Below are 57,671 nucleotides of genomic sequence, written 5' to 3'. Positions count from 1 at the left end.
CATTGAATGGTGCCTACCTTGGATTTCTTCAAGTTGGTATCCCAGAGCATTGAGGAAATTCTTATTCGCTGTCAGGATTTCACCATCCGTATTGAATTCAATCACCGCCTGAGACTTGGAGATTGCATCCAACTGGCCACTACTGTCTGCATTCTGAAGTTTTTGAGCCGTAACGTCAGTGGCAAACTTGACAATCTTGTATGGTTTTCCATTCCGGTCAAAGATTGGGTTGTAAGACGCCTGTATCCAGACATCGCCACCATCTTTGCTAACACGTTTGAATTCAGCGGCGTGGAATTCACCGCGGCCCAGTTTGGCCCAAAACTCTTCATACTCCGCACTTGCCACAAAAGCGGGGTCGACAAACATTTTGTGGTGTTTGCCAACAACTTCGCTTAACTCATAACCTAACGTGACTAGAAAGTTCTCATTTGCGGTGATGATTGTGCCGTCAAGCTCGAATTCTATTGTTGCTTGGACTCGGCCAATCGCCGCAAGTTTGGCGTTGGCCTCATCGTGAGCTGCCTCAGTCTTTTTGTTTGAAAAAATTGCCATATATGTCTATCCCCTAGTAACGTAACGAAAACAGAACGCATTATTTGGCAATATTACTAACTAAGTAATAATTCTTACAAAAACCAATTTGATGTAAGTCACGCGCTTTGTAGATTGGCGAGTATTTTGGCTCAATGATTGTACATATCACAAGCTTCAATTCAGCAATCAATCGCCGAAACATTTCAGTGATCTATGCGTCCATATAAGACGGATATCTGCGTCCCTGAAGGAGGGCGATGGCGAACTCAAATTTGAGTAGATAACGCAGAACTGGTAATTGCACTCTTGCGCGAGAACACCAGCTCCGAAGAAAAGCACAACGCGCGCACAACCGCGAGCCAGCAACAACTCGTCATGAATGTGCTGCCCTGTTTTTGTTCCGCATAAAGATTACCAGGGCCAGTGCAAACATGCGCTGCGAATTCGAGCCATATGCTGGACCGAAGCGAAACTTGTCCTGATCTTGTTTTGCATCAATGACTGCAATACGCCGAAAGTTCTGATCACATCAGAAAATGGAAGGTCTTAAATGGGCTCCAAGCGGTCATACGAACAATTCGAGACCGCAGGTCTAGCACGTGGGCGCTTCCGGTCCAAAGCCGACCTCCGTACCAAGCGCATCCAATTTCCGCCGCCTGCCGAAAGCAGACATCTCTGTGCAAAACGTTGGGTGAGGACCTGATTGACTTGTGGCGCCCCGCCGGTGCAGCCATATTTGATACAGCTATACGCCTTATGGGAAAAGCCAGCTTTCAGTTGTGCTTTTGCAGTGACGCATTGTCGTCTTGGATAGAGCCAAATGATGAGTTGGTAAAATCTGCTTTTAGCACCTGGTTGCCCCAAATCAAACTAGCGGCTATTGCAGTCAAACTAAAAGGTCTACGATGCATGACACTCACCGAGTTTGAAACTGCATTTTTGATCGTGCCAGATGAGCTGACGATGGTGACGTTTTGCCAGCAACATCTGCTGCATGGAATGCCATTTGTGTTTAACGAACGTGAATGTCCGTCATCAAATGAAATGGGTATTTAGAGCGGTTTAGTTACTGGAGGCTCTGGTTCATTTGTTTGTTGATTATGCAGCTTGTTTTTGTTGTTGCAATCGGCGTTGTTTGATTGTGTTGGCTCTGATTTTCTCCCTTTGTCGTAGAATGGCTCTGTCTCGGCTGAAGTAGAAGTCAGCCGGTGTGACGTTGTTCAGGCTCTCATGGTAACGCTGATTGTTGTAATAATCGACGAATGTTTTGATCTGGCGTTCGAAATCACCTGGTAGGTAATAGTTTTCCAGCAAGATCTTATTATTCGCTGCGCGGACCTGCGGCTCACGGTTGGTCGTAATTGCCCCAAAACTGCGCACCGCCCTACTATGCAATTTATTGATACCAGCATTCGCTATCAATAATTTCAATCTATATCGAACTGAACGATAGTCTAGCTGGCAGCGACCTCACATTCGGTGAAGTAATGTGTTTAGTCGGTTGCATAAAATTGAAATGTACTTGTTGTGGGACAGAATTTGCAGGGAGGCAGAGGTTTTAGCAGACTTTCGTTTGCTAATTTTAGGCCTTTTTGGATTGCACTTCTACCGCAATTTGTCATGTTGGAGGACATAACAATGAAACAAAATGTATTCAAGGCATTGGCTGTATCACTAGCAATTGGATTGCTACCGAGTACCGCCTTCGCTGAAGCGATGAAGTTTCGCATCACAACTGAAAACAACGTCAATCACGTGAATACCAAATTTTTGCAGGAGTTCACCGATAGGGTCAACTCCGCAAGCGCAGGTGAAATTGAGGTTGAACTTTTTCACAGTGGTCAGCTCTATAAGGGGAAAGATGTTCCCCGTGCCTTGCGCCAGGGCAGTGTTGAAATGGCAGCAGTTGGCACTTGGCAATTGGGTGGCGTAGCACCCGATATCAATTTGTTGTTTATCCCGCATTTCTATGGACGCGCGAATAACGAGTTGAACGCCTTAGTGGATGGTAACATCGGCAACCAGTTGAACAAAGGACTTGAAGCAAGTCTTGAATCAGTTGTTTTGGGCCGTTGGATGGGCTTTGGCGCAGGAAACACATTCGGCGCGGGGCGCTCCATTACAAGTTTTGACGATCTCAAAGGTGCCAAAATTCGCATCCCAGGTGGGCTTGCAAATACCGCACGCTTTAAAGCTTTAGGTGCTGTTCCAACAGTTTTGCCATGGCCTGACACTCCACTTGCTTTGCAGCAAGGCACAGTTGATGGGTTGCTTACGACTTTCGAATCTGCGGCATCAGCAAAGCTTTATGAATCGGGTGTAAAAACAGCCTTCGAAGACAATCAGTACTTTGGCTTCTTCGTACCTTTGGTCAGCAACACGTTCTGGCACAAAGCGCCAGATAGTGTGAAGGAGTTGCTGAGCTCTACTTGGGCAGACATGATTGATGATGGACGCGCGTCCGCCGCTGATGCTCAATTAGAAGCTCGTCAAACTCTAATTGACAATGGTGTCGTTATTACGGTTCCAGACGCTGCTGATGTGGCAGCGACGCGTGCTGAGATGATCGCTAATGAGCCAGCATTAGTTGGCGAACTAGGTTCCAGCATGGCGCTATACGAAGCCATCTTGGCAGAATTGCCATAACGAAAAGAGTAGAGGGTAACTTGTATGTCAAGATTTCAGCATTTCCTAACCAAACTAGAACTGTGGTTGATTTCTGGGCCAGCGCTTGTTGCCCTCTGCCTCGTCGCGGAACAGGCTGCAGCGAGGTATTTCTACACCGCTGCACTCGTTGATTGGGCCGATGAGATTATCGTCTATCTTATGATGTGGTCGGTGCTGACCTCTCTAGGGCAGGTTTCTGCTCGCGGAGCCCATATTCGCACCGAATTGGTGCTCGGTATGCTCCCTAAAAACTGGAAGCGTTTCGTCGAGATTGGTATCGCAGTTCTTGCGATCTCCTTTATGACGTGGCTTGCTTGGTACGGTTGGCGCGTCGCACATGAAGCTTTTTCTTACGACGACAGAACGTCGAGCAGCTTGCGGTTCCCGATTTGGATCTACTATGCCATCTTGCCAATCGCTTGTATTGGCATGGCCTCGGGTTTCGTTTTTCACCTCATTCGGATTGTGTCCGATCGTGACACGGAGTTTTCGCAATAATGTCGGTTCCTATAGCAGCTGTACTGTTCATCTTTCTTTTGGTTTTTGGCGCACCAATTTTCCTGGTTTTGGGAATGGTGGCGGGTGTAAGTTACTCCTTAGATGGTCGGCCACTTATTGGGCTCGCGCAAAAAATCATCGATGAGATGAACTCTCCAACACTGGTCGCTGTGCCCTTATTCGTAATGGCTGCGCGTGTCATGGATACTGGCGGCATTTCTCGCGCGCTAATTGATGCTGCGAGTACTTGGGTTGGCCAGGCACGAGGCGGATTAGCGTTCGTCTGCGTTGTAACATGCACAATTTTCGCCGCTATCTCTGGGTCAAGTGTTGCGACAGCTTTGGCAATGGCGGTCATTCTAGTTCCGGCAATGGCTTCGCGTGGATACCCTCGGCCCTTTACTCTTGGTGTCATTGGCGCCTCAGGTACATTGGGCATTCTAATCCCGCCTAGTCTCCCCATGATCGTTTACGCTGTGATTACGGATACATCGATTGCTAGACTGTTTTTGGCAGGCGTTATACCTGGGCTTTTGCAGGCTGGATTGTTTATGGCTGTCATATTGTTTATCGCCCGCAAGGAAAAGCTGCCACGTGAACCACGTCCGAGCTTCAAAACATTTGTCCGTACAAATAGGATTGCATTGCCGGCGTTAATGCTTCCAGTGATTGTTTTAGGGGGCATTTACAGTGGCATAGTTACCGTTTCCGAAGCCGCTGGCTTATCGACCGCTTTGGCAATCTTGCTAGCGATATATGTATACCGTCAAATCAAGTGGTCTGATGTGCCTACAATTCTGGCTCAAGCAATTCGATCAAGTGCAACAATCATGATCATTGTAGCTATGGCTTTCGGCTTTAGTCACTGGCTCACAGAAACAGGCTTAACTCGTACCTTGCTCGATTGGGTGACACAGAGCGGCATGTCCAAATGGCAATTCTTGCTGGTGATTAATGTGATCTTGCTCATGCTGGGTATGATTTTGGAGGTATTCGCTACACTCCTTCTCACATTGCCGCTGATTGTGCCGATCATGATAGCGCTTGAAATTGACCCAGTTCATTTTGCGATCATGATGATTATCAATATGGAACTTGGATTGCTTACACCACCCATCGGCCTCAACCTGTTCGTTTTGGCCAATGCGTCCAAAGCGAAAGTTGGAGAAGTTGTAAAAGGCGTCTTGCCCTTCATATTCGCCATGTTGGTGTTGTTGATTTTGATAACATTTATCCCGACGATCTCCACGTTTTTGCCCAACATGGTCTATGGAGTTTCCAAATAGTTGTTCTCCTGATTTAGCAGTTGGAACATTTGCTGCGCTTTCTCTAAATACTGAAACAGTAAATGATGGCAAAAGGCACGTTCAATTCGAGCGTGTCTTTTGTCGTTCCTGGACCAAAGTGTTTGTGGGTTAAACTGTTGATTGGGCACGACTTTAAAGGCCGGATTGTTGCCAAGATCAGATATTCCTTATGTCTATAACTGTATCACTTCATATCTATTGGTTGAGGGGGAGGAGCTGGCTAAAAAAGAGGGATACAGATGCAAACAAGCGAGAACAGCTCAACATGGAATACCCAAAACTTGATCTTTTCATCGGTGGAGAATGGCGAAAAACTAGTGAGACATTGCCAGTCGTCAATCCAGCGAATGAAAGTGTGATTGGCGCACTGCCTGTGGCTAGAAGATCTGATTTGGAAGATGCACTGGATGCTGCTGACCGCGGGTTTGCCATTTGGCGAAAAACCGCTCCACGTGACAGAAGCGACATCATTATTAAGGCCGCGCGGCTTTTGCGAGAACGGCAAGATGAGATTGCTTATGCTATCACGTTGGAACACGGTAAACCTTTTCAGCAAGCCCAACTTGAGGTCATTCGTGGCAGTGAGTTTCTTGAATGGGATGCTGGCGAATGCCAGCGCCTTTATGGACGTGCCATTCCGGGTGTTCAAGGTATGCGGCATACGGTATTGCGACAGCCTATCGGTGCGGTAGCAGCGTTCTCGCCTTGGAACTTCCCCATGAGTCAACCGGCCCGCAAAATTGCTGGTGCCTTGGCCGCTGGGTGTTCAATAATTCTAAAGGCCGCAGAAGAAACGCCAGCTGGCGCGCTGCATATTGCCCGTGCTTTTCAGGATGCGGGTTTGCCTGACGGGGTGCTGAATTTGGTGTTCGGCGTTCCAGCAGAGATTTCAAATTTCCTTATCCCCCGGGACAAAATTAGGTTAGTTGCATTTACTGGCTCCACGGTTGTGGGCAAACACCTCACGAATTTGGCATCAGAACACATGACGCCGGTATTGATGGAGTTGGGCGGGCATGCGCCTGTAATCGTGTGCGATGACGTAGATCCAGTTCAAGTGGCGCCAACATGTGCAGACCGTAAGTATCGCAACGCCGGGCAAGTCTGCACATCGCCAACGCGTTTTTATGTCGGGCAGGATCAGTTCGAACGTTTTACCGACAGGTTTGTTGCCAGTGCGAAGCAAACCGTTGTTGGTCCGGGCTTGGATGAAGCAACGCAGATGGGCCCTGTTGCCAATGAAAGGCGTTTGGTAGCCATGATCGGTCTTGTTGAGGATGCGGTATCCAAGGGTGCTGAGTTGCGCACAGGTGGCAAACGCATTGGTGATTGCGGTTACTTCTTTGAGCCCACGGTTTTGGCCAATGTTCCTGATAACGCAAAAATTATGGAAGAGGAGCCTTTCGGCCCGATCGCGATTATCAATTCAATGTTGTCGCTCGAAGACGGCATCTATCAAGCGAACAAGCTGCCGTTTGGGCTTGCTGCCTATGGTTTTACACATTCGTCTGCGAACGCGGAGCAGTTAATCGAGGGTGTTGAAACAGGAAACCTGTCCATAAATACACTTGAGGCTTCGCTACCCGAAACGCCATTCGGCGGAGTTAAGTCCAGCGGCTATGGTCGCGAAGGCGGAGAAGAAGGTCTACATCTTTACACGGTTGTAAAAAACGTTTCTCACAAGATGGTACTGGATTGAGCTGTGCATCTGGCAAGCCGCTGAAACCGGGGTGGCTATAGTGTTTCTGCTACGCTTGAAAGCGCAGATAGTACGGCGTTTCCAGCAGGCGACAATTGATCTTCACCGCGATAAGAAATGCCGACCGATCCGGTTTCAAATGGCAGCTTGAACGACAAATACTGCAGCAAACCCAATCGAACATCATGGGTAGCAATATGCGCTGGCATAACGGCGATCAAATTGCTGTTTCCCGCTAACAAACCTCTATTTGTTAAGTAGGAAACGGATTCGATTGTAACCGGCGGGTGGTACTGCTCCATATCGACAAAATATCGATCAATCTGGCTGCGCAGAGAAGTCTCAATCGGCGGTAAAATCCAGCCGTAATTTTTCAAATCATTGAAAGTAACATTGGTTTTTTTGCAAAGCGGGTGGGAACTGCCAACCAACAGTTGAATACGCTCACTGAACAATGGGATTTGCGCCAGCTTATCGCGATGACGATGGATGGGCAGCCTTCCAACGATGAGGTCGATTTCGCCTGCCCTAAGGCCGGGCATTAGCACTTCATTTGTGCCCTCAACAACCTTAATGGTGACATTGGGACGTTTGCTCAAAACCTGTTCAATTGCCAGTGGCAGTAACTGAGAGGAAGCTGCTAGCAAGGTGCCAATAACGACGCGGCCACTCGTTCCCTCGGTCAGATCATCAAGCTCTTGAGCAGCGTTTGAAATCTGAGCAAAAATGAGTTTTCCATGACGGATCATCGCCTCTCCGTAGACCGTTGGTATGACCCCTCGGTTGGTGCGTTCGAAAAGTTTTACCTCAAAATCTAATTCTAACTCTTGAATCATTTTGGTTGCAGCAGGCTGAGACACATGTAGCTCTCTGGCTGCGGCCTGGATGTTTCCGTGCTTTCCTACAGCGACTAAAAGGCGGAGCTGTTTCAGCTTCAGTCTTGTAAGGGCACGATCAACGATCCTACTATATTTTGCAGCCAAGTTTTGCTCCTAGAACTTTATCAGTCTGCGTTCTTCTAAAATGGCAGCTACGACACTCATCGCCGCCAATGCAGAACTTCGCGGATTGTCAGGCAAGCATTTGCCTGAAATGGAAAATCGCATCTCACCAAAATCCCCATGAGCCTCAATTTCGTGCGTATTGGCGTTTATCTCAGGGTCAGCAATTAATTCTACAGTGGTTTTATCAAACCCAAGTGAAGATATTGCAACCGACGCAGCAACGTTTGCATTCTTTGGATAAGCTAGTGCGGCTTCGCGCGCAGTGCCAGCGAAATGAACAGTCGCTTTTGCGAGGTTAGCAAGGTCGATTTTGTCCTCCGCTGGTGAGCCGAACCACCCAAGTGCAGGCTTGCGGCCTATGTAATTTACGCGAGTTAGTGTGCCCGTGCTAGCAGCACGAAGTGCATCGAGTGCGCCGATCGCGCCACTTGCTAGTTGTAGTTTCGCGTTACCTCGCACTGCGGCGTTCATCAATTCAGCCTCGAATTCTTTGTTGGCCAATGCCCCAATAGAAATCGTCAACACATCAATTCCTGACGCTAATGCTTTTACACCATGCTCACGAAGACCTTCGTGACCAGCACAATCAACAAGCAATTTTGTATCTGCTGGAAGATCGGCGACGTCAGAAACGCGGAGACAACTATCGCCATCCTTTACATGGCTGCCTTGTCTCACCAAAAGCGTACGCACCTCAATTTTATGAACTGCTAGCTGTTTTCTAACAAATGCAGAGATGGCCCCATCGCCCAAAATAGCAATACTCATCAGATCTCCTTCGCAAGCATCCAATATCAACATATCGCGCAATCAGTGTCTCTAGATATCCATTTTGCTTATATCAGGTTTCGGTCTTTGTATTACCGCAACGCGCTCTTCCATGATCAATTGGACAGCACACAAGCGCGCAAATTTGCCTAATGCCAAGACTTGTTAGTCGGTCAAGGCGCCGGACCGCGAAACTGGGTCTTTGAAAGAGATGTACAAATGAAATACTCAAAACTTGATGCAAAAGACTACGCACGCGAAAACATGAACGGCATATGGGCAGCGGCTTTGAACCCTTTCGAAGCTGATGGAGCACTTAATGAAATTGGGCTACGTTCAAACATTCGCCATTGGATTGATGATCTGGACATTCAAGGTCTATTTATTGCGGGTAAACAGGGCGAGTTCTTTTCGATGTCGCTGGAGGAACGTAAACGAAATTTTGAAATAGCAGTCGAAGAGTGTGGCGACAAAGCCGGCACAATCATGTCGGCGTCCGATCAAAACGTAACTACAGTGCTTGAACTTGCGCTACACGCGCAGAATTGTGGCGCAGATTACATTGTTGTTCACGCACCGGTATTGAGCTTTTGCCAAGATCGGGACGAAGTCCTATACAATTACTACAAATACCTCTGCGACAATCTCGATATTGGCATTGCAATGTGGAGCCACCCGGACAGCGGTTATCTTATGGAACCAGAGACCTGTGCGCGTATAGCGGAGCTGCCCAATATTGTTGCAATCAAATACTCTGTTCCGCGTGAAATGTACAAACGGCTATCGCGTATGATTGGCGACAAAATACATGTTTCAACTTCGTCTGAAGATGAGTGGTTGGACAATGTGGAAGAATTGGGTTGGAAGCTCTACCTTTGTTCTTCACCACCATATCAGCTTCAAACTAAGAACGATAAACGTATGCACGAGTATACGAAGCTGGCGTTTGACGGAAACTTTGTAGAAGCCCGTCGTGTATGTGACAGTCTTGATCCTGTTCGTGAAGCAATACGCAAATCCAAACCTGCTGGCAAACCACAGGCGCATGGCAAGTACTGGCAAGAACTCTTAGGGCAAGCAGGAGGATTTGTCCGACACCCAATGTTGGAACTTACAGACGAAGAAAAAGCTATCACCCGCCATGAATTCGAAAACTGTGGTCTGCAGAAACAGCCCTTAGTACTGAGAGAAAACGAATAATTTGCGCAGATTTTTGACACTAGTGATGGCCGGTAAAGACTTCGCGCTTTGCCAGACCAAAACGCCTGTTCGGTTTCCCTCACCGGAGAAACAGCACCAAACGTACAAACCCACTAAATAGCCAACTCACGAAGGAATACCGATATGATCGAGATTGGTCACTTCATTTCAAATAATGTGATTGCAGGAACTTCAGGGCAATCCAAAGACGTCTTTAATCCATCAACTGGCGAGGTGTCTGGAAGGGTATCCTTGGCGAGTGTTGATGAGGTTGATGTGGCTGTTGCTGCTGCAAAAGCTGCATGGCCTGCTTGGTCGAAAACGCCAGCTCTTCGACGCGCTCGAATTTTGGACAAGTTCAAATCAATCCTGTGGGATCGATTGGACGAATTGGCACAAGTGGTTTCCAATGAGCACGGCAAAACATTTGACGATGCGCAAGGTGAAGTTACGCGCGGTTTAGAAGTTGTTGAATTTGCAACTGGCATCCCACACCTGATCAAGGGCGAGTTTTCAGAAAATGTGGGCACTGGCGTTGATAGCCACATGGTGCGTCAAGCCCTTGGCGTGGTTGCAGGTATCACCCCATTTAACTTTCCAACCATGGTTCCCATGTGGATGTTTCCTGTAGCATTGGCAACGGGGAATACGTTTATTCTCAAACCCAGTGAGCGCGACCCTTCCGCGCCGATATTGATTGCACAATGGTTAAAAGAGGCAGGTCTGCCGGACGGTGTGTTTAATGTGGTCAATGGCGACAAAGTTGCGGTGGATGCATTGCTTGAGCATCCTGACGTTAAAGCCATCAGCTTTGTGGGCTCCACCCCAATTGCCCAATATATCCACCAGAAAGGCACGGCCAATGGCAAACGCGTGCAAGCCCTTGGTGGTGCTAAAAACCACATGCTCATTATGCAGGACGCAGATTTGGATATGGCGGCCAACGCCCTGATGGGTGCGGCTTTTGGGTCAGCTGGCGAACGCTGCATGGCAATTTCGGTTGCTGTGCCGGTTACGGATGCTGTAGCTGACGCATTGATCGCCAAACTCGTTCCCAAAATTAAGGCGCTCAAAGTTGGACCATCCCTAACACCGGGCATGGAAATGGGTCCGCTTGTGACTGGTGAACACCTCCAAAAAGTTACCTCATATATCGACCAAGGCGTTCAAGAGGGTGCTGAGTTGGTGGTTGACGGCCGGGACCTCACAAAACCTGATGGACACGAAAACGGATATTTCATCGGCGGCTCCCTGTTCGACAACGCCACCACAGATATGACGATCTATAAAGAAGAAATATTCGGCCCAGTACTAACGGTAGTGCGCACCAAATCTTATGCCGAAGCCGTTGAAGTGATCCACGGACATGAATATGCAAATGGCGTTTCCATCTTCACGCGGGATGGCGATACTGCACGCTCGTTCAGCCAAGATATTGAAGTTGGCATGGTAGGCATCAACGTGCCCATTCCTGTGCCAATGGCCTTTTACAGTTTTGGTGGCTGGAAAAACTCACTGTTTGGCGATCACCATATGCATGGCATGGAAGGCGTTCGTTTTTACACCAAAATGAAAACCACCACTAGCCGGTGGCCAACTGGCGTGCGAAATGACGCGCAATTCTCTATGCCAACACTGGGGTAAACGGCGACTGTTTTCGACGGAGGTGTACCCACTGTTCGCTAATCAACAACTTGAAAAACAAATTCGGCAACAGCTTGCCGTTTCGATCTCCACTTTTGAAGGGATGGTTTGCGTTCATGGTGGTGTGGGCTACAAGTATTCTAATCAACGTACGTCTGCTTCAACGACCGTTCGGTTTTGCCTAGCACTTTTGATGAAGTTCCGTTCTCCGCCCAAGCTCAAAGATTATGTAGTTATTGAGCTTGGTCGGTTTGTCCGCAAAGCCAACATCGAACTTCAGCTAATCCACACAGCTCGCTACTCATCCTCAAACGGGTTTATTTTCAACTGCAATTCGAATTAGAACGTACCGTTTGTTCAGTGTTTGACGTTTTACGCTCCCAAATCCCCCTGTTGGTTGTTTTGGTTTGCAAGTCGCTGCCAATGAGAAAATGTAGAGTATACAACTGCAATCTGGTCCCACATATCCGCAATACAATCCCACTTAACGACAAAGCGATCCCGCGTAGCGACAATCGAGAGCCAGTTAACGCATTGCAGAACTGTATATAGGCTTCGGAGCGAGCGGTTGCGTGCATATAATTGCAATCAAAACCGCGGAATCTACTTTGCATTTTTGTTGGGATGGGGTTTGGACCTCAAGGTAATAGACTGAAATACAAAGATATTTTGTGGTATTTCCATTGCGACACTTTATGAACTCCTCGGGAAATCAACAACAACACCCCGCAGGCCCGTTAGCGATAAAAAAAATCCACAGCCATCTTTTCAAGCATTTGAGAATATCGTTAGAATGACTGTAAATCATTTAGGTTTTTCAGCGCATTAGCTCGTGGTGCTGCGTGGCGAGACGTCTGCGTGGAACAAGATCTGGCCCATATTGCGCAAAAGTCTCGTTTGCGCTTTTTGAGGCTGACAGGTTTTAGATTTGTGCATCGCTCGTGGGTTAGAGCGCTTGAATGATTTTCCGCTGCTCTTGCCAGTCAGCCGGGAGCGGGTGGCGTTGCAGATATTTGGTCGTTAAGCCGCACGGTTGTTTGCCTTGAAAAATCGACTTCACAATGTCTGGTGCAACAAATGCGAGGTTGATAATCTGCATGATGCGACGCTTGGATGTGTTGCTGGCTGTTGCAATCTCATCGATATGCTTTCCGGACTCTATCTCATTCAAATAGTAATGCGCCATAGCAAGGTTTTGGATGAGCGTTTTGTCTTGTTCACCTTAGAGCTCACCAAAATCGAACTTTGGTTCGTCGATAACATTGCTTTTAGAAAGCAGAGGAGGGGAGGGCAACAAGGATACCATTCTAAGCCTCCGTCGGTTTTGCATTTCCAATAGAATACACAGTCTCTCCAGATCGAACAGAGCGGGACATCGCAACGTCAACGCCTCCCTTTCGCAATCTAGACGCTGCTAATCTCACACTTTGAGGTTGCCAAACAAGTCGATTTACGATGGTGGACATCTTGACCCTGATTGGCTCTGCCAGTTGCCGGGCTAGTTGTTGGGTTTTACTTGAAGGGTAGTTATCTTTAGTCATTTGGAACTCCTCTCGATCTAAACAAGGCGAAAGCACCTTGCACCGAGAAAAGCCCGAAACCGGGCAGCAATCATTTTCTTAAATTCATGCCCCAGCGGGCTGCCACACAAGTGCTTCCTTTTTGGCATAAGTTCAGTCTTTGATTGGGCAAATCTTGGTGAAAATGGGAACCGTGTCAGGGTGTTTAGCGTGTTGTCGCTCGTTGTCCGGGTTTGAAGTCGTCGTGGTTAGCTGGTGCGCAAAGAGCTTGTTCTCCATTCCTCGATGTTCAACTTTTCAAAGCCAAATTACCAGTTAAGTCCAATAACCTCGATATTGTGTGCGCCAAAGCGCCCTTTTTCGCGCCAGCTCAACATCTCGCAGGTGAAGTTTTTGAGTTTGGATAGGACCGCAATGGGTGGAACGCAGACATTAGCTGAACCTCAGCTGTCGGTTCAAACGGATGAACGCTCCCCTCATACATCAAACCTACACCGACTACGGTCACCGATTAGATTTTCCTATCCGTACCGATCTTTTCAGCTTCCTTGTTAAGCTGAGCATTGGTTGGGAACTTTCTTTGTGTCTTAACTCTGGGGTTTCGGACTTCCGCGTCAATTTATAGTGAGCCTCGCGGATGTTTTTCTTCCTTAAATTTGGTGTAGCTTGACAAATTTCAAAACACAATCTATTAGTTCGTCAACTTACCGAACTAATAGATTGATTTGATGACCGAAGCAGCGAACAATATACGCAAACTGAATAAGTGTAGTGTTTTTGAGACAATTGCGCACGAGGGGCCGATTTCGCGTGCTGCCATTGCAAAGCGATTGGGATTGTCGAAACAAACGCTTTCTGAGGTGGTAAAACAGCTCGAAGATGAAGGATGGGTTCGTCAGGTTGGTCTTCATAAAGGCTCTGTTGGTCGTGCGGCGATGAATTACGAAGTTGTGCCAGATGCCGCCTTTGTTGCAGCTGTTGATTTGGGTGGCACCAATGTCCGCGTCGCTATTGCGGATTTGTCCTGCACAATATTTGGCGACGCTTCGGAGAAGACCAGCCCAAACGGAGGCCGAGATGTGGTGAAGCAAGTCGCTGAGCTTTGTCGTTCCGTCATGGCAGAGCGAGAGCTACCTCTCGCTAAGTTACGATTGGTGGTAGTTGGGGTTCCTGGTGTGCCTGACGCTGAAACGGGTGCTGTTCTTATGGCGCCAAATATTGCTCATCTGGATGAGATCGATTTTAACGGTGAATTACGGGCCGAACTAGGCGTTGATGTTATCGTCGAGAACGATGTCAATCTTGCTGTTCTTGGCGAACATTGGGGTGGCATCGGCCATGGATTTGATGACATCGCCTATATTGCGATTGGAACCGGCATTGGTGCGGGCATCATGGTCGGTGGAGAATTGGTTCGTGGTAAAAACGGATCTGCCGGTGAACTTGGTTACCTTCCTTTTGGCGCTGACCCGTTTGATGAAGAGTCTTTGCGTCAAGGTGCGTTGGAACGCGCAACCGCGACGGACGCCATTCGAGCCCACTACAAAAAACTGACCGGCGAGCAACTTCAGGTCCCGGAAATATTTGACCGACTTAATGAAGATGAGAATGCACGAATTGTACTTGATAGTGTGGCCAAAGAGGTCGCGCGAGCATGTGCGACAATTATGGCGATTACCGATCCCGAGCAAATCATCTTTGGCGGCTCCATCGGTCGACGCACGGAACTCTTTGAGCGCGTTAAACTGCAACTGGCACGCATTTCTCGATCCACTACGGAACTTGGGATAAGCGGTTTGGGTGGCCGCGCAGCGCTGATCGGTGCTGCATCTGTTGGTTTGAGCCAGGTTCATGCGACTTTGCTCACTGGTGGCATTCCAGGTGCGGAAATTAGTTTGCCGCCGGCCAAACTGTCGAAGTTGGAGGCGCTGGTGGATGGTTAGCCTGGCCGAAAAACTTCAAAACCAACTGGATCGCGACAAGGCAGTTTCCTTGCTGCGTGGTGCTGTGAGCAAAAACAGCATCACAGGCAACGAGGTCAATTTTGTTTCCTACTTGTACGACGAAATGAGTGTGCGACTCCTCACGCCAGTCCTTGAAGAATTTTTGCCCAACCGTCCAAACATTTTCGGTAAACGGCCAGGATCCGGCGGCGGGAAAAACCTACTATTTGCAGGCCACACCGATACTGTCCATGTGAATGGATGGCGTGAAAAATGGGCCGGGGATCAACGAGAAGATCCATTTGGTGGTCCAATTATCGACGGCGAAATGTGGGGGCGGGGTACCGGTGATCTTAAGGGTGGTATTTGCACCTGCCTTGCGGCACTTGATCTAATTGATGCAACTGGCATTCGGCTCAAAGGCGATGTTTCATTCGCGTTTATTGGCGATGAAGAAAGTGGTGAAGAAGGTACAGGCGTTAGTGCTGGCATTGACCACCTGACGCGCTCAGAGGCATTCCTAGGCGAAAACAACCCTGATTTTGCCATCTATGTTGAGCCCACCCAATTGCAGGTTTTTCCAGCTCAAATGGGCTTTTTCATCGCGGATGTCGAGATCGTCGGTAAATCAGCGTATTTCGGCGTGCCAGAGCAAGGCATTGACGCTCTAAGAGCTAGTCATAAAGTTCTTGAACAGATTTGGGCACTATCAGACGCAATGTCTAAACAAGCACACCATGAACTTGTTGGCCGGCCGTTCATTTTGGTGACCGAGGTGCAAGGCGGTGGTTACATTGCAGTGCCCGGTGAATGCAAACTTTCCCTGATTTGCAAATTATTGCCAGGACAAAGCTTGGACGAAGCCGTAGCTGAACTTGAAAAGGCCATTGAAGACGGCCTGGCCAATTCGGGTTGTTCCTTCAACATCACCTATCCAGCAGGTCGCGACCACAAATTTGGCGGTTCACCAACAGACATCTCGCCTAAGCTAGAGCCAATTACAAAATTCGCAAAGATCATCACCGAACACATGCCTGATCGGGGAGAAATTCAGGGTGCGCCATATTGGTCTGAAGCACCGTTCCTAATTGAAAGACTTGGGTGCCCAACCATCTATTGTGCGCCCGGAAATATCGCGCATTGTCATACGCTGGAGGAGCGTATTTCAATCGATGAATATCTTACCGGCATCATTGCTTTCGCGGAGTTCATCGTCAGTTTTTGCGAGATCGAAAACCAATAGTAACGAGGAGAAATCAATATGCACTATCTATCGAAAACCGCTCTATCTGCGGTTGTCGCTTTGGCATTATCTGGCTCAGCATGGGCACAAACAGTTGGCCCAAATGGCGAAGCCGCAACCCCATCGTCAGAAGTAACAGTTGCAGACAGTGACGTTGCCGCGCTTAAGGCAGGTAACTACAAGGCGGCGTTTGTTTGGCATGATCAGTCAGATTTTGTAAGCGCCGTTTCATTGGGTGCAACGGATGAATTTGACCGTTTAGGCATTGAAGTTGTAGCAACAACCAACGCGGGATTTGATACTGCAAAACAGCGCAGCGATATCGAAACCGTCATGGCAAAATCGCCAAACATCGTGTTGGCCTTGCCGCTCGATCCTGTTGCATCTGCCGCTGCATTTAAAGAAGCAACCGAAACTGGCGTACAATTGGTGTTCTTATCTAACGTACCGGCAGGCTACGAACATGGTGAGCAATATGCATCTATTGTAACCGACGATCTTTTCCAGATGGGTAAGCAAGCCGCTGATGCACTGGCAGCAAATATGGGCGGAAAAGGCTCAGTTGGATGGATCTTCCACGATGCCACATATTATGTGACCAACCAGCGCGACAACGCTTTTAAGACAACAATCGAAAACGATTATCCTGACATGGAAATTGTTGCTTCCGCTGGCATCAGCGACCCTGCACGGGCTGAAGAAATTGCCAATGCGATGTTGCTCAAGCACCCAGATCTTGGTGGCATTTACGTAACATGGGCCGGTCCCGCTGAGGGCGTCTTGTCTGCACTTCGCACCAATGGCAACAAAGACACCAAGATCGTAACGCTTGATCTGTCTGAACCAATCGCACTCGACATGGTTCGTGGTGGAAACGTTGCTGCATTGGTTGCAGACGAGGCATATGAACTTGGCCGCGCCTTGGCAGCATCAGCTGCACGCGGGTTACTTGGCCAATCCAGCCCAGCATTTGTAGTGGCACCTGCTGTGACCGTGACCAATAAAAACATAAATGAAGGCTGGATGCTTTCACTTCACCGCGAAGCACCAAAGAGCCTGACCCAATAACTCCCTTTGACCTAGCTGGGGGCGGCATCGCTGCCCCCATTTTTGCGGTTTACCCCGCCGCTCGCATTACAGGATTTTGCAAATGCAAAAGCTAGCCCAACTCTCACAGAAGCTGAATTTGACACAATATGTGGTTTATATTGGCTTTCTATTGATCTTCGTGTTCTTCGCCATAACTTTAGGCGATGATGGGTTTTTGACCCAGCGGAACTTGGTCAACATCGCCCTACAAACCGCTCCCACAACAATTATGGCGATAGGATTGGTGTTCGTCCTCGCAGCCGGAGAAATCGATCTGTCCTTTGGCTCGATTGTTGCTGTTTCTGCGCTCGCGAGCGCTGTTGTGCTTGGCGAGCAACCACTGTTTTTTGGCATTTTGGCAGGATTAGGCGTTGGAGTTGCAATTGGATTTTTCAACGGCATACTCGTCGCTTATTTGCGCTTGCCGTCTTTCCTTGTGACATTGGCAACTATGGGCCTATTTGCTGGCATTGCCCGCACCATGACGGACCTTAGGTCTGTGCCCGTTCTTAATTCAACTTTCACTGATTTATTCGGCTCCGGTTCGCTCTTTGGTGTACCTTCACTTGTTTTGTGGACCATCGGCGCAGTTGCGCTAGGTCATTTCGTATTCCGCGAAACCAAATTCGGCGCACACGTCTTGGCCACAGGCGACAATCCGCGCGCGGCGCAAGTTTCTGGCATCAAGGTTCCGCGTGTTCGCATGCTGGTGATGATGGTTTGTGGCGCTTGTGCTGGCCTTGCAGGTCTACTTTATGCCGGTCGTTTGCAATCAGCGCGATACACGTTGGGCGAAAGTGACCTAATGACCGTAATCGCTGCGGTGATCATAGGCGGCACTGCACTGAATGGCGGGAAAGGTACGATCATTGGCGCCCTAGTCGGCTCGCTTATGATGGGCATGCTCAATAATGGCCTTATATTGATGGGCCTTTCTGTTTCGGACCAAATGATCGTCCGAGGATTAATAATTCTGATTGCAGTCGCCATTTCATTGCGCGACGTAAACCGATAGGAGCATCCATGTTTCTCGACCTTATTCGAAGAAGAAACCCAAAACTCATCGAGACAGCTATCGCTTTGCATCAGGCAGGCAAAATCCCTGCCAATGCATATGTTCTCGACTTGGATGCCGTGGAGCATAACGCCGCAATATTGCGCGCGGAAGGCGATCGTTTGGGCATGAAGGTCTTTGCCATGACCAAACAGGTTGGACGCAATTCAGGATTTTGCCAAGCAGCTGTGCGCGGCGGCGTCGATCGTGCAGTTGCCGTGGATGTTGCCTGCGCGGTGGCTTGCACTCGGGCCGGTTTGCCAGTGGGTCATGTTGGTCATCTCGTGCAAGTTCCTAAATTCGAAGCTGATCTTGTTGCGAGTTACATCAAACCAGACTATTGGACGATCTTTAGCATTGAAAAGGCACGGGAAGCGGCGGCGGCCGCAAAAAAAGCTGGACGTGTTCAAGATTTGCTTGTCCGCATTAAAGCTGACGGAGACACTTTCTACTCAGGCCATGAAGGCGGTGTGAAAGCCGAAGAGATAGTGGCCTTTGCCCGTGTCGTCGATCAGTTAGATGGTGCACGGTTTGCTGGCATCACGACTTTCCCCGCTCTGCTCTTCAACCAAGAAAGCAACGAGGTCTTGCCAACTCACAACCTTTCCACCTTGGAAGCGGCTGCCATGGCTCTAGTGGATGCAGGCTACAACGATATAGAAATCAATGCGCCTGGCACCACGTCTTCCGTTGTTCTTGAAGCTTTGGCGAACGCAGGTGCAACCCAATGTGAGCCTGGCAATGCCTTGCATGGGACCACCCCATTACACGCCGTTAAAGACCTGCCTGAACTTCCAGCTGCGGTTTACCTCAGCGAAGTCTCCCATCTGCATGAAGATAAAGCCTATTGCTTTGGCGGCGGTCTATATATTGATCCCGTGTTTCCAGACTATGACTTGAAGGCAATTGTGTCTTCAACGCCAACGGCTCAAGCAAACGCACTCGCAAGCGTTGAAATTCCACCAACAAGCGCAATCGATTATTACGGCATGATTGATGCGACACAAAATGTTTCACCCAAATCTGGTGATAGCGTTGTGTTCGGCTTTAGAGGGCAGGCATTTGTAAAGCGCGGATACACTGTAGGCGTGTCAGGCATTTCCAAAGTTACGCCAAAAGTTGTGACAATCGAGAATATTTTTGGTCAAGAAGAAGCTTGGCCCAACCTAAGGTAGTCAAATGAATAGTCAAACTGTTGATGTGCCTCAGGACGTACTGCGGCTTGAAAATATCCACAAATCCTTCGGTGGTGTGGTCGCAATTGAGGACTTTTCGCTCGATCTGAAAGCGGGAGAGATTGTTGCACTTGTTGGTGACAATGGGGCTGGTAAATCGACCCTGATTAAGATCATATCAGGTGTATACACCCCTACAACCGGCACCATTTCGTTTGACGGAGATGAGGTCAATTTCAAAGACGCGACCCAAGCACGCGCGTCTGGTATTGAGGTTGTTTATCAAGACCTTGCATTGGCTGATGAGCAGGCTGTTTACATGAATATGTTTCTTGGTCGCGAGCAAACACGTGGGCCACTTTTCCAGTTGGACCGCAAGAAAATGATTGCTGAGACCGAGCAGCTCGTTGAAGATCTTGACGTTCGCATCCCCTCTGCTCGAACCACCATTCGCAATCTGTCAGGTGGACAACGCCAAGGTGTTGCAATCGCCAGAGCAACCCATTGGGCAAAAAAACTGGTTTTGCTGGATGAGCCAACAGCGGCACTGGGTGTGGCAGAAACAGCAAAGGTTGAAAAGCTTGTCGCAAGCCTCAAAGAGCGCGACCTCGCTGTCCTCATCATTAGTCACAGTCTAGACCAAGTATTTCGCCTCTCCGACCGCATCTGCGTCCTGCGCCGTGGTCAGCAAATTGGCATTCGAGAAACGGTAAAGACAGACAAAAATGAGATTGTATCGATGATCACAGGGGTCTAGTTGCGTTTGTGGCGGCAAGTCGCCACAATGCTGCGCCAAGCGGAGGCATTCGTCCATTTACCACCGGACTACGGTCCCAGTAAAATTCGACGAGTGATCAATCTCCGCCTACTTGATAAGCGGGCTACAAATCGCGCCGTGGTTAATAAGTCGAGACGGCCGCCTTTCGATGATTGAGAGGTTTTGTCAGTGCACGATGTCGGCTTTAGGGAAATTGAAGTGCTATATTTATTTTGCGGCTAAGGTCGGTTCTGGGCCGCGAATGCAAGATACTGATTAGTGGGGCGCAACCCAGAAAAATAGTCGCTCAGATAGTATTGCTTTGCGATACGCCAATCGCAGGGCACCCAGTACTATTTTTGATGCCGCTCTCTAGATCAAATCAGCTTACGACCGCTTCGTTGCATTCCCGCAAACATCGTCACAATCTGCTCACAACTTTCAACACCCAACTCGAGGTCGTGTGTGACCAAGACAATTGAAAACCCTTGTTCAGCTTGGAGTGTACAAAGGCGATCAAAAATCTGATCTTGAACAATTACGCCAAGAGCAGTTGTTGATACGACCAGTTTACGATGTATGCTTGGTAACCTCCAGAACATGCTTTGACAGTCTGATAAGCGTCGGCGGGTTTCTGAGCAAATTTTCAGCAAGCTTGGAGCTGAGTTTACTCAGCTCGTTCCAAATGGCTGTCTCGAAAAGCTCAGCTTCATCTAAATCATGGTTTTCCATATCTATTGGTCTCAACTCACTGATACAAAGCTGACGCTGTTCATGTGACATGCAGTTTTGGACCACAAACGAGTGACAATAGTTGCCGTCCAAAAACTGGGACATCATCTCGTTAGAACTGTTAATGATGGACTTCCTTTCTACCCATACCTCTCGTTGCAGCTCAACATCCCCAACCCTGTCGCAGCAGTACTACGATGCGATCCAGCCAGGCATCCAGAGGCTCGATAATCTGAACTAGGTAACTCATTGCTTTCGTTCCTATTTGAATTTGAAATCGTCTGGATTTATATGAGAACGCTTAGAATCTCGGATTGTAGGATTGCCGTTTTTGTCCAAAGGTTTTCCAATCTTCTGCCACTTAATATCGTCATCTTTCTGCCAAAGATTTTGGTTGTCGCCTTTGCCATTCATACTTCGAATATGAGTGCGCGGATCAATCTTCGACCCCCATTTTATGCCATCACCTTTCTTGCTGGGGCGTGGTGTCCAGCTTTTGGTAAACCACGTGGGGGCAGTTTCCACTTGGGACCACTACCCGCGCCAACAAGCACCCTTTCGCCGACATCCCACTAACTAACGCACTCAAAGCGCCCATCCGGATCCACAACTGCAGCGGATCAGCTTGCGTAAACCGTCCAGTATTGGGGTCGTAGTAGTGGTTTCAATGGGGTTCAAAATTTCTGACAACGGACAGCGCGAGGTCAAATCCGCACAAGTAATCTTTGCGCAAAGGCTCTTTAGTGCACGAGCTTGAAGTTCATGAGCTGAACTTTGAATTGGAGTGCCAGGGCAGCCGACATAGTTTGCAACGGCATTTTTCCTGATATGCTCAAGTTGGATTGCCAAATTGTCGGACGCCGAGTTCATCGATCGTTTCCTTATTAAGCGTGGTCGTATGTCGGACATCGCGGGGCGCCAATCTGTAACCGCGATGGTAGGGATGAATTGATGACAAAGCGCCGGTATGCTTTTGTTTTGAAAGTGTACCTGAAGCTGCACGTGCAAATTTCTCAGTATCAGATATCCACGTCATCGAGACATTTGTGGGGCAGGATTCCGCAAGACCACCAACAAATGTCGATTGTTTCGCGCGTGGAAAAAGCAAAACGGGTTTAATCGGTGCGGGCATTCAATTTGTGGTCTCTAACCGAAGTGCCTCGCTTCCGATTACATTGGTTGTTGACGTTGGGGCTATCAACGAGGCAAGAGGCAAGAGCGTTGATCGATTAAAAGTCGCCTAGCCAAAGGCCAAGCAAAATCCGATTGATGAGAGTCAGCTTGGAGCTCCTTGTGGTAATTGCAAAGTGGTAAGCAAGTGCAATAGCCGAATGCTACGACAGCAAAAACTGTGCTGATTTTCTAAATGCGCTACGAACCAAACTAAAGAGTAAAACTGTATGCCCCGCAGCAGCATATGACTAACGGATTTTGCGGAGAAAGACCTATTCCTATTTGCCCGCAGATCGTTTGAAAGGCAGGCGCATTTGGTGAAAGCAAATGGTCCAGGCTCGGACTTCACTTGATGGAAGGCTAAAAGTAATTGATTTTTGCCGCGCGATAAGAAATTGTAAAGTCTAGGTCAATTTTGAAGAGGTTTGGTGCTATGAGAAAACCAAAAATCCAGAATATGGAAGAGTTTGCTGAATTTAGCGGATTCTCACGACCTACAATTTCAAAGTACTTTAACGATCCACAGAGTGTTCGCTCTAGAACGCGAGACAAGATCGAGGAGTCACTTGCAAAGTGTGACTATCGGCCGAATATTTTTGCCATTAATCAAAACAGAAAGCTTACAAAGAATGTTGGCATAGTGGTTCCTTATTTGGCCGATCCATTCTTTGCTGAAATGGCGCGAAGAATTGAAACTCTAGTGATTGCAGCAGGGTTTCAGCCGATTTTGCTTAGCTCTCATGGTGATCCTGCATTGGAAATAGATAATCTTGCCTCACTTAGATCAATTAAACCAGCAGGTGTCCTAATCGCGCCGTTGGGGCGGACTTCGGATCGTGCTGCAATCGAAGCATTTTGCGCAGATGTGCCCACCGTTAGTTTTGACGCTAATATTGAAGTTACGGGAGAGGCCTTTGTGGGCCACAATAACGCTCAAGCCATAGAAGTCATGCTAGAGTATTTAGTCAGAAGTGGTGAGCCTCCGGTATTCTTCGAAATGCGCAATCCGCCGAACCCAAACGCGAACAAACGACGCAATGCCTATATCGAGACGATGGAGCTGATGGGTCACACGCCGCATGTTATTCAGGCCGAGGGTGAGGGATGGAGTCTTGAAGAGATAGGTTTTCGCGAAGGCAGGAAGGCTTTGGTAGACAAAGCTTTTGCGACTGGCACAATCTTTTGTTCGAATGATCGTTTGGCTATTGGATTTTTGGCTGCCGCTTATGAGCTTGGATTGCGCGTTGGACTTAGCGAGGATTGTGCACTTCGCGTAGCTGGGCATGATAACCACCCATTCTCGAGTTTCACGTGTCCCACGCTAACCACCGTGTCCCACGACTATGAAGCGATTACTGCACGCAGTGTCAAAATGCTGCTTGAGTTGATTAACAAGGATGAGCGAAGCGGTACAGGGACAACAATACTGTTTGATGGTAAATTGATCATGCGCGCATCTGCCTAGCAATGCACATGCTCAAAGGAACTAAAGTTTACGCGCGTAAATTTTAATGTTGACCGCCGTTATGTTTGTTACTATGCTCCTCCTTGTGTTGTCATTATCAGAGTGACAATTTTTCGGGAGGAAAATATGAGAACATTGAAATCTGCAGCTCTTGGGCTTGCGGTTTGCGCCACTAGCGCGATTGCCATTAATGCAGCAGAGTTGACCATTGCGATCGTGAACAACGGTCATATGATCAACATGCAAAAAGTGGCTGAAGCCTACACCGCAGAAACGGGTGTTGAGCTAAACTGGGTCTCGCTTGAAGAGGGGGTGTTGCGCGAACAGGTAACTTCAGACACTGCCACGGGTGGTGGCCAATATGATGTTATCAACATCGGCATGCAAGAAGCGCCGATTTGGGGCGCTGCCGGTTGGATTGAACCGCTTGAGTTCGGTGCTGAATATGACCTTGAAGACATGCTGTCGCCAATTCGCGATGGCCTATCACACAATGGCACGCTTTACGCTGCGCCGTTTTATGGTGAATCTTCCATGGTTATGTATCGCAAGGATTTGACCGATGCAGCAGGTGTTACCATCGCCGATAGCGACAACTGGAACAACATAAAGGCGGCTGCAGCAGCGATCCACAACCCAGACCAAGGTATTTATGGCGCGTGCTTGCGCGGTAAGCCAGGCTGGGGCGACAATATGGCCTTCATCACAACAGTTGTAAATTCGTTTGGCGGTGCGTGGTTTGACAAAGATATGCGTCCAGCCATTGATTCAGATGAGTGGCGTGCGGCGATCAATTTCTATGTTGATTTGCTTGGCACCTATGGCCCTCCAGGATCTGAAGGCAACTCATTCAACGAAATTTTAGCGCTTTATAACGAAGGCAAGTGCGGGATGTGGATCGACGCCACAATCGCTGCGTCCTTCCTAGAAGTTGATGGCGTTGCTTATGCGCAATCACCGCACGCTGGTAACCCCGTTGGTGCTAACTGGTTGTGGGCTTGGGCAATGGCAGTACCTGCTGGTTCACCTAATGCTGTCGAGGCTAAGAAATTCATCGAATGGGCAACATCCAAAGAATACGTTTTGGCTGTCGCCAACCACCCAGACTTTGGTTGGGGTTCGGTGCCAACTGGTACGCGTACATCAACTTATGCATATCCAGAGTTTCTTGCTGCGGCTCCGTTCGCCGAGGCTGAAATTACGGCGCTGCAATCTGCTGCACCTGAAGCCACAGAAGTGAAGCCATATGTTGGTGTTCAATTCGCGGCTATCCCAGAATTCCCTCAAGTCGGGAGTGCCGTTGCACAGGAAATGGCTGCGGCGCTCTCCGGTGCCAAATCTGTAGACGAAGCACTGGCAGCATCACAAGCGGCAGCTGATGCTATCATGAGAGAAGCTGGTTACTACGAATAAACAGTAGCTCTCCCGCCCAAAAAGAAGGGTTCGGATATCGGATATCCGAACCCTTCGTCAGTAAAACACTGCGCATCGTTTCTCCGGCAGCCATTTGCAGCGACCATGGTTGCTTGACAAGCGATTGAACGAAAATGACTCTAGAGAACAATTGAACGTAAAGGGTGTGCCAATGGCCGACCGAAAGCTTTCGCGTCTAATGCAGGCGCCCGCGGTGATCCTGCTCTTAACATGGATGCTGGTTCCGCTTTGTATTACTTTGTTCTTTTCCTTCATTCGCTATGTTTTGGCGAGCTCAATTCGTCCTGAATGGACGAGCCCCAGCATTGAAAACTGGCGCGGGTTTGGAAACTATTTGTTTGTCTGGAACAATGACGGGTTCTGGCTGGCTGTTTATAATTCGATTTTCATTGTTACATCGATCATCGTTTTGACGGTTGTTCTTGGTTTGGCAATTGCGATTCTTGTTAATCGGACATTTCCGGGCCAAGGCATCGTTAGGGTTATGCTGATTTCTCCTTTCTTTGTCATGCCCGCGGTGAATGCGGTACTATGGATCAATATGATCCTGGACCCTGTCTTGGGTTTGCAAGGGATTGCAGTGGGCGGTTTGAATGAGGTTGTGGCCACATTGCAGGATGCACCGCTTGTGGGTTGGTTTTTCTCGCTTTGGCCAGAGCTAATACCAATATCGTTTCGCGCCTCTCAGACATCTGCCATCGCGGTTATTTTGATGGTGACGTGGCAATGGACGCCTTTTGCGGTGCTTATATTTATGACGTCGCTCCAATCGGAGGATCAGCAACAAAAAGAGGCTGCGATTCTTGATGGTGCAGGAAAATGGTCAATGTTCCGCTTTTTGACTTTGCCACATCTGGCACGCCCAGTGTCGATTGTAGTGATGATCCAGGCTATTTTTCATCTGTCGCTTTATGCCGAGATCGAAATCGTCAGTCGCGGCAATGGCAACAAGAATTTGCCCTATCTTATCGGCGAAATGGCAACCAACAACATCGGTGCTGCGAGTGCGACAGGCATCTTTGCGGTTATCTTAGCAAATGTACTTGCGGTCTTCCTTCTAAGAATGATCAGCAAGTCTTTGATGGAGTAGAGATACATGGCTATCGTTGCAGAGCAATCAAGATTTTCCCGCGTTTTTTGGCCAGCCTTGGCTTGGATCACTGCGATCGTCATCTTCTTTCCAATCTTCTGGCTGGTATTCACTAGTTTCAAGACAGATGCGGACGCGGTGAAACCAGAGTTCCTATTCACGTTTACACCCACGTTCGAAAACTATGCGAATATGGTCGACAACTATGACTATTGGCGCTTTCTGAAAAACTCAGTCATTACTTCAGTTTTCGCAACATTTTTCGCTTTGGTCGTCGGCGTGCCTTGTGCTTATGCGATGGCGTTCGACCCGTCCCGCTCCACCAAGGATGTTTTGATGTGGATGCTGTCCACCAAAATGTTGCCGGCGGCTGCCGTGCTTTATCCAATGACTTTCCTAACGAAGAATTTTCTTGGGATCTATGACACGAAGTTTCTCGTCATTGTCGTGCTGATGTTGGTCAACCTGCCAATTGTGATTTGGATGTTGTTTTCTTATTTCAAGGAAATCCCGAAAGAAATTATGGAAGCCGGCAAGATGGACGGTGTGAACATGTGGGGCGAGATCAAAGAGATTTTGATCCCACTTGCATGGGGCGGAATCGCGTCAACCGCATTGCTCACCTTCATATTCTGTTGGAATGAAGCATATTGGACCGTGAGGTTGACCACCACCGACGCAGCTACGCTTTCCAGCCTAATCGAGGGCAATCGTGCCCCAGAGGGATTATTCTTTGGACGGCTCTCCGCAGTATCTACCGCAGCAATTGGACCTATCGTGGTGCTCGGCTGGTTCTGTCAAAAACAATTGGTCCGGGGTCTAACCTTTGGCGCAGTGAAATAGGATTTCGAAATGGGAAGCATCAAACTTGAAAATATCGCCAAATCGTTTGGCGACACCGAGGTCATACCGCCGCTAAACCTGAGCATCGATGAAGGTGAGTTTGTCGTTTTCGTTGGTCCCTCTGGTTGCGGCAAGTCAACATTGCTTCGACTGATCGCGGGTCTTGAAAATGCGACTGCAGGCAAGGTGATTATTGATGGTGAAGACGTCACCAACGTCACACCATCCAAACGCGGCTTGGCCATGGTGTTTCAATCCTATGCCCTTTACCCGCATATGACAGTGCGCAAGAACATCGCCTTTCCGTTACGGATGTCGGGCATGGAGCCAGCAGAGATCGATAAGCGTGTCGAAGCCGCTTCAACATCACTGAATCTGAACGACTATCTTGAGAGAAAACCAGGGCAGCTTTCGGGCGGTCAACGTCAAAGGGTGGCCATTGGACGAGCGATTGTCCGTGATCCTTCCGCGTTCCTGTTTGACGAACCGCTTTCTAATTTGGACGCGGCGCTGCGCGTTGGAATGCGGTTAGAAATCAGTGAAATGCATAAGCAAATGGGCACGACGATGATCTACGTTACGCACGATCAGGTCGAAGCGATGACCATGGCCGACAAAATCGTGGTGCTTCAATCTGGCGTAATCGAGCAAGTTGGGAGCCCTTTGGAACTGTATAAGAGTCCGTGCAATGTGTTTGTCGCAGGTTTCATTGGTTCGCCGAAGATGAATCTCCTGTCTGGAGAAGTTGCTGCTAAATACAACGCGCATACTATAGGCATTCGTCCCGAACACTTGTCAATTTCAGATACTGCAGGTGAATGGGAAGGTGTTGTTGGAGTGTCCGAACACCTTGGTTCAGATACGTTCGTCCATGTACACTTCGATGGATCGAACGAGCCGCTCACAGTGCGTGCTGGTGGTGATCTTGAACTCGAATACGGTACCAAAGTCTTTTTGACACCTGACATGAAGAAGCTACATCGGTTTGATGAAAGCGGTCGGGCGATCCGATGATGCGTCTGAAAGGAAAAACCGCACTCATCACCGGCGCGGCTCGCGGTATCGGATGTGCATTCGCTGAAGCTTATGTGCGCGAAGGCGCGCGCGTGGCCATCGCGGACATTGACATAACCCGCGCACGTGAAACTGCGTCTCGGATTGGGGATGCTGCAATTGCTGTGGAAATGGATGTGACACAGCAGGACAGCATCGAAGCCGCAGTGGCCAAGACCGTCGAACAGTTTGGGCAAATAGATATTCTAATCAACAATGCGGCGCGGTTTACAGCAGATCCACTTGTCGCAATCAAGCGCAGCGAATTTGACGCCATTTTTGACATCAATGTCGCGGGCACTCTGTTCACGATGCAGGCGGTGGCACGTCACATGATCGAACGCGGTAAGGGTGGCAAGATTATCAATATGGCAAGTCAAGCTGGCAGACGCGGAGAACCGCTCGTCGCAGTCTATTGCGCGTCGAAAGCTGCTGTTATCAGCCTGACACAATCTGCGGGTCTCAACTTGATCGGTCATGGCATTAATGTGAACGCCATTGCTCCTGGCGTCGTCGATGGCGAGCATTGGGACGGAGTGGACGCATTCTTTGCGAAACATGAGGGCAAGCGCCCTGGACAGAAGAAAAAAGAGGTCGGCGATGCTGTCCCCTACGGTCGCATGGGGGTAGCCGAAGACCTCACCGGGATGGCGATATTTCTCGCAACTAGTGAAAGCGACTACGTCGTCGCGCAAACCTACAACGTGGACGGCGGACAATGGATGAGCTGATGGAGGAACTTTTGTCTGAATCCCGTTTTGCGGAGCTCAGTAACGCTGCGCTGTCCGACTTGCCTTCAACGATCCTGCGACCAAACTATGATCGTACTAAGCTTGAGGCCGGAATCGTACATATTGGTGTGGGCAACTTTCACCGCGCGCACCAGGCTTGGTATTTACACAGGCTGATGCAGACGGGCGAAGCATTTGGCTGGGCAATCGTTGGTGCTGGTATCCGCCCATTTGATGAGACTCAACGCAAGAAGATGGCAGCACAGGATTACCTGACAACGCTGATCGAGCTGGATCCTTCCGGCTGTTCTGCCGAAGTAATAGGTTCTATGATCGATTACGTTCCCGTCGAGGCGAGCAATGCCGCATTGATCGAACGGATGAGTCGACCCGAAATTTGCATTGTGTCTCTCACCGTGACTGAGGGCGGGTACTATATCGATCCAGCGACAAAGGGATTTGACGCACAACATCCCGATATACTTCACGACGCTGAATATCCTGACCGGCCAATGACCGCCTTTGGCGCAATGGTCGCAGCACTCAGGCTGCGCCGCGCAACTGGAATAGGACCCTTCACTGGATTGTGCTGTGACAATTTGCAGGGAAATGGGGAAATATTGCGCCAAACAGTGGTGTCTCTAGCGCGGCTTTCTGATCCCGATTTGGCCGATTGGATTAATGCAAATTGCAGCTTCCCAAATTCTATGGTCGATTGCATAGTTCCGGCTACCGGCCCAAATGAGTTGCGTCTGGCGCGCGAAATCGGCATCGACGACGCTGTTCCGGTCACCCATGAAGAATTCCGCCAATGGGTGATTGAGGATGATTTTTGCGCGGGTCGCCCGGCTTGGGAAAAGGTTGGGGCCACTATCACAAAGGATGTTCACGACTACGAAGCAATGAAAATTCGTTTGTTGAACGGCGGCCATCAGGTGATCGCCAATGTCGGGGAACTGCTTCAAGTCGACACGATTGCCAACTGCATGGCGCATGTGCAGATTGCAGCGCTTTTCAATAAGGTGGCGCGTGAGGAGATTGCGCCGCATGTGCAGGCCGTTCCCGGGAAAACCCCTGCGGAATATATTGACCTACTCAACTATCGTTTTGGTAATCCTCGGATTGCAGATACGACGCGGCGCGTCGCCTTCGACGGGTCGTCACGACACCCAGGGTTCTTGGTACCTTCGCTTCGCGACGCGATCGCAGCGGGCGCCCCGTTTGAGGGACTGGCGTTGGTCGAAGCTGCGTGGGCGCGCATGTGTGCAGGCACTAGGGAAAATGGCAGCAAGATTGAGCCGAACGACCCGAATTGGGAAGAATTACGTGTAGCGGCAGGCCGTAGCAAAAACGATCCCGCCGTTTGGCGTGCGCAGCGGCAATATTATGGGGATGTGGCGGATGATTCCGAATTCGCTGCTGCTTTTGACCGCTGGTTAGCCATGATTTGGGACCAGGGTATAGGCGTCGCGCTTGACACCTATCTTGAGAGCTAACGCATGGCACACCTTGGAATAGACCTTAGCATGTCCGGGGTGCACGAATTGCTTGTCGACGCGAACGGCGCACTTTTGAGATCGGTGGAACGGCACCTTGAAACGCGCTGTCCGCATTCCGGCTCGTCAAAACATAACCCAAAACATTGGATCGCTGCGCTTGCTGGCGCTATGCAAGATTAGCGTGAAATTCATCCGCAATTCGAATAGAACGTACCTTTTGTTGAGTGTCTGATGTTTTGCAAGTCGCTGCCAATGAGCCAATGTATAGTATGCAACTGCAAGCCCACTTAGTGACAATCGTGAATCTGCAAAATGCGATGCAGAACCGTCTAATTGCAATCAAAACCGCGGAATCTGCATTGCGTTTTTGGTAGAGCAGGGCTCTGAATTCCAGGTGAGGGGCTGAAATACAAAATTTTTTGTGGTATTTTCGTTGCTACACTTTTTGAGCTCCTCAGGAAATCAACAACATCACACTACAAACCCGTTATGAATAAAAAATATCTCCAGCCATCTTTTCAAACAATTCAGTTTTTCTTCAAAATAGCGAAAAATTCTCTAGGTTTTACAGCCCCAGAATGATTTTCCGCCGCTCTTGCCAGTTGGCAGACAGCGAGTGGCGTTGCAGATATTTGGTCTTTAAGTCGCTATGCCACAAAGGCGCTTGGCAAATGGCTCAATTCAATCGCACCTATTCAGCAAATTTGCCATTAGGCGGTAGGCCCCTGGGACGAGCTGTTCCAATTGATGGTGGAAAATCAGGCTCGTGTGAGTATGTCGACCCTTGCCAAATCGCCCTGAAAGAAGGGACCCTTTTAACGGGGGCTCGCCTACATCGGCCATTGAAATTAATGCTTCGTATTGGCTATCCCATGTTGATGCAAAGTAAAGTCCACGTTCTTTGTCCCAACCATTCCAGTCCTGAGCTGTGATCTTGTTGGGGCCAACGAGCAAGGGATGCTCCGGTAATAGAGTTTGGACCTGAGCATTTTGATCTGTCACGCGCCAACGCAGGGATGGCTTGCCTATGGTTAGGGGGGCAAGCGCGGAATTAGTTGGATCCCAATTGTCCCACGGGCGATGATAAAGGCTGACAAGGTTGCCGCCAGCGTGCACCCATTTGTGAAGATTTTTTATCTGCTCAGCAAGAGCCGGGCGCGTGCGCAAGGCGAACACGCCAACCAAAATTGTGTCAAATTCGCTAAAATCGCCACGCAACAGTGCTTCATCGGTTATCTCGCAAATGTCGAAGCCTGCTTGGCCGAGCCAATATCCAGATCGATCACTTCCGCCCGAAATATACCCAATTTTTCCGCTGGGTCGTGCAAGGTCGAGGGCCAACAGGCGGATTTCAGCAGCTTCAGCATAGGTCATTGCCCCTGTATGGGGGTAAGACATTCGGTGTTGAAAAGCTGCCGGCGTACCATCAAGAATTACACCGGCTTTGTACAGACCAGGGCCACAATTGCTATTCTTTGAAATGACAATTTTGTCATCTGTGCAGTCAACATCAAACGGTAGGTCGCCGCTTATTGTCAGCGATGCGCCTTGCGGTGATTTTCGTTCGACGTGAACTTGAATATCCTTAGCGTCCTGAAGGTTGAAGATAAGGGCCGTTTTATCCAGTGTGACTTCGTGGGCACTAACAACGTTGATACGTTCCTCGGCTTCAATTTCAACGGTGAACTGTTGGCCACTTTCCGCAAGATTCATTCGCACAAACAATTGCGCATTGGCCCGATTTGGATGCCACACATCTGGAAGAGGATCCGAAGGTTTTTCATGTTTGGGGATTTCGACATTAAATGCCAGATCATGGGTTTTTGTGATGTTCCACCCTGTTGGTGCTATTACCTCAAAATCTGGAACTTCGCCTGCAGGCGTAAGAATTGTGCCGGTTATTATTTCACCTGGGCGCACCTCGTAGGATGATAATTCCAGGCGCAAGGTTCTATCGCCTGCCAAAAAAAGAGCTTTGCTGAGCTGTTCAACTTTGGCCAACAATCGATGTTCGACTTCAGCCTTTGCCGGTTGAGAACAGGCGGCGAGTGCATTGCGAACATCTTCTAGCGCCAACGCGCAGGCGGTGCGAACTTCTTGATAATTGGGCCATTGGGCTAGAGCTGTATCAATGTGGCTTTGAGCGGAACTCAACATATTTGTAAGTTCAGGCGCGCCAGCAAAGTCCGCCAGATCTGTTAGTGTGCGGGGTAAATTGTCAAAGATCGATGCTTCATCACCGCCATGCCCGTCTGCCGCCCAAGCAAGATTTAGCGGCCATGAAATTTGTGCGCCCGCTTCGTGCCAATTGCCCATGCCTTGTGTCATGTGGAAACTGCGCGATACCTCGCCTATTTGCGAGTAATCCATACCCAAAATTGGGTCGCCGCCGCTGCCATCAATGGAGACCGTTTTCGTTGGCGGTGGCAGATCATCGTCATAGGCGTCGCCTGCGCCAGACCAAGCGGGTAAATAGAGCTTTTTCACCTGCCATACATCAAGCCCTGCTTCTGGGTTGTACGTTGGATCAGCTGCAAGCTTTACAGCTTTAAACGCACTTTGCGTCATCGCACGGTGGTGGCCATGTTGACCAGGTACATCCAAAAAAGTGACAGCGATGATATCCGGCCGTTCTTGCCTTAGGATGTGCACAAATCGCTCCAGTGTGCGGTCTTCCCCCCAAATGTTTAAGGTTTCTTCGCCGCTTTTGGAGAACCCAAAATCACCGAGCGGGTCATTAGGTGTTTGACAAAGCCAATATTGGGTCATGTTGAGCACTTCAGCCGCCCGTTCCATCTCACGCGTGCGAACAATGCCCAATTTCACCTTTGTTTCGGTGCCGATCGCGTTTTGGCCGCCTTCGCCGCGCGTAGAGCAGGCGTGGGAGAGTTTCACACCGTCTCTAAACCCAATAGCTGCAATCATGCGCGATGTTTCATCATCCGGATGTGCGCCAGTGTTCATAAAAGAGGTGACCGACTTTAGGGATTGAAGGGCTTTCCAAAGCTGGGTGGCTTTTGGTCTGGCATAAGCCTGTTGCAAGCGCTCGCCGTCAGAAATGCTCATGTTCATATTCGCCTAGGCTAGGGTTAAATGTGAAGGTGTGATTGTTTGATGGATGACCATTGCCGCACCACCGATGGCAGCGGTTTGTCGGCCAGAAAAGCCACGTACCAACCGCGCGATTTGGCGATCGGCACGGTTAGATACGGAGCCAACTGGAAGCTCAATCCTCTCAATAAGGGCATCAATAACCGTGTCTGGAAGTGCGCCGCCTAGAATTATTGTTTGGGGATCATATAAGTTTTCAAGCGTGCCGATAACCTGCGACAAGTGCCCCCCCGCTTGATCAAGCCAGTCCAACATATGTGGGTTAGATTCTTGCAACAATTTTGCGAAATCGGCACCTGTTGAAAGGTCGATGCCAAACTTTTGCATATATTGGATTGCTGCAAATCTACTGGCATATGTTTCCAAGCAACCTTTGTTGCCGCATGCGCATTGGTTCCCTTGAAACTGGGTAATGATATGGCCAATTTCACCGGCGTTGCCATATGCACCGCGTTGGATATGTCCGTTTGAAATTACGCCAAGGCCGATGCCTGCCCCAAAATAAACGAAGCAAAAATCGTCCAGCCCCTTTGCAACGCCTGCAACACGCTCCGATACGGCCGCGGCGGTCGCATCATTTTCAATCAATGTTGGGCAGTTCAACGATTTTTCGAAAACTTCCTGTGGATCTAGGTTGTCCCAACCCGGTAACACCGCTTCACCTGCACTGGTCAGGGCTGTTTGCCCAAATGGTCCCGGCATCACGATTCCAGCCCCTAAAAGATGGGACCTTTCGCGGTTTGTTTCAGTCATTGCTTCTTCCAACAAACCCAGGATTTGCAGCACAGCCGTTTGTGGATCGGCTACCACGCTGGTTATGCGCTTAGAATATGACAATTCGCCTGACAGGTTGAGCAAGGACACAACAATTGCATCTGGGCGAAGTTCAACACCAACAGCAAATGCCCCGTCGGGGTTGAAGCGGTATTGCAAAGCAGGTTTTCCCCGAACGCCGGTTCTGTGACCGTCAGGTTTGAGCAATCCTTGGGATTCCAAAACAGCGGCAATATTGGAAACAGCTTGGATGCTCAAACTACAGCTGCGTGCGATCTCTGCGCGCCCGGCCGGCTCATTTGTGCGCACATATTCAAGCACAACTCTTTGGTTGTGGTCTCGATTACGCTCCGCATTTCCGCCAACGATTCCGATAGGCATGTTTCCTCCGATCAGAAATTATTTACTCAACTAACTTGAGTTAAGTATTGATTTGTTTGCTCAGATGGTCAACACTTTGTCTCAATCAGCCGGAAACAAAACCTAAGAGTCTGTCAGATAATTCAGCTACACAATTGATTATACTGACAATTTCTGCGCTGAGGTGAAATCGATGAGGAGGAAATCGAAATGACTTCATGGAAGAAGAAGCTACTCGGGTTGACCACTGGCGCTGTTGTTGCCATGTCATCTGGGGCCAGTCTGGCGGTAGAAATTGAATATTGGCAGTATATTTTTGACGCGCGAATTCAAGCGATGGATATTCTCATCGAGAAGTTTGAAGCAGCGAACCCTGATATCACTGTCAAGCAAACCACATTTCCCTACGCTGACTATCGCACAAAGGTCGCAGCAGCTATTCCAGCTGGCGAAGGCCCAGATGTTGTCCAACTGTTTTATGGCTGGTTGAACGACTATGTTGATGCAGAGCTCATTACGCCTCTGCCAACCGATATGTTCCCACCAGAACAAATTGAGGCTGAGTATTTCCCAATGGTTCAGGCGATGAAACGAGACGGCCAATATATGGCCTTGCCGACAGCGGTTCGCTCGCTCGCTTTGTTCTATAACAAGCGTTTGTTTGCTGAAGCGGGCATTGAAGCACCGCCAGCAACGCTGGATGAGTTGATTGAAACAGCGAAAAAACTGACCAAAAAAGACGGCTCAGGCAACTTGACACAAGTTGGTATCACAACCGGCATGAACGCTCAGGATCATCACTGGTTCCGCGAAGTACTTGTTCGCCAATTTGGTGGGGCGCCATATGACGCTTCAAACGCTAAAGTCACCTACGCAGATGCTGGGGGCGCGGCTGCGCTGAAATGGTACACCGATCTTCAGACTGTTCATGAAGTCACAAGTTTTGGATTTATGGATGAGCCACAAGCTGCTTTTAAGGCAGGTCGTGCAGGCATGCACATCGACGGGTCTTTCCGCATTGGCGCATTGGACAGCACTCGCGGACTTGAGTGGGGCGTTGCAGAGCTTCCGGCCGGTCCAGATGGCATGAAATCCAACTACTCAAGCTATTGGGTAAACGCTCTAACTTCAAAAGCGACTGGTGAAAAAGCCGAAGCTGCAAAGAAGTTTATAGCGTTCATTACAACAGATGAGGCTATGCAGATTTGGCTTGATACAGTTGGCGAACTGCCCGCTAAACCTTCTGCTGGACTAACTGACGAAAACAAGATGAACCCAGTGTTTGGGCCATTCATCAACGGTTTGGGTTACGCAAAAACGACGGTATTTGCTAACGAGTCCGGCCAGCGTCAAGTTCTGATGGATGCAACACAGCGCATTTTCCTTGAGGGCCAGTCTCCCGAGGATGCCATCGCTGCTGCAGCTGCCGAAGAGCAGAAAATTCTAGACGAGTACTACAACTAACCCTTGACCTTAGTGGTCCCGCAATTTGTGGGGCCACTTGCTCGTTTGGAGAGAATTATGAATTTCTATGGTGCGCTGACCATAAAGCAAAAACAAGTTGTGTGGGCATGGACCTTTTTAGCTGTGCCAGCAATATTTTATTGTTTGATCCGCTTTTATCCGACTTTTAACGCGATCGCACTGTCATTTCAGGAATGGAACCTCTTGGGCGCACGCACGTGGACAGGCATTGACAATTACACCAAATTATTTGCCGATCCCGTATTCTGGAAAGTATTCAAAAACACTTTTATCTATTTGTTGCTCGGCACTCCAATTAGTCTTTTGATCTCGTTTGTCATTGCCTATAATTTGGACAAGGTCCGCTTTATGCATGGCACCATCAGAGCATTGTATTTTCTGCCTTTCATGACCTCAACTGTTGCTATGGCATGGTTGTGGAGATGGTTCTATCAGCCCGTACCGATCGGTTTGTTCAACAATGCCCTTGCCACAATTGGCATTCCACAATTTGAGTTTTTGAACTCAACCACATGGGCACTTCCATCGATTTTGGCACCAGCTGTGTGGGCTGGCCTGGGTTTTCAAATCATCATTTTTATGGCCGGATTGAGGGCCATACCGCAAACATATTATGAAGCAGCGCGCATTGACGGGGTTGGGTCTTGGACCACACTCTGGCGCATAACGCTGCCATTGCTTAAGCCGACAATCGTATTTCTTGTTGTGCTGTCGTCAATTGGCTTCCTGCGAATTTTCGACCAAGTCTTTAACATGACATCAAACAACCCTGGCGGTCCGCTAAACTCGACCAAGCCTTTGGTTTTGATGATCTATGAAACAGCTTTCAGCTCGTTCGATATGGGCTATGCCGCCGCGCAAACCGTTGTTCTATTCACCGTCTTGCTGATCGTAAGCCTGACTCAACTCTACATTATGAGGGATAAATAGATGGCGAACTCAGCAAGCATAAAAGGCTCTTCAGCCACGCTCGATGTGGCCAAAACAATGCCGAGGAGAAACCAATTTGACATAGGGCAAATCGCGCGATGGGTTCTCTTGTTCGGCGGCGGAATTCTCATGGTACTGCCCATCGTTTATATGCTCTCCACTTCTTTGAAATGGCCGCATGAAATCTACAATCTGTCGATTATCCCCGATGAGCCAACACTAGACAATTATGTGTACGTCTTGGAAGACGGCCGTTTTTATAGCTGGTTCTTCAACTCGCTAATCATCGCCACCGCGACAACCGTTTCTGCTGTGATTTTCGACTCTCTGGTTGGGTATGTGCTTTGCAAATTTGAGTTCCGCGGTCGGATGATCGTTTTTATAGCGATCCTTTCAACGCTTATGATCCCAACAGAAATGCTGATTATTCCCTGGTACATGATGGCAAAAACATTCGGCTGGTTGGATAGCTATTGGGGCATCATGTTTCCCGGCGTTATGACCGCTTTTGGTACATTCTTGATGAAGCAATTCTTTGAGACAGTGCCTGATGATTTTCTTGAAGCGGCCCGCATAGACGGGTTGAACGAATTTGAGATTTGGTGGCGCGTGGCAATGCCCATGGTGACACCAGCTCTTGCCGCGCTTGCCATATTTGTGTTTCTCGGCAATTGGACCGCATTCATCTGGCCGCTTATCGTGACCAATAGTCCTGAATTGTACACATTGCCAGTGGGACTAACCACGTTCAGTGTTGAGCAATCTGTTGAATGGGAACTGATTATGACTGGTGCGGCTTTGGCGACGATTCCAACTTTGATCGTCTTCTTGATATTCCAAAAATACATCATTCGCGGTGTCGTCATGGCAGGTCTTAAAGGATGAAGGACACAACTAAATTTCCGAATGAGACTTACAAAGATACCGTTTTGGCTCCGCTTTTCGAAGGGGCCAAGGCGCACTATGTGCAGCCAATTCGAGCGATCAATCAAGCTCATCTGGTGATGCTGGCCGAAACAAAGATCGTTGATGAAGAAACCGCAGCAAAAATAGCAAATGCGCTGCTTCACATTGACCAAAATGTTGATGTTGACGGTCTGCAATATACCGGCGAATTCGAAGACTATTTCTTTCTGGTTGAAGCGGAGCTCAAATCTCGACTTGGACCCGATATCGCTGGCGCTTTGCACACAGCCCGCAGTCGCAACGACATGGACCATACCGTGTTTAAGTTGGTGCTTCAGCAACGCACGGACGCTCTGCTTGCACTGGCCCAAAATTTGGCGGACCAAATGGTCTCAACGGCCCAAAGGGAAAGTGACACACTGATTGTCGCTTATACCCATGGCCAACCTGCCCAACCCAGTACCTTTGGGCACTATTTGGGTGCGGCCACCGAAGTGTTGTTGCGCGATATTGAGCGCTTGGAACTTGCACGTAAGTCTTTGGATAAATGCCCAATGGGGGCCGCAGCCATCACAACCAGTGGTTTTCCAATTGATCGCCATCGCATGGCAAATTTGCTTGGTTTTGGCGCGCCACAGGAAAACGCGTATGGGTGCATCGCGTCCGTTGATTACGTGACCGGACTTTATTCAGCTATGAAACTACTGTTTTTACATCTGGGGCGTTTGGTTCAGGATTTTCAGTTTTGGAGTGCTTTTGAAGTTGGTCAACTCTATGTGCCAAACAGCTTTGTTCAGATCAGCTCGATTATGCCGCAAAAACGCAATCCGGTGCCAATAGAACATCTACGGCTGTTGTCATCTTTGAGCGTTGGGCGCTGTGACATGATGGTCAACAATATGCACAATACCCCGTTCACCGATATGAACGATAGTGAGGGGGAAGTGCAACAGGCCGGGTACGCCGCGTTTGAGAGTGGTGGCCGTGTTTTGCAGCTTCTTAGCGCATTTGTTCCAGCCCTTTCAATCAATGCAGATAAAGTGCGCCAAAACACGGATGCGTCTTGCATCACGATAACCGAGTTGGCTGATACGCTTGTGCGCAAAGACGGATTGTCGTTCCGCCAAGCGCACGAAGTGGCAGCACAAACCGCCAAGTCAGTGATCGCAAAGAACGTTGGTTTGGCACAAGGGTACGAAGATTTCTTGGTGCATTTTGGTGAATCCATCGGCCAAAAATCCTGTTTGGATCTCGAGATGTATCAGCGCGCGGTGGCCGCTGAACACTTTGTAAAAGTTCGAGACCGATTTGGCGGGCCGGGCCCAGATGCCTTGCGCGCGTCGTTAGACGGATACCAAAAGCAGATAAAGCTGTTCAAAGAAAACCTTGCAGCTAACCTTAAAAAACAACAAGTGGCAGATGACGAACGTGAAAAATCGTTCAACCAGCTAGCTTCTAAAAGGGGGAATTGAGGTGGCAACTGTTTCACTCAAAAAACTGACGAAAAGATACGGTAAAACCGAGGTCCTTCATGGCATAGATCTCGAGGTGAGTGACGGTGAGTTCATTGTTTTTGTTGGACCCTCTGGGTGCGGTAAATCAACCACGTTGCGCATGCTTGCCGGGCTTGAAGAGGTCAGTGAAGGCGAAGTTCAAATCAATGATCTAGTGGTCAATAACTTGGAGCCAAAAGAGCGCAATATTGCGATGGTGTTCCAAAACTACGCGATTTACCCGCATATGAGTGTGCGCAAAAATATCGGTTTCGGTCTGCACACGGCAAAGCTGCCAAAGGAAGAAAAAGAAAAGAAGATCGAAGAGGTCGCGGCGTTGTTGAGCATGACCGATCTGCTTGATCGTAAGCCCTCCCAATTATCCGGTGGTCAACGCCAAAGAGTTGCAATCGGCCGGGCAATGGTTCGCGATCCAGCGGTGTTTTTGTTTGATGAACCGCTTTCAAATTTGGATGCCCAATTGCGCACGCAAATGCGGTTGGAAATCAAAAAACTGCACCAACGTGTGGGGACGACAATCATCTTTGTGACCCACGACCAAGTCGAAGCCATGACACTGGCGGATCGAATTGTGATTATGAAAGATGGTTACATTCAGCAGGTTGGAACGCCTTCGCAAGTTTTTCAAAGTCCGAAAAATATGTTTGTCGCTCAGTTCATCGGTGCGCCTTCAATGAACATGTTGGAAGGTCAACGTACCGATAAAGGTGTGCAGGTAGCTGACAATCTAACGATAGACTTGCCAAGGGATACCAAGGTGGACAGCATCACGATTGGCATACGGCCAAGTGCATTGGTGCCCGTTGCGGACGGGGCACCCTGTTTGATGGAGGGCAAAGTACTGCTGGTTGAGCCATTGGGGACCGAAACGCTGCTTTATGTGCAAGTGGGGGACAATGAAGTCATTGCCAGTGCGCCGGGTCGACAGCATCCGCAAATGGGCGATATCGTTCGTTTGAATGCGCCAGCAGATGAAATTCATTTCTTTGACACACAAACTCAGAATTCAATTCTGTGAGTATAGGCAAGTCCGGTAAAATCCTTACCGTAGGGCGGGTGTATTGCGATTTCGTGTTTTCTGAATTTGCGCGCATGCCCGTTCTCGGTGAAGAAGTTTTCGCCGATAAATTTGGCGTGCATGCGGGCGGCGGCGCCTACATAACGGCAGCACACCTTGTGAGTTGTGGAAAAACCACCGCGCTTTGTGCTGTTTTGCCGGCTGCACCTTTTGATGCCCTCATTCACGAAGAGATTTTTTCTGCAGATATTGATGTTGGCCCCTGTGTTGTGGCGTCGCCCGAATGGGGAATTCAAACCACAATTGCCATGGCCCATAATGGTGACAGAGCATTTTTGACAAGAAGAGGCGGTTTTGCAGTACCTGCGGCCTGCCAAAAGGAACTTGAGAGCGGCGAATATCGTCACCTGCATATTGCCGAGCTGGCAACGCTGATTGAATGCCCACAGCTCTTGGATTGGGCGAGCCAAGCACACCTAACAGTCTCGCTTGATTGCTCTTGGGATGAGGGTGCGATGCATCATCGTGACGCCACAAAATTGATCTCACAAGTTGATGTTTTTTTGCCAAACCTAGCAGAGCTGCAGTTTATTTTGCAAACCGATGAGATTGTGGCGTCAGATGTAAACGCAACATTTGGCGAAAGCTGCCTTGTGGTCGTCAAAAAAAGTGCCGATGGTGCGTCTCTGATCCAAAGTGGCGATCAAATTCATTCGCCAGCAATTGCGAGAGAGGTGGTTGACACAACCGGGGCCGGCGATGCCTTCAATGCAGGGTTTATCTCGGCATGGCTTGATGGCAGGACTTCAGCCGAATGTTTGTTGGCGGGGAACAAACAAGCCTCAATTTGCGTTTCAAGTCTAGGTGGTGCCTCTTCTCACGATCGGAAAACTGAACAGTTGTATAATCAGTTGAAAACGCCTGTTGGCTCGAGATGAGGTGCGATGCATTTCGTCACACAGTTTTGAGTAGAGTATGTCCCAAATAATTGTAGACAGAAAATGAAATGATCGCAGTGAGCGGGTTGAAGGGCGCTCAACGCGCAGTCTAGTTTTATGTCCGCAGTTTGGCCGCTTGAATTTCTTTGCCCAACCAATCGATAAACGCCAGACCCACCGCAGACTGCATGCGGGTTTCGGGCAAGACGAATTGAAACATGCGCTCGCAAGGAATTGTGGCTGTAAACGGCTCCACAAGTTCACCTTTGGAAATGGCATCAGCAACATATAGTTCGCGCACAATGGCAATGCCTTGTCCAGCAATCGCGCTCTGCAAAACCAAGTCTGCATTATTGTAGGATAAGTCTGCGCGGCTTTCGTCGGTAAATCTTGGCGCGTAAATGGATAAGAACTTACTCCAATAAAAAGTACCATCTTCATCGATGATTTTGGCATGCCCAAGAATACTTGTTGGGTCAGTTTTGAAGTCGCCAGTTTGTTGTTTGAGTTCATCCAAATATTGCGGCGAGCATACGATGCGCATGGTTTCGTTGGGAAGTGGGATCACCATGTTTGGTTCGGTCAACGACATCGTTTGGGCCGGCTTGGTGAGCAGCCTGATGGCGATGTCTATTTGATCCTCGGAAAAATCAACAAATCGATTTGCAACATTTACCCTAATGGGTGTTTGCGGATACCTGCGACGAAACTGCTCGATCCGTGGCACCAAAAAAATCGAAGCAAATGAAGAAGATGTGCTGATGGAAAGTGGTTTTTGCGCGCCTTTTTCATTCAGTCTTTGCGAGAGTTTATCTATGCTTTCATTGATTGCATAAACATCATGCAACAGGTCTTGTGCAAATTCGGTTTGCACCAATGATCGGCCTTGCGTGCGGAACAATTTAGTTTCCCATCTCTCCTCTAACCGTTTGATATGGTAGGACACTGTCGGCTGAGAGACGTTCAGTTCTTCCGCTGCAGCTGACACAGATTTGTGCCTTGAAACGGCGCTTAAAGCGCGAAGTTCTGTGAGGGTTGGAACAAAGCGTTTGGGTGTTTTCATAAACAATCTATAGAGATTTTCTATGAATTGTGTCAAGCAAATCGATTTTGAGATTCTTAGCGAGCGCCCCATGGTTGCTCCTGGTGTTTCTTGCTCCTTTTTTTTGGGGGGGGAAGCGAATAAGGGAGAAGACAATGAAATTAAAAGAAGCTCTTTTGGGCACAGCCGCAGCGGTTATGGTGTTGGGCGCGAGCGCGTCAGCATTTGCGGGCGAAGTTCTGGATAAAATTATGGCTGACAAAATGCTGATTGTTGGCACCAACTCAGATTACCGACCAAATTCCTTTTTGGGCGATGATAACCAGTTGCAAGGCTTTGACATTTCGGTTGCCAAAGAAGTTGCCAAGCGGATGAGTGTGGAAGTCAAATTCATCACGCCGGGCTGGGAAGTGATGACAGCCGGCAATTGGTCTGGTCGGTGGCACATGGTGATTGGTTCCATGACACCAACAAAGAGTCGCGCTGAAATTCTCGATTTTCCAGCGATTTACTATTTTTCGCCAGCTGTTGTTGCTGTGCACAAAAACTCTTCGGCGACAAAACCATCAGATTTAGATGGCAAAGTCATGGGTGTTGTTGGGTCTTCGACCTACCATGCCTATCTGGAACATCGTCTTGAGATGGATGTGGTTGGCGCACCTGAGTTCACCTATGATATTTCACCCAGCGAAGTGAAGCTCTATTCGGATATCAATGAGTTTGATGATCTATCCGTTGGCGATGGGGTGCGCATGGATGGCCTAATTCAATCACTTTCAGTTGTTGCACAGGCGGTAGAACGCGGGATGCCAGTCAAGCAAATTGGTGATCCGGTGTTTTACGAACCGCTTGGCATTGCAACCGACAAGGGTGATGCGGAACTGAATGCAAAGATCGCAGAAGTTGTTGAGCAAATGCGGGACGATGGAACTTTGGCTGCACTTTCAGTCAAATGGCATGGCGTAGATTTGGTCACAGTTAAGTAGGCAATGCCCAACATGGTCACTTTAACAAATGGTTTGAGACGGGGTGCGCCCCGTCTCAAGGCAGCTTTTATATTCGCGATTGTTCCAATGGTGTTTGCCTTATCGCTTGGCTTGAACCGCAGTGGTTTTGGTCAGCTATTTTTGGTGGCCATGAACGAACAGGCGTTGGCCGGTTGGTGGGGAAGTGCTTCTGTCTCACTGGTCATTTATGTCCTAGCCGTTGGCAGTTTCCTTTTACTTTTGGCACTACCTAGCCTGGTTCAGCAGTTTGCAACTTGGATATTGCTAGCTGCATTCGCAATGGGGGCGTTCTACTCATTTGATTTGAGTTATGCATTCATTGGAAAGAAGTTACCCTTTTTGCTGTCTCAAGGGTTGGTGACCACAATCTACGTTTCGGCTCTTTCCATATCGCTGGCATTTGTGTTGGCCCTGTTGGGCGCAACGGCCAAAATGTCTGGTATTGGCATTTTGCAAGGGGTTGGTGGCTTCTATACTTCATATTTCCGTGGCGTGCCGCTTCTGGTGCAGCTTTTCTTGATCTATCTCGGCCTGCCACAAATCGGCATTGTGGTGGAACCAATTCCTGCAGCCATTGCAGCTCTAGGTTTGGTTTATGGGGCCTACATGACGGAAATTTTCCGCTCTGGCATTCAATCGATCTCGCTGGGTCAATGGGAAGCCGCGGACGCTCTAGGGTTGAGCCGGTTGCGCACTTTCCAAAAGGTAATCATGCCACAAGCAATGCGATTTATCGTGCCGCCTACCGGCAACCAGTTCATCGCAATGCTTAAAGATTCATCGTTGGTATCTGTTGTCGGGGTTTGGGACATAATGTTCATAGCCCGCACCCAAGGGCGCGCAGATTTTAGAATACTTGAAATGCTGATCACCGTTTCTGTTGTCTATTGGCTGTTATCGATGGTCTTGGAATATGTGCAGCACAAAATTGAGATTTATTATTCGCGATCATTGAAGCGATAAAGTTCACCCATTCGGGATGCAAGAGCAGATGAAAAACACTCGAAATCGGTTGCCTTTGATAGCCGTAATGGCAAATTCTGGCTTTGAAGCAGGCCTGCCAACCCAAACGGTTGATGATAAATACTGCAGAGCCGTAAGTGAAGCGGTGGGCGCCAATTGCATTGTAGTGCCGACAAGCGCTAGCGCAGATGCGTTAGAAGACTTGGTGCAAATTGTAGATGGAATCTTACTGACTGGCGACACAACAAATGTGGAGCCACACCACTATGGTGGTGTGGGCAACCTGCAATCTCACGGACCATTCGATCCTCAGCGAGACCGTTCAGTTTTGCAGTTGATTAAACTGGCGCACAAAAAAGATGTGCCCATGCTGGGTATTTGCCGGGGTATGCAAGAAATGAACGTCGCTTTAGGTGGAACGTTGCGAAATGATCTGTATGGCAACCTGTCGTTTGCTGACCATTGCGTTCGACCACAAGATGGGCCACCAGAAACGCGATACGCGCCGTCCCATATTGTTGAATTGGTCCAAGATGGTCGTTTACGTGAACATCTGGGATTAGTCCGCGCGGAAGTGAATTCGCTCCATAAGCAAGCCGTCGACATTTTAGCAGATAGTTTGCGCTCCGAAGCAATATCCCAAGATGGATTAGTTGAGGCATTCTGCGATCCAGACCGAAATTTCTTTTATGGAGTGCAATGGCATGCAGAGTTTTCTGCACTCAGCGATCAAGTCTCTCAGGCGCTGTTCGCGATGTTTAGCCAAAGCGTGCACGTCTATTCTGGGAAACTCATCCCCCTTTAAAGGGAGAATGACAGAGCAGACGCGCAGAAGGGAATAAGAATTAAAGGCCTTGATTGGCATATTCTTTGCCATTCCACACGTAGGCGCTCTGCTGTAAACGGATTTCTGTGATTTGCCAAAACAGTTCCAAATACGGTGAAGTTTGACTTGATCGGATCAAGCAACAAGGGCCACCAGTTCAGCATACAAAGCATCAACAAGTTTTGCCCTTGGGTTGTTGATGCGGTCTACCATGATAAGTTCGCGGTATATCTGCGGCTCGCCTAATGGAACGATCTTCAAATCGTCCGAATACTCTGGTGAACAGACCCTTTTAGGCGCAATCGAAATGCCAATGCCGTTGCGCACCAACGACTCGATGGCCTCCAATGTGTCCACTTCCAGCACCGACTGAACATGAATTTTTTGTTCTATCAAATGCCTTTCAATCTGTTGACCCGCCCAAGTTCGGCGATTGAACCAGATGAATGGATGTGAGCTAAGAAGTTCTCTAGCTGTTTCTTCTTTGGCGCTGGCAGGTGCAATAATGTTTAGTGGCTCTTCGCAAATGCTCTGCGCGCGCAAGCCCTCCATAACTTGGCCCGGTTCGGTGACAATTGCGACGTCAATATCGCGATTGCGAACTTGCTGTGCCAATTCTTGTGAAAGGTCCGCTTTTAAGCGGATTTGGAGCCTTGGGTGGCTTTGGCGTAAGGCCGCCAGCCCTGGGGGGACCAGATTTATCAGCGACGAAGGCACTACCCCGATTGAAAGCCTGCCGATCAGCGTCTCTTCGCTCGCTAATGCTTTGATTTCATCGGATATTTCAAGCATGCGCTTTGCGTGCTCGACCATTGCAATTCCTTTATCCGTAAGCACGGGTGGGCGGCGAGAGCGATCAACAAGTGTGATTTGAAGCTCGTCTTCTAATGACTTCACATGAACACTAACTGCGGAGTGGCTTAATCCCAGTGCTTCACCTGCCGCAAAGAACGATGGATACTGCGATATCGCCACCATCGTCCGCAAAAACCGTATGTTCATGGTATTTCCTTATGTTACGAAACAGAACACTATTCTGAATATTTAATCGCTTTTGTTTAGCTTATTTAATATTTATGGTCGCTGCAACAAGGAATTTTCTGGGTGATATTGATCCTCCAGAGAGGTGGGGATGTCACGATGAGCGTTGGCGATCAGAAGCAAAAAATGGTGCAGGGTCCGCTCGCAGGTGTGCGCGTTCTTGACCTTAGCCGAATTCTTGCGGGGCCCACTTGCACACAGTTATTGGGTGATCTTGGTGCTGACATAATAAAAGTTGAGCGCCCGGGAGTTGGTGACGACACGCGGACGTGGGGGCCTCCATTTGTTCAAAACTGTGATGGGTCGCAGAGTAGCGAAAGTGCCTATTATCTTTCGGCAAATCGCAATAAGCGTTCAATAGCGCTTGATATATCAAATCCCGATGATGCTGAAACTGTGCGCCAGCTGGCTGAAACATGTGATCTTTTCGTGGAGAATTTCAAAGTCGGCGGACTGGCGAAATACGGACTTGATTTCGCAACGCTTTCAGCACGCTGCCCTCAGCTCATATATTGCTCAATTTCTGGTTTTGGACAGACTGGCCCAAATGCCCATCGTCCTGGATATGACCTGCTAGCGCAAGGGTTCGGCGGAATAATGAGCCTTACCGGCGAGCCTGAAGGTGAGCCCATGAAGGTTGCTGTTGGCATATCCGACGTTATGACCGGCATGTACGCGGCGACCAGTTTGCTGGCCGCTCTGCACCACCGCGGAAAAACCGGCGAGGGTCAGCATATTGACCTTGGGCTAGCAGATGTTCAAACCGCGTGGTTGGTCAATGAAGGCACCAATTATTTACTTTCGGGCAAGACCCCGGTGCGGCGCGGCAATCAGCACCCCAATATTGTGCCCTATCAAGTCTTTGAGGTGGCTGATGGTCACCTAATTGTAGCTGTTGGTAATGATGCACAGTTCGTGAAGTTTTGCGCCATCATCGGACGCAATGATATCGCCAAAGACGAACGTTTTATCAAAAATGCGGACCGATTGCTCAATCGCGAGGAGCTTGTGCGCATATTGAGATTGGAGTTGCTGGGGGTAAGGAAAGCTGACTTGCTGGCGCAAATGGAAGCTGAAGGTATTCCAGGTGGCCCAATCAATACGTTGCCTGAGTTGTTTGGCAGTGAGCAAGTTGCGGCGCGCGAAATGCGCGTTTCGATGCAAGATAAAAATGCCAAGTCCGGCCATGTTGAGCTAATTGGAAATCCAGCGAAACTCTCAAAGACACCGGTAACTTACCGTCGTGCTCCGCCGCGTTGTGGCGCTGATACCGACGAAATTCTGCGCGAACTCGAGCAGTTCCGTGCAGCGAAAAACATGCAAGATTTTGATGATGAACAAGTGGCCAGATTGCGGCCAGCAGGAGAGTAATGTTGTTTGACCTGAGCAAAGAGCAAATTGAACTTCAAGCACGGGCCAAGGATCTGTCTGACGGCCATATCAAATCGCGTGCAGCGCAGGTTGATAAGGATGAAGCTTATCCTTGGGACAACGTTGAAAAGCTTACTGAAGCTGGCTTTATGGGCATGACTATTCCCAAAGAATATGGCGGGGCTGGGTTAAGTTATTTTGATGTGGTGTTGGTGATTGAACAGATCGCGCGCAACTGCGGCGTATCGGGGCGGATTGTTGTGGAAGCCAATATGGGCGGCATTGGTGCCATCATGGGATATGGCGACGATGCGCAAAAAAAACTGGCGGCCAGTTATGTGCTTGCCGGTGACAAACCAGCGATTTGCATAACCGAGCCGGGCGCTGGTAGCGCCGCAACAGACATGACCACAACTGCAGTGCGCAAGGGCGAAGGCTATGTTCTCAATGGCGAGAAGCACTGGATCACCGGCGGTGGCGTCTCCAAGGTTCATTTAATCTTTGCGCGCGTAATTGAAGATGGTGTCGAGCAAGGCATTGGCGGCTTCTTGGCATTTCGCGATGCAACTGCGGGTTTGCGCATAGGTGAGCGTGAATTCGCGATGGGACTGCGCGGCATTCCTGAAACTCATGTGCATTTTGAGGATATGTTTGTGCCTGACGCGCACGTGGTGAAATTGCCGCAAGGTTTCAAACACGGCTTTGGATTTTTGATGAGTGCCTATAATGGCCAACGTGTTGGCGCTGCTACCGTTGCGCATGGTATCGCGCAAGGCTCATATGAGCGTGCGCTAGACTTCGCAAAGCAACGTGAACAGTTTGGCCGCCCAATTGCCGAATTCCAAGGTATTCAATGGATGTTGGCCGATATGGCAACAGGATTAGCAGCGGCCCAAGCGTTGATTTACAAAGCAGCAAAAAGCGGCGGTACCGGATATCCAGACAAAAACATGGCCGCTCAAGCCAAGATTTTCGCAGCGGAAAACGCGATCAACGTAACCAATTCGGCTCTGCAAATTCATGGCGCGAACGGCTATGGCCGTTCTTTGCCGATGGAGCGGATGGCGCGTGATGCGCGCATGTTCACAATTGGTGGCGGAACAGCGCAAATGCTTCGAAATCAAGTTGCCGGTTCTGAATTGGGAATGAAACTACCGCAAACACGTGACGGCTATCAAAAGCTGCACGGTTCTGTTTAAAATGAGTTTGGGGGGGACGGTTGGCAATGACATATTTTGACGGCTTTGGTGCACCGGTATCGCACAACAATCAGCATGATATCGACGAGTTCCACAGGGCCGCGGTTTTGATGCTGGGTTATGCCCCCGATCCCGTTGCCATTATTCGTGAAGTTTTGGAGCGCTCGCCCGATTTCATTATGGCTCGCTGCTTTTTGGCTGGCATGTATTTGGTGGCCAGCAATAAGGAACGTCAAAAGGATTTGGCTGCGCAATATCATTTGCTCGCACCCCTTTTCGACAAAGCAAACGAAAGAGAGCGCGGGCACATTAAAGCAATCAAGCTTTGGATTGATGGCGATTTTTATGCTGCTTCCCAAGCATATGCGGATATACTTTTTGATCATCCACGCGATTTATGTGCGCTGCAATTTGGCCACCAAACAGACTTTCTTCTAGGTCACGTCAGCTCTACCCGAGACCGGCCTGCACGCGTCATGTCTCATTGGTCAGAAGCTGACCCAGAATATTCCTACATTTTGGGCATGCAGGCTTTTGGCATGGAAGAAGCGGGGCATTACCAACAAGCCGAGGCGAGGGCGCTGCAATGCGTTTCCCTAAATCCAAAAGACACCTGGGGTGTTCACGCCTTGGCCCACTGCTACGAGATGCAGGGCAAGACCAAGAACGGCATCTCATTTATGCAAGACTGCGAGGACAAGTGGGCAAATAATAACTATTTGTCGATCCATAATCGCTGGCATTTGTCTTTGTATTGGATAGAAAACTGCGAGTTTGAAACCGCTCTACAAATGCACGACCAATATATGGCTGTTAGCCCGCAATCAGAAATGATGGACATGCATGATTCAGCAGCATTGTTGTGGCGCTTACATTTGGACGGTGTGGATGTGGGCGAAAGATGGGTGCCTGCTGCCAACAATTACGAGAATTATCTGGACCAAGCCTATATGCCGTTCAATGATATGCATGCCATGATGTCCATGGTCGCCACTGGACGCGACCAACAAGCAGACAAGTTGGTTGCGGCGCTGGAAGACAATTTAGACGGCTCGACAGCAAGCTCCGACATTATCAAACTGGCGGGCCTTCCAATCGTCAAGGGCATTCGAGCCTTCGGGCGCGCAGATTACGAAACGGCGAAAACCCTTTTAGCAAACGCACGTCATAACGCGCACATGATTGGCGGCTCCATTGCACAGCGTGATGTGATCAATCTCACTTTGTTGGAAGCAGCCATTCGATCTGGCGACCAATCTATGGCAAACGGATTACTAGCCGAACGTACTTTGATGAAGCCATCATCGCCCCTTAGTGACATGTTCGGTGCACGGGCAAACGCCGCCGTTGCAGACTAGCTGAACTCAATCAAATTGGATTGTCCCTTGTGAAAAATGACCTCCCCAAGATCGCGCGCGATCGTTTCCAAACTTTGCTGCCTGGCATGGTGCTTTGTGCAACGATTGCCATGGCAGCAACTTTTTTGGGCACGAACTACGGCGCACCAGTAATGCTGTTTGCGTTGCTTTTGGGTATGGCATTCAATTTTGTCGACGAAACCGGCAAATTCATGGAAGGGGTTCAGTTTTCCTCAAAAACAATTCTGCGGATTGGTGTCGCTTTTCTGGGTGCTCGGATTACGATCAATGAAGTGCTCAATTTGGGAGCTATGACAACGGTCATTGTCATAGGGGGTTTGGTATCCACAGTCTTACTTGGTCTTGTTTTGGCAAAAATGCTTGGCAAAACCAAATGGTTTGGCTTGCTCACGGCCGGCTCTGTTGGCATTTGTGGGGCGTCCGCCGCCTTGGCAATCAGTTCGGCTTTACCAAAGTCTGAGCAAACCATCGTCGAGCGAGACACGATTTTTACTGTTGTTGCAGTGACGTCTTTGAGCACGATTGCCATGATCGTCTACCCATTGATTGCAAGCGGGTTTGGGCTGAACGAGATACAGGCGGGTGTGTTCTTCGGTGCCACCATTCACGATGTGGCGCAGGTGGTTGGCGCCGGGTACACAGTGTCGGATCTAGCAGGTGAAACTTCAACTGTTGTTAAACTCATGCGGGTCGCCATGCTGGTGCCCGTCGTTGCCATCATCAGCATCATTGTCGCCAATCGAAAACCAGCGGCGGACAAAAAAATTAATCGTTTCCCGCCCTTCTTGGTTGGTTTCGTTGCGCTGGTCATCATCAATTCATTTGGCTGGATTCCGCCGTTTGCAGCTGACGTTTTTACGGGACTTTCAAAATGGGCGTTGGTGGCTGCAGTGGCAGGACTTGGGGTGAAAACATCTTTGAAAGAATTGTTTGAGGTCGGCCCCGCCGCAATGATCATGGTGGTCGCTGAAACGATCTGGATTGCGGGATTTGCCTTGCTTGTTCTGACGTATTTCTAAGCTCGCGGCACGCGCCGCGCCTTAAATGTGGAGACCTAAAATGGAAGATCTAAATCAAGCGCTCTTGCAGCGCCGCGCTACCGCTTTGCCAAAAGGGGTTGGATTGATGAACCCGATCTTTGCAAAAAGCGCGTTAAACGCAGAAGTTGTGGATCAAAACGGCGACCGATATATCGATTTTGCAGCCGGTATTGCGGTTGTAAACACCGGCCATCGGCATCCAAAGATTGTTGAGGCAATTACGGCCCAACTGGCCCAATTTACGCACACTTGTCATCATGTATTGCCTTATGAAAACTACGTTCATTTGGCCGAGCGGTTAAACAATTTGGTGCCAGGTGACTTTGAGAAAAAGACGGCCTTTGTGACTACCGGGGCAGAAGCCGTTGAAAACGCGATAAAGATCGCCCGCGCACACACAGGGCGCACCGGGGTGATCGCTTTTAGCGGGGGCTTCCATGGCCGAACATATATGGGCATGTCGCTTACGGGCAAGGTTGCGCCCTACAAAACGAAATTCGGGTCAATGATGCCCGATATCTACCATGCGCCTTTCCCAATTGAGGTACATGGTGTGTCCGTTGCAGATAGTTTGGCCGGGATAGAGCGGATATTCAAAAGTGAAATTGAAGCGACGCGTGTTGCTGCGATCATTATTGAGCCAATCCAAGGTGAGGGCGGGTTCTATCCTGTTCCTCAAGAGCTTATGGATGCTTTGCGAAAGTTGTGCGATCAGCAGGGCATGGTCCTGATTGCGGATGAAATCCAAACGGGTTTTGCACGCACCGGAAAACACTTTGCCATGGAGAACTACGGCATCGCAGCTGACCTGACATGCATGGCCAAGGGGCTTGCCGGAGGGATGCCACTAGCTGCAGTCACAGGACGCGCCGACATAATGGATGCTCCGGAACCAGGCGGGTTGGGCGGCACATATGGCGGTAACCCTTTGGCGATTGCTGCAGCGCATGCTGTTTTGGATGTAATTGAAGAAGAACAATTGTGTGAACGCGCAATTCAAATGGGCGCGCTGTTGCAAGAGCGCTTAAAAAACATCTCAAAAGACGTCTCCCAAATCGCAGACGTGCGCGGCGTGGGCATGATGGTGGCCGTTGAGTTTAACGACTTGAATGGGCAACCTGATCCAGCATTCACAGCAAAGGTGAAAGACCTCGCGCTGGCGAACAAGCTGGTCTTGCTCACTTGTGGTGTGTACGGCAATGTCATTCGCTTTCTTGCCCCACTTACAATTGAATCTGAGCTTTTTGAAGAAGCCATGGACATCCTCGAACAAGCGATCAAAGAGGCGGCAGCACAATGAGAATGGGCAAGTCAAGAAACATTATTCCAATGCTCAAGGATGGAAGTTTGGTCAAAAGCCAAGCGTTCATCAATGGGCAATGGGTTGACGCTGATGGTGGCGCGATCATCACCGTACAAAATCCGGCCTGTGGCGACACAATCACCACTGTGCCCGACTTGGGTGTCAAAGAAACGCGATTGGCCATCAGTTTTGCTCAGCAAGCCCAACGAGAATGGGCGAAGAAAACCGGCAAGCATCGTGCAGAAATATTGATGAAATGGTATCACCTGTTGGTCAAAAATGCCGATGATCTTGCGGTCATCCTAACCGCAGAAATGGGCAAACCACTCGCCGAAGCAAAGGGCGAAATCCTTTACGGCGCGAGCTTCATCCAGTGGTTCGCCGAAGAAGCCAAACGCATCTATGGCGACACAATTCCCGGCCATCAAGAAGACAAACGCATCGTCGTGCTCAAGCAACCAATTGGAGTTGTTGCATCAATTACGCCGTGGAACTTCCCCAACGCCATGATTGCGCGAAAAGTGGGCCCGGCGCTAGCTGTGGGTTGTGCTGTGGTCGCGCGGCCTGCATCTGAAACACCTCTGTCGGCTTTGGCGATGGCCGAGTTGGCACAACGCGCCGGTTTACCGGATGGGCTGCTCAACATCATAACGAGTTCAAAAGCATCTGAAGTTGGCCAAGAGCTGTGCAGCAATCCGATTGTGAGAAAACTCACCTTTACGGGGTCAACCCAGGTTGGCCGAATACTGATGCGACAATGCGCTGATGACATTAAGAAAATCAGCTTGGAGCTTGGCGGCAATGCCCCCTTCATTGTGTTTGATGATGCCGATCTGGATTCAGCAGTCGAAGGTGCCATGATCGCCAAATACCGCAATAACGGTCAAACGTGTGTTTGTGCAAACAGAATATATGTCCAAGACGCCGTTTATGACGCTTTCTCTCAAAAGCTGGCTGAAGCGGTGAGTAAACTCAACGTCGGTAATGGTCTTGAAGAAGGAACAAGCACCGGCCCCTTGATCGATGAAAAAGCGGTCAAAAAGGTCTCAAGCCACATCGCCGACGCAGTAGCGAAAGGCGCAACTGTGTTGGCAGGCGGTATGCGACATAAAAAAGGTGGCACGTTTTTTGAACCAACAGTACTAACCAATGTTGACAAATCGATGATGGTCGCGCGTGACGAAACTTTTGGCCCCGTCGCGCCCTTGTTCAAGTTCAAGGATGTTGATGATGTAATTGCCCAAGCAAATGACACAGAATTCGGCTTGGCTTCTTACTTTTATGCCAACAATCTGTCCCGCGTCTGGAAAGTCGCAGAGGCTTTGGAATACGGCATGGTGGGCATCAATACCGGACTAATTTCCACCGAGGTTGCGCCGTTCGGCGGCATCAAACAATCTGGCTTGGGGCGAGAAGGGTCCAAGTACGGAACGGACGACTATTTGGAAACAAAATATCTGTGTTTCGGCGGTATTGAATAGCAATAAGGGGCGCAGCAAGCGCCCCTTATTCACCCAGCTTTCAGCGTGCGTTCTTTGAAGAAGCTAGTAATTTGAGCGGCCATTTTTTCTTGATCCAGACCTTCATCAAAATGGGCGCGCGCCTCTTCGATCAGGGGATGGGGCAAGCTGTCTTTGCGGTATTCCATCAAATCTTTGCCAAATGCAGTGCCAAACTCGGGATGAGCCTGCATCGTGAAAGCCGTGTTGCCATAACGTACGAAAGCGTTTTGGCAAAATGGCGAACTCCCCAAGCATTCTGCATGTTCTGGTAGCTTCGTCACTTGGTCCTGGTGCCAAGCCACAACACGGACCTTTTCATCAAGTGGCGCCGCGAGTGCGTAGGCTTGATTGCCAATCGACCATCCCTGATCGTACTTGACGACTTCGCCGCCCATGGCTTTGGCAAGTATTTGATGTCCAAAGCAAATTCCAACAATTGGAACGTCCTTTGCGTATGTTTGTCGCAAAAAGTCTTCAAGTTTGGCAATCCAAGGCAAGTCTTCATATGCACCATGTGCAGAGCCAGTTATCAGCCAGCCATCAGCTTGTGTGGGGGAGTTAGGAAACTCATTGTCCACGACATTATAGGTTTCAAATTCAAACCCATAACCGTCCAAAAGTTTTCTAAACATGCCGTCAAAATCACCATGATTTTCAAGCAGTTCACCAACAACATGGCCTGTTTGCAATATTCCGATTTTCATAGTTCTGACCTACAAATCCAACGTGATATTTTTAGTTGGGGCGGAGCAACAGATCAAGATATCATCGCCCGCAGGACGCTCCATAGGCTCTGATATATATTCTGTTTCACCAGACAAAAGCTTTGTTTTACAGCTATCACATGTCCCCGCGCGGCAGCTAAAGTCTGGCATCAGGCCATGTTCTTCAGCAAAGTCCAAAAGGTTCTCTAATGAGGGGTCCCAAGCAACTTCAATGCCGGATTTTCCAAATTTTACAATGGGTTGCGTATCGTTAGACGTTGCCATGACACTGTCTCTCTTTGTCTCACTTTGTGTCGCATTTGTTCCAGAACGTTTCAAAACCGTTGCAGGGCCAAAAAACTCATAGTTGATACGCTCTTCAGCGATGCCCAATTCAAGCAGTAACTCAAACATTGCCTGCATAAATGGGCCGGGCCCACAAAGATAAAATGTGTAGTCGTCAACTGGCAGAAGTGTTTGCAGCAACGCCTTGGTGACAACGCCTTCGCTGTCAAACCGCTTGTTGGTTTTGTCGTTTTGCGTAGGCGTTCGGTAAACAAAATGCACGTCCAAATTGTCAGCCGCCTCACATAGGGCGACCAGTTCATCGCGCAAAGCGTGAACCTCACCATTTTCGCACGCATGGATGATTTGCGTTTGGCACGTTCCACGTTGTGCCAAATCATGTGCCATTGCAATCAAAGGCGTTTGCCCCACGCCGCCACTCAACAAGACAACAGGCCGATCGCTGTTCCGATCTAGGAGGAACTTTCCAGTAGGTCCAAATGCACAAACGACATCATTTTCTTTAAGCGATTTGTGAAAATAGGTTGAAACAAGACCGTCAGGATAAGTGGTGCCATTTGGGCTTTCTTCGAGCTTTATTGAAACGCGCAGCTGCTCGTCTGTCGATCCGGAAATTGAATACTCACGCTTCAAGGTTTCACCATTTGGACCTGCTGGTACTTCAAACACCAAATATTCTCCGGGGACAAAATTCAGTGTTTCTTCGGATTGTGGTTTGAGCCAAAAACTCTTGATGATCGAGGACTCATTTACAATCCGGGTCACTCGAAAGGCCCGCATAGCGGGTGACGAGATTGGCACAAGTTGATGTGCTGAGGTTAAGGCATTCATTTGCCGGCTCCTGGGGTTCCTGTCACAGTGACATGCAAATGCTCAATGCCATTCACAAAATTCGAATGTACATATTCAGGCTTTTCTTTGATCTCAAACCCCATATTGCGCTTCAGAATTTCTTCGAGCAAAACCCGCAACTCAATCCGCGCGAGGCCTGCGCCGAGGCAGGTGTGAACACCCCCGCCACCGTAACCGGCGTGGGGTTGTTTTGGTCGATCAATATTGTAGGAAAGCGGGTCGTCAAAACGACCTTCGTCGAAATTGGCACCCGCATACCACATAACGACCTTTTCCCCTTTTTTGATTTTGGTGCCCGATAGTTCGGTGTCTTGTGTTGCTGTGCGACGGAAATACAAAATAGGAGAAGCGTAGCGAACAATTTCTTCAACCGCGCCTTCCATCAAATCTGGATTTTGTTTGAGATTCTCAAAGACCTCAGGGAATTGAACGATTTGCAGCACCAAGTTGGACATAGCCGAGCGTGTTGTTTCATTGCCGGCAAAAATCAACAAACGGAAGAAGTTGGTGTATTCGGCATCGGTCAGTTTTTCACCATCGATTTCTGTGTGAACCAATTTCGACACCACATCGTCCTTAGGGTCTACGCGGCGTTTTTCGCCCAGTTCGCGCGCATACTCGGATAGGGCAAAAGCTGCAGGACTGTTAAACGGCAAAAGGCGCAGTGGAATAGTGTTGCCATAGGCATTCGGGTCCAAAGGCTTTGCGGAGGTGCCAGCGACCAGATGGTCCGTCAATTCAATCATATAGTTGCGGTCTTCTTCAGGAACACCAAGCATGTCGCAGATTATGCCAATGGGAATAGGCTTTGCCACACGATCAACCCAATCGCCGCCACCATCTTTGATCAAGTCGTCGAGAAGCTTTGACGCCCGTTCACGCACAATTGGTTCATAGTCTCGAATGTTGCGGGGAATGAACCCCGGGTTGACCAAGCGACGCAGCCTTGTGTGGGCAGGGGGATCCATATCAATCATGGATGCGCGAGCCTCCAGCGCATCCTCATCAATGGTGTAGATTTGAATGTGACCAACCCCGGAGCTGTAAATCTCGGGGTGACGCGAAACCTCTGCCACATCCTCAAAACGACCAACGCACCAAAAACCATCGCCTTCTTCGCCGATGGGATTCCACACCAGGCCGCTCGTCGAACGCATGTTAGAAAACACCTCGTGCGGTATCCCATCATCAAACAAATGCGGATCATTTAGGTCGGTTTCAAAAACTGGTTGATTGGTCATAGCCATCCCTCAAAAATTTCTCTGAATTCTGTATACAGAAATTCATGTATGCTGTATACGAGCAAATTGTAGAGGGGATTTTTACAAAAAGTGGACGAGTGTAAGTTGCTGTAGTTGCAGCGATTATTCTCCATTTAAGACGTGATGAAAAGGGGAGAGCTTATGAAAAATACGACAGTCGATGGTGTGTCCTGGCTTGAATGCGGCGCAGGATCACCCATCATATTCTTGCATGCAATGGCCGGTTCAAAGACCGCTTGGCGGCCGCAATTTGAGCGTTTTTCCAAAGCGTACAGATGCATTGCCTGGGACATGCCAGGGTTTGGTATTTCAGCGCCGTTAGCGGACAATGCCCGCATGCAAGAGGTTGTTGCGGCGCTTCACCATTTTGTCACGAAAACGCTGGGTTTGGAAAAAGCCCACTTTGTTGGTCTGTCCGTTGGCGGAATGATTTTGCAGCATTTTGCTGCGGTCTATCCCCAACATATGACGTCGATGACGATTATGGATAGTTCGCCAAAATTCGGTTTGGGCGGTGATGCGGATCCAAAAGAGTTTACCCATTCGATTTGCGGGCAGTTGGACAGTGACGTTTCAGTGGCGGAGTTTAGCGCCTCAATGATCAATGCCATTGTTGCACCGGACTGCAGGAACACAGTTCGACAAGAAGCGATTGGCGCCATGTCTCGTGCCACAAAACAGGGCCTGAAGCTGACGACGCATCTGATTGCTGA

Annotated in this window: 48 protein-coding genes and 1 pseudogene (2 of these 49 running past the window's edge); 37 read left to right on the top strand and 12 right to left on the bottom strand. The window is 49.1% G+C overall.

Annotated features, from left to right (window positions below):
• A protein-coding gene (locus tag O4H47_RS02970; protein ID WP_269392446.1) for a methyl-accepting chemotaxis protein crosses the window boundary here: on the bottom strand, positions 1–555 show its start. The gene continues 1,254 nt to the left of window position 1, outside the view; 555 of the gene's 1,809 nt are visible here — the first part of the coding sequence; it begins with the start codon at positions 553–555; its stop codon lies off the left edge, out of view.
• A gap of 891 nt (positions 556–1,446) precedes the next feature.
• Here O4H47_RS02970 and O4H47_RS02965 point away from each other — a divergent pair.
• The gene (locus O4H47_RS02965; protein ID WP_269392445.1) at positions 1,447–1,593 is read left to right on the top strand and encodes a hypothetical protein; all 147 of its coding nucleotides are present in this window, start codon (positions 1,447–1,449) and stop codon (positions 1,591–1,593) included.
• A gap of 42 nt (positions 1,594–1,635) precedes the next feature.
• Here O4H47_RS02965 and O4H47_RS02960 read toward each other — a convergent pair.
• Positions 1,636–1,860, bottom strand: a pseudogene (locus O4H47_RS02960) (integrase core domain-containing protein); the annotation flags it as partial.
• 315 nt (positions 1,861–2,175) lie between these two features.
• Here O4H47_RS02960 and dctP point away from each other — a divergent pair.
• The 4 genes from dctP (at position 2,176) to O4H47_RS02940 (ending at position 6,708) form a co-directional block, all read left to right on the top strand.
• Positions 2,176–3,183, top strand: a complete 1,008-nt coding sequence (gene dctP / locus O4H47_RS02955) for a TRAP transporter substrate-binding protein DctP (protein WP_269392444.1) — start codon at positions 2,176–2,178, stop codon at positions 3,181–3,183.
• Positions 3,184–3,207: 24 nt separating this feature from the next.
• On the top strand, positions 3,208–3,702 hold the full coding sequence (locus O4H47_RS02950; RefSeq protein ID WP_269392443.1) for a TRAP transporter small permease: 495 nt from the start codon (positions 3,208–3,210) through the stop codon (positions 3,700–3,702).
• Positions 3,702–4,988 carry a TRAP transporter large permease gene (locus O4H47_RS02945; RefSeq protein WP_269392442.1) on the top strand — a complete coding sequence of 429 codons (1,287 nt, stop codon included), beginning with the start codon at positions 3,702–3,704 and terminating at the stop codon, positions 4,986–4,988. Before O4H47_RS02950 ends, O4H47_RS02945 begins: the two co-directional genes overlap by 1 nt.
• Positions 4,989–5,274: 286 nt before the next feature.
• The gene (locus O4H47_RS02940; protein WP_269392441.1) at positions 5,275–6,708 is read left to right on the top strand and encodes an NAD-dependent succinate-semialdehyde dehydrogenase; all 1,434 of its coding nucleotides are present in this window, start codon (positions 5,275–5,277) and stop codon (positions 6,706–6,708) included.
• Between the two features lie 35 nt (positions 6,709–6,743).
• Here O4H47_RS02940 and O4H47_RS02935 read toward each other — a convergent pair whose 3' ends face one another.
• Entirely contained in the window at positions 6,744–7,691 is a 948-nt protein-coding gene (locus tag O4H47_RS02935; protein WP_269392440.1) for a LysR substrate-binding domain-containing protein, read from the bottom strand.
• 9 nt (positions 7,692–7,700) lie between these two features.
• The gene (locus tag O4H47_RS02930) at positions 7,701–8,480 is read right to left on the bottom strand and encodes an aspartate dehydrogenase (protein WP_269392439.1); all 780 of its coding nucleotides are present in this window, start codon (positions 8,478–8,480) and stop codon (positions 7,701–7,703) included.
• A 219-nt stretch (positions 8,481–8,699) separates the two neighbouring features.
• Between O4H47_RS02930 and O4H47_RS02925 the strand changes: the two genes are divergently transcribed.
• Both O4H47_RS02925 and O4H47_RS02920 read left to right on the top strand, forming a co-directional pair.
• Positions 8,700–9,680, top strand: coding sequence for a dihydrodipicolinate synthase family protein (locus O4H47_RS02925; RefSeq protein WP_269392438.1), 981 nt, complete (start codon positions 8,700–8,702; stop codon positions 9,678–9,680).
• Positions 9,681–9,824: 144 nt separating this feature from the next.
• Positions 9,825–11,324 (top strand): CoA-acylating methylmalonate-semialdehyde dehydrogenase, encoded by a 1,500-nt coding sequence (locus O4H47_RS02920; protein ID WP_269392437.1) that lies wholly within the window; start codon positions 9,825–9,827, stop codon positions 11,322–11,324.
• 946 nt (positions 11,325–12,270) lie between these two features.
• Here the strand turns inward: O4H47_RS02920 and O4H47_RS02915 are convergent.
• Complete coding sequence (locus O4H47_RS02915) at positions 12,271–12,495, bottom strand: hypothetical protein (protein WP_269392436.1); 225 nt, start codon at positions 12,493–12,495, stop codon at positions 12,271–12,273.
• Positions 12,496–13,572: 1,077 nt separating this feature from the next.
• On the opposite strand from O4H47_RS02915, the gene O4H47_RS02910 reads away from it, so the two are divergent.
• The 14 genes from O4H47_RS02910 (at position 13,573) to O4H47_RS02845 (ending at position 30,305) form a co-directional block, all read left to right on the top strand.
• Complete coding sequence (locus O4H47_RS02910; RefSeq protein ID WP_269392435.1) at positions 13,573–14,787, top strand: ROK family transcriptional regulator; 1,215 nt, start codon at positions 13,573–13,575, stop codon at positions 14,785–14,787.
• Positions 14,780–16,030, top strand: a complete 1,251-nt coding sequence (locus O4H47_RS02905; RefSeq protein ID WP_269392434.1) for a M20 family metallopeptidase — start codon at positions 14,780–14,782, stop codon at positions 16,028–16,030. The genes O4H47_RS02910 and O4H47_RS02905 overlap by 8 nt, the downstream gene beginning before the upstream one ends.
• Before the next feature lie 18 nt (positions 16,031–16,048).
• Positions 16,049–17,098 carry a substrate-binding domain-containing protein gene (locus O4H47_RS02900; protein ID WP_269392433.1) on the top strand — a complete coding sequence of 350 codons (1,050 nt, stop codon included), beginning with the start codon at positions 16,049–16,051 and terminating at the stop codon, positions 17,096–17,098.
• 82 nt (positions 17,099–17,180) lie between these two features.
• A complete protein-coding gene (locus O4H47_RS02895; protein ID WP_269392432.1) occupies positions 17,181–18,134 on the top strand; it encodes an ABC transporter permease in 954 nt (317 codons plus the stop codon).
• An 8-nt stretch (positions 18,135–18,142) separates the two neighbouring features.
• Complete coding sequence (locus tag O4H47_RS02890) at positions 18,143–19,348, top strand: alanine racemase (RefSeq protein ID WP_269392431.1); 1,206 nt, start codon at positions 18,143–18,145, stop codon at positions 19,346–19,348.
• Positions 19,349–19,352: 4 nt separating this feature from the next.
• Positions 19,353–20,105, top strand: coding sequence for an ATP-binding cassette domain-containing protein (locus tag O4H47_RS02885; RefSeq protein WP_269392430.1), 753 nt, complete (start codon positions 19,353–19,355; stop codon positions 20,103–20,105).
• A gap of 2,338 nt (positions 20,106–22,443) precedes the next feature.
• Positions 22,444–23,475 carry a LacI family DNA-binding transcriptional regulator gene (locus O4H47_RS02880; RefSeq protein ID WP_269392429.1) on the top strand — a complete coding sequence of 344 codons (1,032 nt, stop codon included), beginning with the start codon at positions 22,444–22,446 and terminating at the stop codon, positions 23,473–23,475.
• A 126-nt stretch (positions 23,476–23,601) separates the two neighbouring features.
• Positions 23,602–24,888: an ABC transporter substrate-binding protein gene (locus O4H47_RS02875; RefSeq protein WP_269392428.1), complete on the top strand. Its 1,287-nt coding sequence runs from the start codon at positions 23,602–23,604 to the stop codon at positions 24,886–24,888.
• 172 nt (positions 24,889–25,060) lie between these two features.
• Complete coding sequence (locus O4H47_RS02870; protein ID WP_269392427.1) at positions 25,061–25,999, top strand: carbohydrate ABC transporter permease; 939 nt, start codon at positions 25,061–25,063, stop codon at positions 25,997–25,999.
• 12 nt (positions 26,000–26,011) lie between these two features.
• Entirely contained in the window at positions 26,012–26,842 is an 831-nt protein-coding gene (locus O4H47_RS02865; protein WP_419719591.1) for a carbohydrate ABC transporter permease, read from the top strand.
• A 9-nt stretch (positions 26,843–26,851) separates the two neighbouring features.
• Entirely contained in the window at positions 26,852–27,856 is a 1,005-nt protein-coding gene (locus tag O4H47_RS02860; RefSeq protein ID WP_269392425.1) for an ABC transporter ATP-binding protein, read from the top strand.
• The gene (locus O4H47_RS02855; RefSeq protein ID WP_269392424.1) at positions 27,853–28,626 is read left to right on the top strand and encodes an L-iditol 2-dehydrogenase; all 774 of its coding nucleotides are present in this window, start codon (positions 27,853–27,855) and stop codon (positions 28,624–28,626) included. Before O4H47_RS02860 ends, O4H47_RS02855 begins: the two co-directional genes overlap by 4 nt.
• Before the next feature lie 11 nt (positions 28,627–28,637).
• Positions 28,638–30,122 (top strand): mannitol dehydrogenase family protein, encoded by a 1,485-nt coding sequence (locus tag O4H47_RS02850; protein ID WP_269392423.1) that lies wholly within the window; start codon positions 28,638–28,640, stop codon positions 30,120–30,122.
• A gap of 3 nt (positions 30,123–30,125) precedes the next feature.
• The gene (locus O4H47_RS02845) at positions 30,126–30,305 is read left to right on the top strand and encodes a hypothetical protein (RefSeq protein WP_269392422.1); all 180 of its coding nucleotides are present in this window, start codon (positions 30,126–30,128) and stop codon (positions 30,303–30,305) included.
• Positions 30,306–30,806: 501 nt separating this feature from the next.
• On the opposite strand, the gene O4H47_RS02840 is transcribed toward O4H47_RS02845, so the two are convergent.
• Entirely contained in the window at positions 30,807–33,191 is a 2,385-nt protein-coding gene (locus O4H47_RS02840) for a PIG-L family deacetylase (RefSeq protein WP_269392421.1), read from the bottom strand.
• A gap of 12 nt (positions 33,192–33,203) precedes the next feature.
• A complete protein-coding gene (locus O4H47_RS02835; RefSeq protein WP_269392420.1) occupies positions 33,204–34,391 on the bottom strand; it encodes an ROK family transcriptional regulator in 1,188 nt (395 codons plus the stop codon).
• A 189-nt stretch (positions 34,392–34,580) separates the two neighbouring features.
• Here O4H47_RS02835 and O4H47_RS02830 point away from each other — a divergent pair, with 189 nt between their 5' ends.
• Genes O4H47_RS02830 through O4H47_RS02805 form a run of 6 tightly spaced genes read left to right on the top strand, consistent with a single transcriptional unit; the run spans position 34,581 to position 41,161 of the window.
• Positions 34,581–35,834 (top strand): extracellular solute-binding protein, encoded by a 1,254-nt coding sequence (locus O4H47_RS02830; protein ID WP_269392419.1) that lies wholly within the window; start codon positions 34,581–34,583, stop codon positions 35,832–35,834.
• A 57-nt stretch (positions 35,835–35,891) separates the two neighbouring features.
• A complete protein-coding gene (locus O4H47_RS02825; RefSeq protein WP_269392418.1) occupies positions 35,892–36,785 on the top strand; it encodes a carbohydrate ABC transporter permease in 894 nt (297 codons plus the stop codon).
• A 57-nt stretch (positions 36,786–36,842) separates the two neighbouring features.
• The gene (locus tag O4H47_RS02820) at positions 36,843–37,670 is read left to right on the top strand and encodes a carbohydrate ABC transporter permease (protein ID WP_269392822.1); all 828 of its coding nucleotides are present in this window, start codon (positions 36,843–36,845) and stop codon (positions 37,668–37,670) included.
• The gene (gene argH, locus O4H47_RS02815; protein ID WP_269392417.1) at positions 37,667–39,163 is read left to right on the top strand and encodes an argininosuccinate lyase; all 1,497 of its coding nucleotides are present in this window, start codon (positions 37,667–37,669) and stop codon (positions 39,161–39,163) included. The genes O4H47_RS02820 and argH overlap by 4 nt, the downstream gene beginning before the upstream one ends.
• 1 nt (position 39,164) lies before the next feature.
• Entirely contained in the window at positions 39,165–40,223 is a 1,059-nt protein-coding gene (locus O4H47_RS02810; RefSeq protein ID WP_269392416.1) for an ABC transporter ATP-binding protein, read from the top strand.
• The gene (locus tag O4H47_RS02805) at positions 40,220–41,161 is read left to right on the top strand and encodes a carbohydrate kinase family protein (protein ID WP_269392415.1); all 942 of its coding nucleotides are present in this window, start codon (positions 40,220–40,222) and stop codon (positions 41,159–41,161) included. Before O4H47_RS02810 ends, O4H47_RS02805 begins: the two co-directional genes overlap by 4 nt.
• 115 nt (positions 41,162–41,276) lie before the next feature.
• Here O4H47_RS02805 and O4H47_RS02800 read toward each other — a convergent pair whose 3' ends face one another.
• Positions 41,277–42,224 carry a LysR substrate-binding domain-containing protein gene (locus O4H47_RS02800; protein ID WP_269392414.1) on the bottom strand — a complete coding sequence of 316 codons (948 nt, stop codon included), beginning with the start codon at positions 42,222–42,224 and terminating at the stop codon, positions 41,277–41,279.
• A 134-nt stretch (positions 42,225–42,358) separates the two neighbouring features.
• Here O4H47_RS02800 and O4H47_RS02795 point away from each other — a divergent pair, with 134 nt between their 5' ends.
• Genes O4H47_RS02795 through O4H47_RS02785 form a run of 3 tightly spaced genes read left to right on the top strand, consistent with a single transcriptional unit; the run spans position 42,359 to position 44,978 of the window.
• Positions 42,359–43,189 carry a transporter substrate-binding domain-containing protein gene (locus tag O4H47_RS02795; RefSeq protein WP_269392413.1) on the top strand — a complete coding sequence of 277 codons (831 nt, stop codon included), beginning with the start codon at positions 42,359–42,361 and terminating at the stop codon, positions 43,187–43,189.
• A 12-nt stretch (positions 43,190–43,201) separates the two neighbouring features.
• Positions 43,202–44,173, top strand: coding sequence for an amino acid ABC transporter permease (locus O4H47_RS02790; RefSeq protein WP_269392412.1), 972 nt, complete (start codon positions 43,202–43,204; stop codon positions 44,171–44,173).
• Positions 44,174–44,189: 16 nt separating this feature from the next.
• Entirely contained in the window at positions 44,190–44,978 is a 789-nt protein-coding gene (locus O4H47_RS02785; RefSeq protein WP_331283663.1) for a gamma-glutamyl-gamma-aminobutyrate hydrolase family protein, read from the top strand.
• 156 nt (positions 44,979–45,134) lie between these two features.
• Here O4H47_RS02785 and O4H47_RS02780 read toward each other — a convergent pair whose 3' ends face one another.
• Positions 45,135–46,001, bottom strand: a complete 867-nt coding sequence (locus O4H47_RS02780; RefSeq protein WP_269392410.1) for a LysR substrate-binding domain-containing protein — start codon at positions 45,999–46,001, stop codon at positions 45,135–45,137.
• A 138-nt stretch (positions 46,002–46,139) separates the two neighbouring features.
• Between O4H47_RS02780 and O4H47_RS02775 the strand changes: the two genes are divergently transcribed.
• From O4H47_RS02775 to O4H47_RS02750, 6 genes are read left to right on the top strand one after another with little or no spacing between them, the layout of a single operon-like run.
• Positions 46,140–47,411, top strand: coding sequence for a CaiB/BaiF CoA transferase family protein (locus O4H47_RS02775; protein WP_269392409.1), 1,272 nt, complete (start codon positions 46,140–46,142; stop codon positions 47,409–47,411).
• Complete coding sequence (gene acdA, locus O4H47_RS02770; RefSeq protein WP_269392408.1) at positions 47,411–48,610, top strand: 3-sulfinopropanoyl-CoA desulfinase; 1,200 nt, start codon at positions 47,411–47,413, stop codon at positions 48,608–48,610. The genes O4H47_RS02775 and acdA overlap by 1 nt, the downstream gene beginning before the upstream one ends.
• Positions 48,611–48,636: 26 nt before the next feature.
• A complete protein-coding gene (locus O4H47_RS02765; RefSeq protein ID WP_269392407.1) occupies positions 48,637–49,968 on the top strand; it encodes a tetratricopeptide repeat protein in 1,332 nt (443 codons plus the stop codon).
• 29 nt (positions 49,969–49,997) lie between these two features.
• A complete protein-coding gene (locus O4H47_RS02760) occupies positions 49,998–51,008 on the top strand; it encodes a YeiH family protein (RefSeq protein ID WP_269392406.1) in 1,011 nt (336 codons plus the stop codon).
• Positions 51,009–51,048: 40 nt separating this feature from the next.
• Positions 51,049–52,329: a 4-aminobutyrate--2-oxoglutarate transaminase gene (locus O4H47_RS02755; RefSeq protein ID WP_269392405.1), complete on the top strand. Its 1,281-nt coding sequence runs from the start codon at positions 51,049–51,051 to the stop codon at positions 52,327–52,329.
• Positions 52,330–52,331: 2 nt separating this feature from the next.
• The gene (locus tag O4H47_RS02750) at positions 52,332–53,813 is read left to right on the top strand and encodes an NAD-dependent succinate-semialdehyde dehydrogenase (RefSeq protein ID WP_269392821.1); all 1,482 of its coding nucleotides are present in this window, start codon (positions 52,332–52,334) and stop codon (positions 53,811–53,813) included.
• A 29-nt stretch (positions 53,814–53,842) separates the two neighbouring features.
• Here the strand turns inward: O4H47_RS02750 and O4H47_RS02745 are convergent, their stop codons facing one another.
• Genes O4H47_RS02745 through O4H47_RS02735 form a run of 3 tightly spaced genes read right to left on the bottom strand, consistent with a single transcriptional unit; the run spans position 53,843 to position 56,937 of the window.
• Positions 53,843–54,538: a type 1 glutamine amidotransferase gene (locus tag O4H47_RS02745; RefSeq protein WP_269392404.1), complete on the bottom strand. Its 696-nt coding sequence runs from the start codon at positions 54,536–54,538 to the stop codon at positions 53,843–53,845.
• Between the two features lie 9 nt (positions 54,539–54,547).
• Positions 54,548–55,675, bottom strand: coding sequence for a 2Fe-2S iron-sulfur cluster-binding protein (locus O4H47_RS02740; protein ID WP_269392403.1), 1,128 nt, complete (start codon positions 55,673–55,675; stop codon positions 54,548–54,550).
• Complete coding sequence (locus O4H47_RS02735) at positions 55,672–56,937, bottom strand: cytochrome P450 (protein WP_269392402.1); 1,266 nt, start codon at positions 56,935–56,937, stop codon at positions 55,672–55,674. The genes O4H47_RS02740 and O4H47_RS02735 overlap by 4 nt, the downstream gene beginning before the upstream one ends.
• Positions 56,938–57,099: 162 nt before the next feature.
• On the opposite strand from O4H47_RS02735, the gene O4H47_RS02730 reads away from it, so the two are divergent.
• On the top strand, positions 57,100–57,671 hold the 5' portion of the coding sequence (locus O4H47_RS02730; RefSeq protein ID WP_269392401.1) for an alpha/beta fold hydrolase. The gene runs 223 nt beyond the window's last position; the window shows 572 of its 795 coding nt (coding positions 1–572); it begins with the start codon at positions 57,100–57,102; its stop codon lies off the right edge, out of view.

It is taken from the genome of Maritalea porphyrae (assembly GCF_027213965.1).
Taxonomy (GTDB): Bacteria; Pseudomonadota; Alphaproteobacteria; order Rhizobiales; family Devosiaceae; genus Maritalea; species Maritalea porphyrae_A.
This window is presented reverse-complemented; position numbering and strand designations above follow the sequence as displayed.

What these genes read in the sequence shown, in the direction of transcription:
- dctP (WP_269392444.1), top strand. Translation starts at nt 2,176, where the DNA reads ATGAAACAAAATGTATTCAAGGCATTGGCTGTATCACTAGCAATTGGA.
- O4H47_RS02950 (WP_269392443.1), top strand. Translation starts at nt 3,208, where the DNA reads ATGTCAAGATTTCAGCATTTCCTAACCAAACTAGAACTGTGGTTGATT.
- O4H47_RS02825 (WP_269392418.1), top strand. Translation starts at nt 35,892, where the DNA reads ATGAATTTCTATGGTGCGCTGACCATAAAGCAAAAACAAGTTGTGTGG.
- O4H47_RS02895 (WP_269392432.1), top strand. Translation starts at nt 17,181, where the DNA reads ATGCAAAAGCTAGCCCAACTCTCACAGAAGCTGAATTTGACACAATAT.
- O4H47_RS02880 (WP_269392429.1), top strand. Translation starts at nt 22,444, where the DNA reads ATGAGAAAACCAAAAATCCAGAATATGGAAGAGTTTGCTGAATTTAGC.
- argH (WP_269392417.1), top strand. Translation starts at nt 37,667, where the DNA reads ATGAAGGACACAACTAAATTTCCGAATGAGACTTACAAAGATACCGTT.
- O4H47_RS02920 (WP_269392437.1), top strand. Translation starts at nt 9,825, where the DNA reads ATGATCGAGATTGGTCACTTCATTTCAAATAATGTGATTGCAGGAACT.
- O4H47_RS02795 (WP_269392413.1), top strand. Translation starts at nt 42,359, where the DNA reads ATGAAATTAAAAGAAGCTCTTTTGGGCACAGCCGCAGCGGTTATGGTG.
- O4H47_RS02790 (WP_269392412.1), top strand. Translation starts at nt 43,202, where the DNA reads ATGGTCACTTTAACAAATGGTTTGAGACGGGGTGCGCCCCGTCTCAAG.
- O4H47_RS02875 (WP_269392428.1), top strand. Translation starts at nt 23,602, where the DNA reads ATGAGAACATTGAAATCTGCAGCTCTTGGGCTTGCGGTTTGCGCCACT.
- O4H47_RS02745 (WP_269392404.1), bottom strand. Translation starts at nt 54,538, where the DNA reads ATGAAAATCGGAATATTGCAAACAGGCCATGTTGTTGGTGAACTGCTT.
- acdA (WP_269392408.1), top strand. Translation starts at nt 47,411, where the DNA reads ATGTTGTTTGACCTGAGCAAAGAGCAAATTGAACTTCAAGCACGGGCC.
- O4H47_RS02785 (WP_331283663.1), top strand. Translation starts at nt 44,190, where the DNA reads ATGCAAGAGCAGATGAAAAACACTCGAAATCGGTTGCCTTTGATAGCC.
- O4H47_RS02835 (WP_269392420.1), bottom strand. Translation starts at nt 34,391, where the DNA reads ATGCCTATCGGAATCGTTGGCGGAAATGCGGAGCGTAATCGAGACCAC.
- O4H47_RS02820 (WP_269392822.1), top strand. Translation starts at nt 36,843, where the DNA reads ATGCCGAGGAGAAACCAATTTGACATAGGGCAAATCGCGCGATGGGTT.
- O4H47_RS02905 (WP_269392434.1), top strand. Translation starts at nt 14,780, where the DNA reads ATGGTTAGCCTGGCCGAAAAACTTCAAAACCAACTGGATCGCGACAAG.
- O4H47_RS02870 (WP_269392427.1), top strand. Translation starts at nt 25,061, where the DNA reads ATGGCCGACCGAAAGCTTTCGCGTCTAATGCAGGCGCCCGCGGTGATC.
- O4H47_RS02885 (WP_269392430.1), top strand. Translation starts at nt 19,353, where the DNA reads ATGAATAGTCAAACTGTTGATGTGCCTCAGGACGTACTGCGGCTTGAA.
- O4H47_RS02965 (WP_269392445.1), top strand. Translation starts at nt 1,447, where the DNA reads ATGACACTCACCGAGTTTGAAACTGCATTTTTGATCGTGCCAGATGAG.
- O4H47_RS02830 (WP_269392419.1), top strand. Translation starts at nt 34,581, where the DNA reads ATGACTTCATGGAAGAAGAAGCTACTCGGGTTGACCACTGGCGCTGTT.
- O4H47_RS02860 (WP_269392425.1), top strand. Translation starts at nt 26,852, where the DNA reads ATGGGAAGCATCAAACTTGAAAATATCGCCAAATCGTTTGGCGACACC.
- O4H47_RS02800 (WP_269392414.1), bottom strand. Translation starts at nt 42,224, where the DNA reads ATGAAAACACCCAAACGCTTTGTTCCAACCCTCACAGAACTTCGCGCT.
- O4H47_RS02940 (WP_269392441.1), top strand. Translation starts at nt 5,275, where the DNA reads ATGGAATACCCAAAACTTGATCTTTTCATCGGTGGAGAATGGCGAAAA.
- O4H47_RS02755 (WP_269392405.1), top strand. Translation starts at nt 51,049, where the DNA reads ATGGAAGATCTAAATCAAGCGCTCTTGCAGCGCCGCGCTACCGCTTTG.
- O4H47_RS02735 (WP_269392402.1), bottom strand. Translation starts at nt 56,937, where the DNA reads ATGACCAATCAACCAGTTTTTGAAACCGACCTAAATGATCCGCATTTG.
- O4H47_RS02750 (WP_269392821.1), top strand. Translation starts at nt 52,332, where the DNA reads ATGGGCAAGTCAAGAAACATTATTCCAATGCTCAAGGATGGAAGTTTG.
- O4H47_RS02780 (WP_269392410.1), bottom strand. Translation starts at nt 46,001, where the DNA reads ATGAACATACGGTTTTTGCGGACGATGGTGGCGATATCGCAGTATCCA.
- O4H47_RS02930 (WP_269392439.1), bottom strand. Translation starts at nt 8,480, where the DNA reads ATGAGTATTGCTATTTTGGGCGATGGGGCCATCTCTGCATTTGTTAGA.
- O4H47_RS02765 (WP_269392407.1), top strand. Translation starts at nt 48,637, where the DNA reads ATGACATATTTTGACGGCTTTGGTGCACCGGTATCGCACAACAATCAG.
- O4H47_RS02775 (WP_269392409.1), top strand. Translation starts at nt 46,140, where the DNA reads ATGAGCGTTGGCGATCAGAAGCAAAAAATGGTGCAGGGTCCGCTCGCA.
- O4H47_RS02855 (WP_269392424.1), top strand. Translation starts at nt 27,853, where the DNA reads ATGATGCGTCTGAAAGGAAAAACCGCACTCATCACCGGCGCGGCTCGC.
- O4H47_RS02900 (WP_269392433.1), top strand. Translation starts at nt 16,049, where the DNA reads ATGCACTATCTATCGAAAACCGCTCTATCTGCGGTTGTCGCTTTGGCA.
- O4H47_RS02845 (WP_269392422.1), top strand. Translation starts at nt 30,126, where the DNA reads ATGGCACACCTTGGAATAGACCTTAGCATGTCCGGGGTGCACGAATTG.
- O4H47_RS02740 (WP_269392403.1), bottom strand. Translation starts at nt 55,675, where the DNA reads ATGAATGCCTTAACCTCAGCACATCAACTTGTGCCAATCTCGTCACCC.
- O4H47_RS02890 (WP_269392431.1), top strand. Translation starts at nt 18,143, where the DNA reads ATGTTTCTCGACCTTATTCGAAGAAGAAACCCAAAACTCATCGAGACA.
- O4H47_RS02945 (WP_269392442.1), top strand. Translation starts at nt 3,702, where the DNA reads ATGTCGGTTCCTATAGCAGCTGTACTGTTCATCTTTCTTTTGGTTTTT.
- O4H47_RS02910 (WP_269392435.1), top strand. Translation starts at nt 13,573, where the DNA reads ATGACCGAAGCAGCGAACAATATACGCAAACTGAATAAGTGTAGTGTT.
- O4H47_RS02925 (WP_269392438.1), top strand. Translation starts at nt 8,700, where the DNA reads ATGAAATACTCAAAACTTGATGCAAAAGACTACGCACGCGAAAACATG.
- O4H47_RS02840 (WP_269392421.1), bottom strand. Translation starts at nt 33,191, where the DNA reads ATGAGCATTTCTGACGGCGAGCGCTTGCAACAGGCTTATGCCAGACCA.